Origin of the sequence: Burkholderia sp. AU31652 (genome assembly GCF_002223155.1) — a bacterium.
Taxonomy (GTDB): domain Bacteria; phylum Pseudomonadota; class Gammaproteobacteria; order Burkholderiales; family Burkholderiaceae; genus Burkholderia.
Genome location: NZ_NKFG01000004.1, coordinates 55874 through 113345 on the forward strand (window position 1 = coordinate 55874; position 57472 = coordinate 113345).

At 69.0% G+C, this 57472-nt stretch carries 50 protein-coding genes (2 of these 50 cut by a window edge); 24 read left to right on the forward strand and 26 right to left on the reverse strand.

Annotated features, from left to right (window positions below; all coding sequences use genetic code 11):
• Positions 1 to 1788, forward strand: partial view of an ArnT family glycosyltransferase gene (locus tag CFB40_RS12600; protein ID WP_089431498.1) — the 3' portion only. The gene continues 105 nt to the left of window position 1, outside the view; the window shows 1788 of its 1893 coding nt (coding positions 106-1893); the start codon falls outside the window, past its left edge; its stop codon occupies positions 1786 to 1788.
• 189 nt (positions 1789 to 1977) lie between these two features.
• Here CFB40_RS12600 and CFB40_RS12605 read toward each other — a convergent pair whose 3' ends face one another.
• From CFB40_RS12605 to CFB40_RS12670, 15 genes are all read right to left on the reverse strand, one after another.
• On the reverse strand, positions 1978 to 2595 hold the full coding sequence (locus CFB40_RS12605; protein ID WP_089431500.1) for a DUF924 family protein: 618 nt from the start codon (positions 2593 to 2595) through the stop codon (positions 1978 to 1980).
• Positions 2592 to 3323 carry an alanyl-tRNA editing protein gene (locus CFB40_RS12610; protein WP_089431501.1) on the reverse strand — a complete coding sequence of 244 codons (732 nt, stop codon included), beginning with the start codon at positions 3321 to 3323 and terminating at the stop codon, positions 2592 to 2594. The genes CFB40_RS12605 and CFB40_RS12610 overlap by 4 nt, the downstream gene beginning before the upstream one ends.
• Before the next feature lie 105 nt (positions 3324 to 3428).
• Complete coding sequence (locus CFB40_RS12615; RefSeq protein WP_069248490.1) at positions 3429 to 3839, reverse strand: group II truncated hemoglobin; 411 nt, start codon at positions 3837 to 3839, stop codon at positions 3429 to 3431.
• 43 nt (positions 3840 to 3882) lie between these two features.
• On the reverse strand, positions 3883 to 6498 hold the full coding sequence (locus CFB40_RS12620) for an ABC transporter permease (RefSeq protein ID WP_179255275.1): 2616 nt from the start codon (positions 6496 to 6498) through the stop codon (positions 3883 to 3885).
• Positions 6495 to 7112, reverse strand: a complete 618-nt coding sequence (locus CFB40_RS12625) for a DUF4126 domain-containing protein (RefSeq protein ID WP_011352729.1) — start codon at positions 7110 to 7112, stop codon at positions 6495 to 6497. Before CFB40_RS12625 ends, CFB40_RS12620 begins: the two co-directional genes overlap by 4 nt.
• A 210-nt stretch (positions 7113 to 7322) precedes the next feature.
• Complete coding sequence (gene sugE, locus CFB40_RS12630) at positions 7323 to 7643, reverse strand: quaternary ammonium compound efflux SMR transporter SugE (protein WP_089425993.1); 321 nt, start codon at positions 7641 to 7643, stop codon at positions 7323 to 7325.
• Positions 7644 to 7788: 145 nt separating this feature from the next.
• On the reverse strand, positions 7789 to 8073 hold the full coding sequence (locus CFB40_RS12635) for a putative hemolysin (RefSeq protein WP_089431503.1): 285 nt from the start codon (positions 8071 to 8073) through the stop codon (positions 7789 to 7791).
• A gap of 158 nt (positions 8074 to 8231) precedes the next feature.
• Positions 8232 to 8930, reverse strand: a complete 699-nt coding sequence (gene kdpE / locus CFB40_RS12640) for a two-component system response regulator KdpE (protein ID WP_039370506.1) — start codon at positions 8928 to 8930, stop codon at positions 8232 to 8234.
• Complete coding sequence (locus tag CFB40_RS12645) at positions 8923 to 11766, reverse strand: DUF4118 domain-containing protein (RefSeq protein WP_089431505.1); 2844 nt, start codon at positions 11764 to 11766, stop codon at positions 8923 to 8925. Before CFB40_RS12645 ends, kdpE begins: the two co-directional genes overlap by 8 nt.
• Positions 11767 to 11928: 162 nt before the next feature.
• Positions 11929 to 12510 (reverse strand): potassium-transporting ATPase subunit KdpC, encoded by a 582-nt coding sequence (gene kdpC / locus CFB40_RS12650; protein ID WP_089431507.1) that lies wholly within the window; start codon positions 12508 to 12510, stop codon positions 11929 to 11931.
• Positions 12511 to 12535: 25 nt separating this feature from the next.
• A complete protein-coding gene (kdpB, locus tag CFB40_RS12655; RefSeq protein WP_089431508.1) occupies positions 12536 to 14620 on the reverse strand; it encodes a potassium-transporting ATPase subunit KdpB in 2085 nt (694 codons plus the stop codon).
• Positions 14621 to 14674: 54 nt separating this feature from the next.
• A complete protein-coding gene (gene kdpA, locus CFB40_RS12660; protein WP_089425998.1) occupies positions 14675 to 16480 on the reverse strand; it encodes a potassium-transporting ATPase subunit KdpA in 1806 nt (601 codons plus the stop codon).
• Complete coding sequence (gene kdpF / locus CFB40_RS12665; protein ID WP_006752209.1) at positions 16477 to 16569, reverse strand: K(+)-transporting ATPase subunit F; 93 nt, start codon at positions 16567 to 16569, stop codon at positions 16477 to 16479. Before kdpF ends, kdpA begins: the two co-directional genes overlap by 4 nt.
• Positions 16566 to 16688: a hypothetical protein gene (locus tag CFB40_RS39060; protein WP_256976802.1), complete on the reverse strand. Its 123-nt coding sequence runs from the start codon at positions 16686 to 16688 to the stop codon at positions 16566 to 16568. Before CFB40_RS39060 ends, kdpF begins: the two co-directional genes overlap by 4 nt.
• Positions 16689 to 16882: 194 nt before the next feature.
• Positions 16883 to 17857, reverse strand: a complete 975-nt coding sequence (locus CFB40_RS12670; protein WP_089426627.1) for a quinone oxidoreductase family protein — start codon at positions 17855 to 17857, stop codon at positions 16883 to 16885.
• 519 nt (positions 17858 to 18376) lie between these two features.
• On the opposite strand from CFB40_RS12670, the gene CFB40_RS37940 reads away from it, so the two are divergent.
• Entirely contained in the window at positions 18377 to 18730 is a 354-nt protein-coding gene (locus CFB40_RS37940; RefSeq protein ID WP_143329842.1) for a Rap1a/Tai family immunity protein, read from the forward strand.
• Between the two features lie 16 nt (positions 18731 to 18746).
• Complete coding sequence (locus tag CFB40_RS12680; RefSeq protein ID WP_179255276.1) at positions 18747 to 19214, forward strand: T6SS effector amidase Tae4 family protein; 468 nt, start codon at positions 18747 to 18749, stop codon at positions 19212 to 19214.
• Positions 19215 to 19338: 124 nt separating this feature from the next.
• Here CFB40_RS12680 and CFB40_RS12685 read toward each other — a convergent pair whose 3' ends face one another.
• Complete coding sequence (locus tag CFB40_RS12685) at positions 19339 to 19731, reverse strand: methylglyoxal synthase (RefSeq protein ID WP_089431514.1); 393 nt, start codon at positions 19729 to 19731, stop codon at positions 19339 to 19341.
• 52 nt (positions 19732 to 19783) lie between these two features.
• Positions 19784 to 20563: an SDR family oxidoreductase gene (locus CFB40_RS12690; RefSeq protein WP_089426002.1), complete on the reverse strand. Its 780-nt coding sequence runs from the start codon at positions 20561 to 20563 to the stop codon at positions 19784 to 19786.
• Positions 20564 to 20793: 230 nt separating this feature from the next.
• Between CFB40_RS12690 and upp the strand changes: the two genes are divergently transcribed.
• From upp to CFB40_RS12760, 14 genes are all read left to right on the forward strand, one after another.
• Positions 20794 to 21444: a uracil phosphoribosyltransferase gene (gene upp / locus CFB40_RS12695; protein ID WP_011352740.1), complete on the forward strand. Its 651-nt coding sequence runs from the start codon at positions 20794 to 20796 to the stop codon at positions 21442 to 21444.
• 217 nt (positions 21445 to 21661) lie between these two features.
• Entirely contained in the window at positions 21662 to 22390 is a 729-nt protein-coding gene (locus CFB40_RS12700) for a YebC/PmpR family DNA-binding transcriptional regulator (RefSeq protein WP_011352741.1), read from the forward strand.
• Positions 22391 to 22494: 104 nt separating this feature from the next.
• On the forward strand, positions 22495 to 23772 hold the full coding sequence (gene purD, locus CFB40_RS12705; RefSeq protein WP_089426003.1) for a phosphoribosylamine--glycine ligase: 1278 nt from the start codon (positions 22495 to 22497) through the stop codon (positions 23770 to 23772).
• Between the two features lie 118 nt (positions 23773 to 23890).
• On the forward strand, positions 23891 to 24814 hold the full coding sequence (gene hemF / locus CFB40_RS12710; protein ID WP_089426004.1) for an oxygen-dependent coproporphyrinogen oxidase: 924 nt from the start codon (positions 23891 to 23893) through the stop codon (positions 24812 to 24814).
• Positions 24811 to 25542: a nicotinate-nucleotide adenylyltransferase gene (locus CFB40_RS12715; protein ID WP_089431516.1), complete on the forward strand. Its 732-nt coding sequence runs from the start codon at positions 24811 to 24813 to the stop codon at positions 25540 to 25542. The genes hemF and CFB40_RS12715 overlap by 4 nt, the downstream gene beginning before the upstream one ends.
• Before the next feature lie 4 nt (positions 25543 to 25546).
• On the forward strand, positions 25547 to 25993 hold the full coding sequence (rsfS, locus tag CFB40_RS12720) for a ribosome silencing factor (RefSeq protein ID WP_089431518.1): 447 nt from the start codon (positions 25547 to 25549) through the stop codon (positions 25991 to 25993).
• 25 nt (positions 25994 to 26018) lie between these two features.
• Positions 26019 to 26489 (forward strand): 23S rRNA (pseudouridine(1915)-N(3))-methyltransferase RlmH, encoded by a 471-nt coding sequence (gene rlmH, locus CFB40_RS12725; protein ID WP_011352746.1) that lies wholly within the window; start codon positions 26019 to 26021, stop codon positions 26487 to 26489.
• A gap of 51 nt (positions 26490 to 26540) precedes the next feature.
• Entirely contained in the window at positions 26541 to 27173 is a 633-nt protein-coding gene (locus CFB40_RS12730; RefSeq protein ID WP_089431520.1) for a Maf family protein, read from the forward strand.
• Positions 27174 to 27180: 7 nt separating this feature from the next.
• Positions 27181 to 28650, forward strand: a complete 1470-nt coding sequence (gene rng, locus CFB40_RS12735) for a ribonuclease G (RefSeq protein ID WP_069248507.1) — start codon at positions 27181 to 27183, stop codon at positions 28648 to 28650.
• Between the two features lie 127 nt (positions 28651 to 28777).
• The gene (locus tag CFB40_RS12740; RefSeq protein WP_041492911.1) at positions 28778 to 29113 is read left to right on the forward strand and encodes a YggL family protein; all 336 of its coding nucleotides are present in this window, start codon (positions 28778 to 28780) and stop codon (positions 29111 to 29113) included.
• Between the two features lie 560 nt (positions 29114 to 29673).
• The gene (locus tag CFB40_RS12745) at positions 29674 to 30888 is read left to right on the forward strand and encodes a collagen-like triple helix repeat-containing protein (protein ID WP_089426008.1); all 1215 of its coding nucleotides are present in this window, start codon (positions 29674 to 29676) and stop codon (positions 30886 to 30888) included.
• A gap of 266 nt (positions 30889 to 31154) precedes the next feature.
• The gene (locus CFB40_RS12750) at positions 31155 to 32123 is read left to right on the forward strand and encodes a PRC-barrel domain-containing protein (RefSeq protein ID WP_089431522.1); all 969 of its coding nucleotides are present in this window, start codon (positions 31155 to 31157) and stop codon (positions 32121 to 32123) included.
• A complete protein-coding gene (locus CFB40_RS12755) occupies positions 32120 to 33379 on the forward strand; it encodes an MFS transporter (protein WP_039370460.1) in 1260 nt (419 codons plus the stop codon). The genes CFB40_RS12750 and CFB40_RS12755 overlap by 4 nt, the downstream gene beginning before the upstream one ends.
• A gap of 41 nt (positions 33380 to 33420) precedes the next feature.
• The gene (locus CFB40_RS12760; protein WP_089426010.1) at positions 33421 to 33987 is read left to right on the forward strand and encodes an FUSC family protein; all 567 of its coding nucleotides are present in this window, start codon (positions 33421 to 33423) and stop codon (positions 33985 to 33987) included.
• A gap of 66 nt (positions 33988 to 34053) precedes the next feature.
• Here the strand turns inward: CFB40_RS12760 and CFB40_RS12765 are convergent, their stop codons facing one another.
• Complete coding sequence (locus tag CFB40_RS12765; protein WP_089426011.1) at positions 34054 to 34434, reverse strand: RcnB family protein; 381 nt, start codon at positions 34432 to 34434, stop codon at positions 34054 to 34056.
• 106 nt (positions 34435 to 34540) lie between these two features.
• Positions 34541 to 36292 (reverse strand): lipid A export permease/ATP-binding protein MsbA, encoded by a 1752-nt coding sequence (msbA, locus tag CFB40_RS12770; RefSeq protein ID WP_069248513.1) that lies wholly within the window; start codon positions 36290 to 36292, stop codon positions 34541 to 34543.
• 224 nt (positions 36293 to 36516) lie between these two features.
• On the opposite strand from msbA, the gene CFB40_RS12775 reads away from it, so the two are divergent.
• From CFB40_RS12775 to CFB40_RS12785, 3 genes are all read left to right on the forward strand, one after another.
• Positions 36517 to 37269, forward strand: coding sequence for a glycosyltransferase family 2 protein (locus CFB40_RS12775; RefSeq protein WP_089431524.1), 753 nt, complete (start codon positions 36517 to 36519; stop codon positions 37267 to 37269).
• A gap of 120 nt (positions 37270 to 37389) precedes the next feature.
• The gene (locus CFB40_RS12780) at positions 37390 to 38232 is read left to right on the forward strand and encodes a glycosyltransferase family 2 protein (RefSeq protein ID WP_089431526.1); all 843 of its coding nucleotides are present in this window, start codon (positions 37390 to 37392) and stop codon (positions 38230 to 38232) included.
• 135 nt (positions 38233 to 38367) lie between these two features.
• A complete protein-coding gene (locus CFB40_RS12785; protein WP_089431527.1) occupies positions 38368 to 39648 on the forward strand; it encodes an O-antigen ligase family protein in 1281 nt (426 codons plus the stop codon).
• 146 nt (positions 39649 to 39794) lie between these two features.
• On the opposite strand, the gene CFB40_RS12790 is transcribed toward CFB40_RS12785, so the two are convergent.
• The 3 genes from CFB40_RS12790 to dnaE form a co-directional block, all read right to left on the reverse strand.
• On the reverse strand, positions 39795 to 40973 hold the full coding sequence (locus CFB40_RS12790) for a glycosyltransferase family 9 protein (protein ID WP_089426016.1): 1179 nt from the start codon (positions 40971 to 40973) through the stop codon (positions 39795 to 39797).
• Between the two features lie 176 nt (positions 40974 to 41149).
• Entirely contained in the window at positions 41150 to 42241 is a 1092-nt protein-coding gene (locus tag CFB40_RS12795; protein ID WP_089426017.1) for a glycosyltransferase family 9 protein, read from the reverse strand.
• Between the two features lie 307 nt (positions 42242 to 42548).
• Positions 42549 to 46079, reverse strand: coding sequence for a DNA polymerase III subunit alpha (gene dnaE, locus CFB40_RS12800; RefSeq protein WP_089426018.1), 3531 nt, complete (start codon positions 46077 to 46079; stop codon positions 42549 to 42551).
• Positions 46080 to 46295: 216 nt separating this feature from the next.
• Between dnaE and CFB40_RS12805 the strand changes: the two genes are divergently transcribed.
• Together CFB40_RS12805 and gluQRS are read left to right on the forward strand one after the other, a co-directional pair.
• Positions 46296 to 47150 (forward strand): sulfurtransferase, encoded by an 855-nt coding sequence (locus tag CFB40_RS12805; RefSeq protein ID WP_089426019.1) that lies wholly within the window; start codon positions 46296 to 46298, stop codon positions 47148 to 47150.
• A 22-nt stretch (positions 47151 to 47172) separates the two neighbouring features.
• On the forward strand, positions 47173 to 48066 hold the full coding sequence (gene gluQRS / locus CFB40_RS12810; protein WP_089426020.1) for a tRNA glutamyl-Q(34) synthetase GluQRS: 894 nt from the start codon (positions 47173 to 47175) through the stop codon (positions 48064 to 48066).
• A 185-nt stretch (positions 48067 to 48251) separates the two neighbouring features.
• On the opposite strand, the gene CFB40_RS12815 is transcribed toward gluQRS, so the two are convergent.
• The 4 genes from CFB40_RS12815 to purT all read right to left on the reverse strand — a co-directional run bounded on the left by CFB40_RS12815 (position 48252) and on the right by purT (position 52082).
• A complete protein-coding gene (locus CFB40_RS12815) occupies positions 48252 to 49820 on the reverse strand; it encodes a DEAD/DEAH box helicase (protein WP_089431529.1) in 1569 nt (522 codons plus the stop codon).
• Between the two features lie 381 nt (positions 49821 to 50201).
• Positions 50202 to 50582: an MliC family protein gene (locus CFB40_RS12825; RefSeq protein ID WP_011352779.1), complete on the reverse strand. Its 381-nt coding sequence runs from the start codon at positions 50580 to 50582 to the stop codon at positions 50202 to 50204.
• Between the two features lie 81 nt (positions 50583 to 50663).
• Positions 50664 to 50849 carry a DUF6726 family protein gene (locus CFB40_RS12830; protein WP_089426022.1) on the reverse strand — a complete coding sequence of 62 codons (186 nt, stop codon included), beginning with the start codon at positions 50847 to 50849 and terminating at the stop codon, positions 50664 to 50666.
• Positions 50850 to 50867: 18 nt separating this feature from the next.
• The gene (gene purT / locus CFB40_RS12835; RefSeq protein ID WP_089426023.1) at positions 50868 to 52082 is read right to left on the reverse strand and encodes a formate-dependent phosphoribosylglycinamide formyltransferase; all 1215 of its coding nucleotides are present in this window, start codon (positions 52080 to 52082) and stop codon (positions 50868 to 50870) included.
• Positions 52083 to 52295: 213 nt separating this feature from the next.
• Between purT and CFB40_RS12840 the strand changes: the two genes are divergently transcribed.
• Entirely contained in the window at positions 52296 to 52838 is a 543-nt protein-coding gene (locus CFB40_RS12840) for an META domain-containing protein (protein WP_089431531.1), read from the forward strand.
• Between the two features lie 176 nt (positions 52839 to 53014).
• Positions 53015 to 57472, forward strand: the 5' portion of a protein-coding gene (locus tag CFB40_RS12845; RefSeq protein WP_089431533.1) for a DNA translocase FtsK. The gene runs 450 nt beyond the window's last position; 4458 of the gene's 4908 nt are visible here — the first part of the coding sequence; its start codon is at positions 53015 to 53017; its stop codon lies beyond the right edge, outside the window.

The following is a 57472-nucleotide window of genomic DNA, read 5'->3' on the forward strand; positions in this document are numbered from 1 at the left end:
GCCGGCACGCCCGTCGCCGCGTCGACCGCCGCCACCAGCACGACGCGCGAACGCTCGCGCCTGCTCGGCTGGCGCGCGTGGCTGCTCGTCGCCGCGCTGATCTGCGCGTATACGCTGCCGGGCGTGCTCGGCCACGATCCGTGGAAGCAGGACGAAACCTACACGTTCGGCATCATCCAGCACATGCTCGAGACCGGCGACTTCGTCGTGCCGACCAATGCCGGCCTGCCGTTCATGGAAAAGCCGCCGCTTTACGCGTGGGTCGCGACCAGCCTCGCCTGGCTGCTGCAGCGCGTCATGCCGCTGCACGACGCGGCCCGGCTCGCGAGCGCGCTGTTCGCCGCGCTGGCATTCGGCTTCATCGCGCGCGCGGCGCGCGTCGCCAGCCGCGCGGACGCCTGGCTCGACCTGCGCGTGATCGGTCCCGTCGTGCTGAGCGCCGGCACGCTCGTCGTCATCAAGCACGTGCACGACATGATGACCGACGTCGCGCTGTTCGCCGGCACGGCAATCGCGTTCTGCGGGCTGCTCGAACTCGTGATGCAGCACGTCACGCGCGCGCAGCAGATGCGGCACGGGCTGCCGGTCCGGCCGTCGGGCCGCTGGGCCGCGCCGATCTTCGGCGCGGGCGTCGGCATCGCGCTGATGACGAAGGGGCTGTTCGTGCCGCTCGTGTTTGCCGCCACGCTCGTCGGCGCGATGGTGCTCTATCCGGCCTGCCGCACCCGCGCGTTCGCGCGCTCGCTCGGCATCGCCGCACTCGTGTTCGCGCCGTTCGCGCTCGTCTGGCCGACCGCACTGTTCCTGCGCTCCGAGACGCTGTTCATGACGTGGTTCTGGGATAACAACGTCGGCCGCTTCTTCGGTTTCTCCGTCCCCCAACTGGGCGCGGAAAACGACAAGCCGTTCTTCATCCTGCGTGCGTTCCTGCTCGTCGGCTTCCCGGTCGCGCCGCTCGCGATCGTCGCGCTCGCGCGGGGCGCATGGCGCGACTGGCGCACGCCGCGCATCGCGCTGCCGGTGATGTTCACGGTCGTCGGGCTCGCCGTGCTGCAAGTGTCCGCGACGTCGCGCCAGCTCTACATCCTGCCGTTCTTCGCCCCGCTCGCACTGGTCGCCGCACAGGCCATCGACCGCCTGCCGCGCCAGCTGCATCTCGCGTGGGACTACCTGAGCCGCATCCTGTTCGGCACGGCCACCGCGCTCGCCTGGGCCATCTGGGCGGTGATGGCCGATCCGGCCGCGTCGCGCAAGGATCTGACGCTGCTCGGCCGCTGGCTGCCGCTCGACTGGACGATGCCGATCGAACCCGCGCTCGTGATCGGTGCGCTCGCGCTGACGGTCGGCTGGCTGACGCTGCTGCCGAAGCTGCGTACGACCGGCGTCTGGCGCGGCGCGCTGTCGTGGGGCGCCGGCGCACTCGTTGCGTGGGGGCTCATTTACACGCTGCTGCTGCCGTGGCTCGATGTCGCGAAGAGCTACCGCTCGGTGTTCGACGACCTGAACGCGCACCTCGCGCTCGAATGGAACGACGGCGACTGCATGGCGAGCCTGCACGGGCTCGGCGAATCGGAAGCGCCGATGCTGTACTACTTCTCCGGCATCCAGCACACGCCGATCGCCGACGCGAAGACGACGCGCTGCACCTGGATGATCGTGCAGGGCGTGCGGGCCGTCGATCCGGCGCCCGGCGACGAATGGAAACTGTTCTGGACGGGCGCCCGCCCGGGCGACAACGAGGAACTGCTGCGCGTGTACGTGCGCACGCCTGAACAGCACGTCGAGTAATGCGGGGAGGCACGGCAGACGCGCCGCCGTGCTTGCCGTCGTAGCGGGCGTGGCATGGTGAGCACCACCGCCCGAGCAGCGAACAGCCATCGGGAAATGCGCGCCGCCGACCGGCGTGCCCTGCCGCCACCGTGCCCGCGTGACCCCGTGGGCCTCCCCTCTTCCCGCGTCACACCGCCGCCCGAATCCTCAGAACGACGAACCAGGCTCGCGAAGAAACGCCGTCTCCTCGTCGCTCGATTCCCGACCGAGAATCGCGTTCCGGTGCGGAAAGCGGCCGAAGCGCTCGACGACGGCCGCATGCAGCAACGCGAAGCGATGATAGCTCTCGCACCCTGCTTCGTCGCGAATGCCCGCGCACAGGCGCACGGCTTCGCGCTGGCTCTCGACCGACTCGTCATGCTCGAACGGCAGATACGCAAACGCGCGGTGATGGCCGCTCGGCAACTGCGCGTCCCAGCCGGCCGCGACGACGCGGCGCGCGAGCGCGAGCGCCTTCGGATCGGCGGCAAACGCGCGCGGCGTGCCGCGATGGATGTTGCGCGAGAACTGGTCGAGCACGACGATCAACGCCAGTGCCCCCGACGGCGAGCCCGCCCAGTGATCGCAAGCGCCGTCGCACGCGGCGTCGAGCAACGCGCCGTAGCACGTGCGCAGCACGTCGTCGAATGCCGCTCCGCCGTTGAACCAGACCTTGCGGTTCTGCCCGAACTCGGCCGAGCCCGGCTCGCCGAACCAGAAATCGAGAATTTCCCGCGCTTGCGGATCGAGCGCCGCCGCGCCCGCGTGGGGGGTGTCAATCGTCATGCAAACTCCAGTACGAGGCGCCGGGTGCGCGCGCTCTTCTTTTCCAGTTTCGCGACCCGCAGCTCGCCGATTTCGGACGTATTGCGCACATGCGTGCCGCCGCACGGCTGCAGGTCGACCTGCTCGATGCGCAGCAGCCGCACACGGCCGAGGCCCATCGGCGGCTTCACGCTCATCGTGCGCACGAGGTCCGGCCGCGCGGCCATCTCGTCGTCGGTGATCCATTCGGTCGTGACCGGATGCGCGCCGCCCACCAGGCCGGCGAGGCGCCGCTCGACGTCATCGCGGTCGATCGCGTCGGACGTCGCGAAATCCAGCCGCACGTAGTCGGCCGTCACGCTGCAACCATCGACTGCGTACGGCAGCACCGCGCACATCAGGTGCGCCGCGGTATGCAGCCGCATGTGGCGATAGCGGCGCAGCCAGTCGATCTCCGCGATCACGCGCGTGCCGGGCTCGAGCGCCGCGACGCTTACCTCCTGCCCCGGTGCGGGCACGTGCACGGCGTCGTCGGGCGTCGCGCCGTCGAACTTGGCCTTGCGCGTATCGGCAATCGCGATCGTGCTGCCGTCGGGCAGCGTCAGCGTGCCGGTGTCGCCGGCCTGGCCACCGCCGAGCGGATAGAACACGGTGCGGTCGAGCCGGATGCCGTCGTCGCCGACGGCCAGCACGACCGCGTCGCATTGCGTGAGGTACGCGTCTTCGCGAAACAGCGCTTGTGTCGTCATCGGGCGAGCCTCGTATCGATTGGGGGAAGCGGCAAGTGTCGCGCCGCGCGGCGCGCGCGCCCAGACGCAGATCGTCCCGCGCGCGGGCGGCGGCGTACCGGTCGATCAACCGGGCCGGTTGCGCATCCAGTCGGCCGTGTCGTAGAACGAATGCATGAGCCGCTCGCGCAGCGGCTCGGGCAGCCCGATGTCCTCCATCGCCCACGCCATGCAGCGCAGCCACTGGTCGCGCTCGACCGACGCGATCGGGAACGGCAGGTGCCGCGCGCGCAGCCGCGGATGGCCGAACCGGCTGATGTAGTGGTCGGGGCCGCCGAGCCACCCGCACAGGAACCAGAAAAACTTGTCGCGCGAACCGTCGAGCGAATCCGGGTGCAGCGCGCGAATCTGCGCGAACTCGGGCTCGAGATCCATCAGGTCGTAAAAGCGGTCCACCATTTCGCGCACGCGGGCTTCACCGCCCACGAGCTCGAACGCCGTCGGCTGCGACGGCGCATCGTCATTCACATCGGTCATACGGATAGTCGGAAAACAGGATCTTCGGGGCCGCCGGCGACGCTCATGCGTCGCGCAGCGACTGCAGCGCGGGGCGCCGCAGCACATTATGCAGGCTCAGCCAGCCGGCCGCACCGGCGCACGCGACGCCGGCCGCGATGCCGGCCGGCACGAGCCACGGATCGACGGCGAGCTGGAAATCGAACACGCGCGACGCGAGCACCCAGCCGACCGCGATCGCGCCCGCCGACGCCAGTGCACCGGCCAGCGCGCCGACCACGACGAACTCCGCGCGCTGCACCGCGTTGACCTGGGCGCGCGACGCGCCGAGCGCGCGCAGCAGCGCGGCCTCGCGCACCCGCTCGTCGCGCGTGCCGGCGAGCGCCGTGTACAGCACGAGCACGCCGGCCGCGAGCGTGAACATGAACAGGAACTGCACCGCGCCGACCACCTGCAGCATCATCCGCTGCAACTGCGCGAGGATCGGCGCGACGTCGATTGCGGTCAGGTTCGGATAGCGCGCGATCAGCGGATCGAGCAGCGCGGCATTCGATGCCGGCAAATGGAAGCTCGTCAGGTACACGGCCGGGAAATCCTTCAGCACCGGCGGCGGCATCAGCACGAAGAAATTGACGCGGAACGAACCCCAGTCGAGCTTGCGCACGCTCGTGATCGGCGCGTCGACCGTCAGCCCCGTCACGTCGAAGCGCAGCACGTCGCCCGGCTTCACGTTCAGCGTCTTCGCGAGGCCCGCCTCGATCGAGATCTGCGGCGTCGCCGCGGTGCCGAACCAGTCGCCTTCGACGATCCGGTTGTCGGACGGCAACCGGGTCGTATAGGACAGGTTGAACTCGCGGTCGACGAGCCGGCGCGCCTCCTCGGACGGGTAGGCGTCCGGATTCACCGGCTTGCCGTTGATCGCGACGAGGCGGCCGCGCACCATCGGCTCGGGCACCGCGTCGCGCACGCCGTGCGCGGCCAGATAGGCCGCGACGTCGGCGCGCTGGTCGGGCTGGATGTCGATCAGGAACTGGTTCGGCGCATCGGGCGGCGTCGACTGCTGCCAGCCCGCGACGAGGTCGTTGCGCGTGATCGCGATCAGCAGCAGGCACATCAGGCCGAGCGCGAGCGCGGTGATCTGCAGCGCGCTCGCCGTGCCGCGCCGGTGCAGCGACGCCAGCGCGTAACGCCAGCCGACGCCCGCGGCCACGCGCGCGTTGCGCACCGCACGCGCGGCGGCGAACAGCACGAGCCGCGCGATCAGCGCGAAACCGACCAGCGCGCCGGCGAAACCGCCCGCGACGATCAGCCCGAGTTTCAGGTTGCCGGCGGCCGCGATCAGCAGCCCCGCGAACAGCACGACGCCGACCGCATACGCGACCCACGCCGTGCGCGACGCGTCGCCCCACTCGCGCCGCAGCACGCGTACCGGCGGCACGCGCGTGAGCGGCACGAGCGGCGGCAGCGCGAAACCGAGCAGCAACACGAGCGCGGCGCCCATGCCGATCAGCGCCGGCCACAGCGTGGGGGGCGGCAGCACCACGTCGATCAGGCTGCCGAGCGCGGCCAGCAATGCCCAGTGGCCGCCATAGCCGAGCACCGCGCCTGCAGCGCCGGACACGATCCCGATGCCAGCGAATTCGAGTGCGAACAGCGCGCCGAGCGTGCGGCGGCTCACGCCGAGGCAGCGCATCGTCGCGCAGCCGTCGAGATGGCGCCGCATGTAGCGCTGCGCGGCCATCGCGATCGCGACCGCCGCGAGCAGCGCGGTGAGCAGCGCGACAAGCGTCAGGAAGTGGCGTGCGCGATCCAGCGTCTGCCGCACCTGCGGCTGGCCTTCCTGCAACGACTCGAGACCGACGCCGCGCAGCTTCCCGCCGTCGACACGTGCGTGCGCATACGCCTCGAAGCGTGCGACGGCCTGCTGGTCACCGGCAACCAGCAGCCGGTACGTGACACGGCTGCCATAGCCCGTGAGCCCCGTCGCGGCCAGCTCGTCCGCGCGCATCATCAGCCGCGGCGAGAAATTGACGAAGGAAAACCCGCGATCGAGCTCGCGGGAGATCGACGCGGCGACCTTGAACGTGCGCAGCCCGACGCGCACCGTATCGCCGGCCTTCAGGTGCAGCGCATCGAGCAGCGCCGGATCGGCCCAAACGGTGCCGGGCGCGGGAATCGCGGCCGCCTTCTGCGCGGTGGCCGCGCCGGCCGGCAGGATCTCGACCGCGCCGCGTAACGGATAGCCGGGCGACACGGCCTTCACGGCCGCGAGGCGCGACGGCGCCGCGTCGGTCGCCTGCCCGCCCGTGGCGGACGCGATCATGCTCGGGAAGATGGCGGTCGTCGCAGTACGCAGGCCGAGCGCGCGGGCCTGCTGATCGAACGACGGATCGACGGGACGATCGGCCCGCACGACGAAATCGGCGCCGAGCATCTGGCGCGCGTCGCGCTCGAGCCCCTGGCGCAGGCGGTCGGCGAGGAAGCCGACGCTCGTCAGCGCCGCGACCGCGAGCACCAGTGCAAGGACGAGCAGCGTCAACTCGCCCGCGCGCCAGTCGCGCGCGGTCATGCGGGCGGCCTGGCGGATCAGGTCGCGCAGGCCGAAGCGGCCGGCATGCGCGTTCACCTCATGGCCGGGGTGCCCGGCCGGCGGCTGCGCCGCGGGTTGCCGCCCCTTCAATCGCGCTTCCCCCCGATCGAGTTGAGCCGCGACACCATGTGGTTCGCCATGCCGCGAAAGCCGCCCGAGACACCGCGCCACAGGCGCGGGAGCGCCCACGCGGACGCCGCGATGAAGGCGGCAAGCAGCACGAGGAACGCGAGCGGAACGAAGAACGCGAGCACGAGCCCGCCGACCACGAGGCCGTCCTCGGTCGACGACGCGATCCAGTTCGAAATCGGTTCGGGCGACAGGTTGATCATCGCGCGCGTGCCGGCCTTCGCCACGTGCGCGGCACCGGCGAGCGAGCCGCCGGCGAGCCCTGCGACCGCGAGCACGGTCGGATCGGCATGGCCGAGCGCGCCGGCTGCGAGCACGGCGCCGGCCGGAATGCGGATGAAGGTGTGCACGGCATCCCACAGCGAGTCGAACGCGGGGATCTTGTCGGCAAGGAATTCGGTGACGGTGAGCACGGCCGCGGCGCCGATGACCCACGGCGACATCAGGACGGCCAGCGTGTCGGGCAGGTGGAGCCAGCCGAACCGCGCCAGCACGCCGGCGATCAGCACGGTCAGGTACAGGCGCAGGCCGCTCGCCCACGCGAGCCCCGCGCCGAGCGAAATGGCTTCGATCATGGCCCTCTCCTTGCACTTTCCGTGCGATTTGCCGATTGATCGGATCGGGTCGGACAGACCGGCCGCGCGGCGCGTGGCGACCGGCACCGCGTGCCGCGAGAAGCACGACGGTATTCAGGCCCGAATGCGTTCCATTATAGACAGGCTAGATGGGCGGCCGGCGCAAATCCGCAGTGCGGCACCGGGCGCGCACGCGCCCGGGTGCCGTCGTCACGCAGCCGACGACAGCTTCAGGCCGATCAGCCCCGCGACGATCAGCACGGCGCTCGCGACGCGCGCGACGGTCAGCGCCTCGCCCATCATCACGATGCCGAACACGAACGCACCGACCGCGCCGATGCCCGTCCACACCGCGTACGCGGTGCCGAGCGGCAGCTGGCGCATCGCGACCGCGAGCAGCCCGAAGCTGGCCAGCGCCGTCACGATCGTAAACACCGACGGACCGAGCTTCGTGAAGCCGTCCGACGATTTCATGCCGGCCGCCCAGGCCACTTCCAGCAAACCGGCAATGAACAACAATACCCACGCCATCTCGACGTACTCCGTATCGGATGGGGCCGTCCCCGTTGAAACGAATGACCCGGGGTCGTCCCCAGGCGGCGCCGAGTATAACAAGATGCTTACGGACGCGGCGCGCGGCCGGCGGCCGATCGGGGGCACGATCGGCCAGGCCCGGTCAGTTCGACACGCGCTTCGGCGTGACGCCGGCGACGCAGCGGTCGTCGCGGTACAGCGCCCACTCCTCGCACACGCGGCCATCCTTGAACACGCACATGCCGACCTGCCCGCTCGACAGGTTGCGGGTCGTGTGGCGGCCGCCGAGCTTGGCGCAATTGACCGACGCGGGATTGGCCATCGCCTGCTGCTGCGACGACGGTTGCTGCCCGGGCGGCAGCGGTTGGGCGAACGCGCCAGACGCGGCAAGCGCCAGCGCACAGATGACGACCAGACGGACGGACATTGCACGCTCCTCGTTTTCGCTCGCGGAACGGTCAGGATAACGGGGAATGAGCGCCGGGTGTGCAACGCGCGCGCCGGCCGCGAGACTGTCGCGCCGGCGCAACCCTGCCGGCATGCGACGTCACGCGCACGGGTGCAGCTGCGACCCGGCGACGCCCGTCATGCGGCGCCGACCAGCCGGTAACCGACGCCCGTCTCGGTCACGATGTACTCGGGCTGCGCCGGGTCGCGCTCGAGCTTCTGGCGCAGGTGCGCCATGTAGATGCGCAGATAGTGGTGGCTTTCGACGTGCGACGGCCCCCACACGTCGCGCAGCAGCTGGCGGTGCGTGAGCACGCGCCCCGCGTGCCGCACGAGCGTCGCGAGCAGCCGGTATTCGAGCGGCGTCAGGTGCACGATTTCGTTGTCGCGCCACACCTGGCGCAGCGCGAGATCGACGGTCACGGTGCCGAAGGTCACCTTTGGCGACTCGTTCGCGCCGCCCTGGTTACGCCGGCGCAGTTGCGCGCGGATCCGCGCGCGCAGTTCGGACACGCCGAACGGCTTGGTCAGGTAGTCGTCGGCGCCCGCATCGAGCGCCGCGACCTTCTCTTCTTCCTGCGTGCGCGCGGACAGCACGATCACCGGCACCTCGGACCAGCCGCGCAATTCCCGGATCACGTCGAGGCCGTCGGTATCGGGCAGGCCGAGGTCGACGATCACGAGATCGGGCTTGCGCGTCGCCGCGTCGATCAGCCCCTGCTTGCCCGTCTCGGCCTCGAACACCGCGATGTCCTCCTCCTCGAGCGCGGCGCGCACGAAACGGCGGATCTGCTTTTCGTCCTCGATCAGGACGACGGTCAGGCTGGGTTCACTCATGATCTGGCAATGATTCGGATGGGGACGACGCACCCGGCACTTCGGGTTCGTCGTCGGGTACGGCAGGCGCGGCCGGCGGCGTCTCGACCGGCAGCGTGAACCAGAAACGCGCGCCCGTCACGTGGCCGTCGGGTGCCGTCCGGTTGAACGCGCCGATTTTACCGCCGTGCGCTTCGACGATCGCGCGGCAGATCGCGAGGCCGAGGCCAATGCCCGGCGTCGCCGATTCCTTCTCGCCGCGCGTGAACTTGTCGAAGATCCGCGTTTCCATCCCGGCCGGCAGGCCGGGACCGTAATCGTCGACGAGCACGCGCACGAACGGCAGCCCGTCGTCGGTCACGCGCTCGGCGCCGATGTCGAGCGGCGTATCGGCCGGCGTGTACTTCGCCGCGTTCTCGAACAGGTTGGTGAACAGGCGCTCCATCAGCACCGCGTCCATCTGCAGGAGCGGCAGATCGGCCGGCAACACGACGCGCGCGGGATGGTGCGCAAGCACGCGCTTGCAGGCGGCGAGCGCGGCGCCGACGGTTTCCTCGAGCAGCGACCACTGGCGCTTCAACTGCAGGCTGCCGGCCTGCAGCCGCGCCATGTCGAGCAGGTTCGTGACGATGCCCGTCATCCGCAGCGCCTCGTCGTGGATCGCATCGACGAGTTCGCCCTCGCGCTGCGCGAAGCGTTCGGCCGCCGCGGCGTCGCCGCCCTGCGCGGCCGCGCGCCCGTTCGCGAGCATCGACGAGAAGCCGACGATCGTCGTGAGCGGCGTGCGCAGGTCGTGCGAGATCGCCGATAGCAGCGAGTTGCGCAGCCGCTCGGACTCCATGTTGACGAGCGCGTCGCGCGCGATCTCCACGTAGTGCACGCGCTCGAGCGCGAGCGCGATCTGCGCGGCGAACGCGTCGAGCATCCGCTGCTGCTCCGGCACCTCGAGTTCGCGCGGCTCGCGCGATGCGACCGCGAGCACGCCGCGCGTGCGCATCGGCGCCTTCAGCGGCAGGTACAGCGCGGCCGTCGCGGGCAACGTATCGGTGCCGCGGCCGGCCGGCTTCTGCTGGTCGTACACCCACTGGCCGACGTCGCTGTCGAGGTCGGTGCCCGTCAGCGTGACGGCCGCATCGGGCTCCTCGATCTTCTGGCGCACCTTGTCCGCACTGTCGGGCAGCAGGAACGCGACGCGCGCGCGGAACACCTCGCCCACGTGACGGCTGCCGATCTCGACGATCTGCTCGGTCGTCAGCGCCGCGCCCAGCTCGCGCGCCATCGCGTAGATCGCGCCGGTGCGGCGCTCGCGGCGCTGCGCGACGCTCGCCTGGCGCGTCAGCGTCGACGTCAGGTGGCTGATCACGAGCGACGTCAGCAGCATCCCGAAGAAGGTCAGCAGGTATTGCGTGTCGCTGACCGAGAACGACATGCGCGGCGGCACGAAGAAGTAATCGAACGCGGCCACCGACAGGAACGACTGCAGCACGCCCGGGCCGCGCCCGAGCCGCACGGCCGAGAACACGACGCCGAGCAGGTACAGCATCACGAGGTTCGTGAGGTCGAGCCGCTCGGACACGAGGCTCGCGACCACCGTGATCGCCGCGCAGATCGCGGCCGCATATACGTAATGCCGCGGCGGCGAACGGTGCGTGCCGAACTGCGCGAATGCATCGCGCCAGTCGCGCGCACGTGCGTCGAGGGGGGCTGCGCGCGCCTCGTCGCTCGCGGACGCCCGGATCAGCATCAGGTCGACGTCGCCCGCGCGTTCGGCCAGCTTCTCGCCGAACGGCCGCACGAAGCGGCGCACGAGCCCGACCTTCGGCGAGCCGCCCGCGACGATCTTCGACACGTTGCGCACCTTCGCATAGCCGATCAGCGCGGCAACCGCGTCGGCGCCGGCGAGCGTGGCCGTCTCCGCGCCGAGCTCGGCCGCGAGCTTCAGCGCATCGAGCGTGCGCTGCCGTCGCGCATCGGGCAGCCGCTGCAGGCGCGGCGTCTCCACATAGACGGCGATCCAGTCGGCCTTCAGGCTCGCGGCGAGCCGCGCGGCCGCGCGCACGAGCGTCGGCGCTTCAGGGCCGGGCCCGACGCACACGAGCAGCCGCTCGCGTGCCTGCCAGATGCGCTGGATCGAGCGGTCGGCGCGATACTCGCGCATCTGCGCGTCGACGCGATCGGCCGTGCGCCGCAGCGCCAGTTCGCGCAGCGCGATCAGGTTGCCCTTGCGGAAGAAGTTGCGCACCGCGCGCTCGGCCTGCTGCGCGAGATAGACCTTGCCGTCGCGCATCCGCTCGAGCAGCTCCTCGGCCGGCAGGTCGACGAGCGTGACTTCGTCGGCCGCATCGAACACACGGTCGGGCACCGTCTCCCACACGCGGATGCCGGTGATCGCGCCGACCACGTCGTTCAGGCTTTCGAGGTGCTGGACGTTGACGGTCGTGTAGACGTCGATGCCCGCGTCGAGCAGTTCGTACACATCCTGCCAGCGCTTCAGGTGCCGCGCGCCCTGCACGTTCGAATGCGCGAGTTCGTCGACGAGGATCAGTTGCGGCTCACGCGCGAGCGCGCCGTCGAGATCGAATTCGGCGAGCGTGCGGCCGCGATAGTCGATGCGCGCAAGCGGCAGCACGTCGAGGCCGTCGAGCAGCGCGGCGGTTTCGCTGCGCCCGTGGGTCTCGACGATGCCGACGACGACGTCGACGCCTTCCTGCAGGCGCTGGCGCGCGGCCTGCAGCATCGCGTAGGTCTTGCCGACACCGGCCGATGCGCCGAAGAAGATCTTGAGCTGGCCGCGCCGCTGCTTTTCTTCGTCACGCTGCAGCTTGTCGAGGAGTTGGTCTGGATCGGGACGATTCATGCGTCAGAAAGGCGGAGCGCCCGGATGCGCGCGAGTACGAGCATTGTTGTTCCAAATCGCCGCAAAAGGCAAAGACGGCGCATGCGCCGTCGGGAAAAGGCGCGCCCGGCGCGGATCGTGCCGCGCCGGACGCCGGTTGCCGTCGGAAGCCCGGACGCGCGCTCAGTGCGCGGCCTGCGCCGCATCGAGCGCGAGGTTCAGCTTCAGCACGTTCACGCGCGGTTCGCCGAGCACGCCGAACTGGCGGCCCGTCGTATTCGCGGCGACGAGCTGCGCGACCGCGTCGGGCGCCAGGTTGCGCGCCTTCGCGACGCGCTCGACCTGGTACGCGGCGGCGGCCGGCGTGATCTCCGGATCGAGGCCGCTGGCCGACGCCGTCACGAGGTCGACCGGCACGGGTTTCGACATGTCGGTGCCCGCGTCGCGCAGCGCTGCGATGCGCCCCTTCACCTGGTCGGCGAGCGACGGGTTCAACGGGCCCAGGTTCGAGCCGCCGGAGCCGGTCGCGTTGTACGGCATCGGCGAGGTCGCCGACAACCGGCCCCAGAAGTACTTCGGCGCATCGAACGGCTGGCCGATCAGGGCGGAGCCCACCGCCTTGCCGTCCTTGTCGATCAGGCTGCCGTTCGCCTGCGACGGGAACACGGCCTGGCCGAACACGGTCATCACGGCCGGATAGGCGAGCCCCGTCACGGCAGTCAGGACGACAAAGAGCACGACGAGCGGACGAATCAACGTTTTCATGATGTTTCCTTCAAATACGGCCGGCTCAGGCCCAGCCGAGTGCAGCGAGCGTCATGTCGATCAGCTTGATGAACGGGAACGGCAGCAGCACGCCGCCGAGGCCGTACACCAGCAGGTTGCGGCGCAGGAGCGACGCGGCGCCGAGCGGCCGGTACGTGACGCCCTTCAGCGCCAGCGGAATCAGCGCGACGATGATCAGCGCGTTGAAGATCACCGCCGACAGGATCGCCGACGCCGGCGACGTCAGGTGCATGATGTCGAGCACGCGCAGCTGCGGATACGTCGTCACGAATGCGGCCGGGATGATCGCGAAATACTTCGCGATGTCGTTCGCGATCGAGAACGTCGTCAGCGATCCGCGCGTCATCAGCATCTGCTTGCCGATCTCGACGATCTCGATCAGCTTCGTCGGGTTCGAGTCGAGGTCGACCATGTTGCCGGCTTCCTTCGCCGCCTGCGTGCCGGTGTTCATCGCCACGGCGACGTCGGCCTGCGCGAGCGCCGGTGCGTCGTTGGTGCCGTCACCGGTCATCGCGACGAGGCGCCCTGCGGCCTGGTGTTCGCGGATCGTCGCGAGCTTGGTTTCCGGCGTCGCTTCGGCAAGGAAATCGTCGACACCCGCTTCCGCCGCGATCGCCGCGGCCGTCAGCCGGTTGTCGCCCGTCACCATCACGGTCTTGATGCCCATCTTGCGCAGTTCCGCGAAGCGCTCCTTGATGCCGCCCTTCACGATGTCCTTCAGCTCGATCACGCCGAGTACGCGCGCCGCGCCTTCATGCAGGTCGGCCACGACGAGCGGCGTGCTGCCGCGGCGCGCGACTTCGTCGACCGCGCGGCGCACTTCTTCCGGGAAGCGGCTGCCGTGCGTCTCGACGTAGTGGCGGATCGCGTCGGCCGCGCCCTTGCGGATTTCACGGCCCGGCAGGTCGACGCCGCTCATCCGCGTCTGCGCGGAGAAGCCGATGAACGTCGCGTGCAGCTGCCCCATGTCGCGCTGGCGAATGTTGAAGCGCTCCTTCGCGAGCACGACGATGCTGCGGCCTTCCGGCGTTTCGTCGGCGAGCGACGACAGTTGCGCGGCATCGGCCAGCGCTTCCTCGGTCACGCCCGGCGCCGGCACGAACGTCGATGCCTGGCGGTTGCCGAGCGTGATCGTGCCGGTCTTGTCGAGGAGCAGCACGTCCACGTCGCCGGCGGCTTCCACCGCACGGCCCGACGTCGCGATCACGTTGGCCTGCATCATCCGGCTCATCCCGGCCACGCCGATCGCGGACAACAGGCCGCCGATCGTCGTCGGGATCAGGCACACGAGCAGCGCGACGAGCGCGGTGATCGTCACCACGTGGCCGGCCTTCATCGCTTCGACCGAGAACATCGAGAACGGCAGCAGCGTGGCGGTGGCGAGCAGCATCACGATCGTCAGCGCGACGAGCAGGATCGTCAGCGCGATCTCGTTCGGCGTCTTCTTGCGCTTCGCGCCTTCGACCATCGCGATCATCCGGTCGAGGAACGCCTCGCCCGGGTTCGCGGTGACCTTGACGACGATCCAGTCCGACAGCACGCGGGTGCCGCCCGTCACCGACGAGAAGTCGCCGCCCGATTCGCGGATCACCGGCGCGGATTCGCCGGTGATCGCCGATTCGTCGACCGACGCAACGCCATCGATCACCTCGCCGTCGGCCGGGATCACGTCGCCGGCCTCGACCAGCACGACGTCGCCACGGCGCAGCTCGGTCGCGGTCGTGATGCGGATCGGCGACTTCGGATGCGGCTCGTTGAGCTTCTTCGCCATCACGTCTTTCTTCGCGCTGCGCAGCGACGCGGCCTGCGCCTTTGAGCGCCCTTCGGCGAGCGCTTCGGCGAAGTTCGCGAACAGCACGGTGAACCACAGCCACAGCGCGATCGCGAGGATGAAGCCCGCGGGCGCCTCGGCCTGGCCGGCGAGCGCCGCGATCCACAGGATCGTGGTCAGGATGCTGCCGACGTACACGCAGAACATCACCGGATTGCGGAACTGCGTGCGCGGCGTGAGTTTCTTGAACGAGTCCACGATCGCCGGGCGCAGCAGCGCCGGATCGAACATGGACCGTGTTGCGGAATGTTGAGTCATTGCGATCTCTTCAATCTCTTCAGTCTTTTCAAGGTGTCGCCATGCGGGCGCGCATCACGCGCCCAGCCACATCATCAGGTGCTCGACGCCCGGGCCGAGCGCGAGCGCCGGCACGTAGGTCAGCGCGCCCACCAGCAGCACGGTGCCGAGCAGCAGCACGACGAACAGCGGACCGTGCGTCGGCAGCGTGCCGCTCGTCACCGCGATGCGCTTCTTCGCGGCGAGCGAGCCGGCGATTGCCAGCACCGGCACGATCGTGCCGAAGCGGCCGAACCACATCGCGATCGCGGTCATCCAGTTGTAGAACGGCGTGCCGACCGTCAGGCCCGCGAACGCGCTGCCGTTGTTGTTGGCGGCCGAGCTGAACGCGTACAGGATTTCCGAGAAGCCGTGCGGCCCCGGGTTCGCGATGCCGGCCTTGCCCGCATCGGCGAGCACGGCGATCGACGTGCCCACCAGCACCAGCAGCGGCGTGAGCAGCACGACGATCGACACCATCTTCATCTCGTACGCTTCGATCTTCTTGCCGACGTATTCCGGCGTGCGGCCGATCATCAGGCCGGCGACGAACACCGCGAGCAGCGCGAACACGAGCATCCCGTAGAGACCCGAGCCGACCCCGCCGTAGATCACTTCGCCCAGCTGCATCAGCAGCATCGGCACGAGGCCGCCGAGCGGCGTCAGCGAATCGTGCATCGTGTCGACGGCGCCGCACGACGCGGCCGTGGTCGCGACCGTGAAGATGCCGGTCTGCGCGATGCCGAAGCGCGTTTCCTTGCCTTCCATGTTGCCGCCCGGCTGCAGCGCGCTCGCCGACTGGTCGACGTGCAGCGCGGCGAGCGTCGGGTTGCCGGCCTGCTCGGCGCTCACCTCGAAGCCGATCGCGATCACGAACGCGACCGTCATCGCCGCGAGCACGGCGATGCCCTGCCGGCGGTCGCCGATCATGCGGCCGAACACGAGACACAGCGCGGCCGGGATGATCAGGATCGCGAAGATCTGCAGGACGTTCGCGAACGGCGTCGGGTTCTCGTACGGGTGCGCGGAGTTCGCGTTGAAGAAGCCGCCACCGTTGGTGCCGAGCATCTTGATCGCTTCCTGCGATGCAACCGGGCCCATCGCGAGCGTCTGCTTCGTGAGCGGGGTCGGCACCGTGACCGCGTTGCCCTTGTCGTCCTTCACCGGATTGCCCTGCGCGTCGAGCTTCGGCGCGGCGTAGGTGCTCGCCTGCAGCACCGGCACGTCCTGGTACGACTTCATGTTCTGGATCACGCCCTGGCTCATCAGCAGCGCGGCGATGACCATCGACATCGGCACGAGCACGTACATCGTCACGCGCGTGAGGTCGACCCAGAAGTTGCCGATCGTCTGCGCGGTATGACGCGCGAAGCCGCGGATCAGCGCGATCACGACGACGATCCCGGTTGCCGCCGACAGGAAGTTCTGCACGGTCAGGCCGAGCATCTGCGTCAGGTAGCTGACGGTCTGCTCGGGCGTGTAGTCCTGCCAGTTCGTGTTGGTGACGAAGCTGACGGCCGTGTTGAACGCGCCGTCGACCGTCATCGCACCGAACTGCTGCGGGTTGCCGGGCAGGAAGCCCTGCAGGCGCAGCAGGCCGTAGAGGAACAGCGCGCCGAGCGCGTTGAACGCGATCGTCGCGATCGCGTACTGCTTCCAGTTCATCTCGCTGCCGGCGTCGACGCCGGCGACGCGGTACAGCGCGCGCTCGAGCGGCCCGAACACGCGCACGACGCGCGAGCTGCCGTCCATCACCGCGGACAGATAGCGCGCGACCGGCACGGCCGCCGCCAGCAGCACGACGATGAAGAGCAGCGTCTGAAAGAGATTGTTCGCGTTCATTCAATGTCCTCCGCGCGCAGCAGCGCAAAGACGAGATACGCGAACAGCAGGGCCGTCGACGCGCCCGCCAGCCAAAGCATCCAGGTCATGCTCGCCCCCCGCGACCGTATTGCACGAGCTTGTCGCAACCGGCGACCAAACCGAGGATCAGCGCGGTGAAGAGCACCAGTGCGCCGATGAAAACCCCATCCATTTTTCTGTTCTCCATCGTCGAAATCAGACGACTAGAACCTTATGGGAACGCACGTAAAGGACGGGTCAAAGGTATCGGGGCGCGTATAAAAAACACGTAAACGTGGCATTCGGGGAGGACGACGGCGGGGACCGGGAGGCGGGACGGACGGCGCCGTGGCGCCGCCCGGACAAGCGCGTGCCGACGTGGCGCCGGCACGGGGAGGCAGGTCAGGGAACGAGGATCGTCGAGCCGGTGGTCTTGCGCGCTTCGAGATCTTCATGCGCGCGGCCGACTTCCGCGAGCGGATAGCGCTGGTTGATGCTGGTCTTCACCTTGCCCGACAGCAGCACGTCGAACAGCTCGGCGGCCGCGGCTTCGAGATCGGCGCGCTTCGCGATGTACGAGAACAGCGTGGGGCGCGTAAAGAACAGCGAGCCGCGCGACGAGAATTCCTTCGAGTCGATCGGCGGCAGCGGGCCCGACGCGTTGCCGAAGCTGACAAACAGCCCGAGCGGCGCGAGGCTGTCGAGCGAGCCGATGTAGGTGTCCTTGCCGATCGAGTCGTAGACGACCGGCACGCCGGCGCCGTTCGTGATCTCCTTCACGCGCTGCGTGAAGTTCTCACGCGTGTAGACGATCGGATGGTCGCAACCGTGCGACTTCGCGAGCGCGGCCTTCTCGTCGGAGCCGACCGTCCCGATCACGGTCGCGCCGAGCGCCTTCGCCCACTGGCACACGAGCAGGCCGACACCGCCGGCCGCCGCGTGGATCAGGATCGTGTCGCCGGCCTTCACCGGATACGTGCGGCGCAGCAGGTAGTGCGCGGTCAGGCCCTGCAGCATCACCGACGCCGCGTCGTCGTAGCTGATGCCGTCCGGCAGCTTCACGAGCCGGTCGACCGGCATCACGCGCTCCTGCGCGTATGCGCCCGGCGGTTGCCCGACGTACGCGACGCGGTCCCCCGCCTTGAGCGTGGTCACGCCTTCGCCGACGGCCGTCACCTCGCCCGCCGCCTCCATCCCGAGACCGCCGGGCAGCGCTTGCGGGTACAGACCGGTGCGGAAATAGACGTCGATGTAGTTGAGGCCGACCGCGTGCTGCCGGATGCGGACTTCACCCGCCTTCGGTTCGCCGACCTCGACATCGACCCACTTCATCACGTCCGGGCCGCCCGGCTGGTCGTATCGGATTGCTTTCGGCATCGTTTCGCTCCTCGTTTGTCTGGGAATCGTGTTCGGCGAATGCGTCGACATCGCCCCTACGGTGATGCGTGCGAACACCGGTCACAAAGTTCAATTCTCGCGCGTCCTGTGCCGTCATGCACCGCGCCATCGCAATCCCTTCACGTTTTTAGGGTTTTCGCGGGAAACGAATTGCAAGGGCCATGCATGCCGGAGGACGGCACGGCTTTGAACGAGTCGCAGCAGTGTGCTCGTCGCGCTTTCGAATCGATGACGGTCGTCACACTTCGACACCTTCAAATCATCGCTTTTGGGTCGAATGAATCTCCATTCCGTCCGCGATGGCCATGCCCGACCGCCCCTGCGCATCTTCGGCTTGCCGTTGGTACGCGACGAATCTGCCGCGCCTCGTCGTCGTACTCACCCCGGAATCGGCGACCTTGATACAGGTCGGCCTGGTTGCCCAACTTCTTGCCACGCACATTTACGAGATGACGGTCGTGCTATTTTGCCGTTTGCCAAATTCGCCAAGCCTACGCCATGAAACTCTTGCTTATCCGGAATGTGGTCATTCTCGCGTCGTTGTCGGCAAGTATCGGCACCGCCACGGCGGCCGCAGTATCGCGCGTCGACGGCGTCCGGCTGCTCGACGACATGAACCGCTCCGACAACAGTCCGTACGCCGACGCCCAGCGCCACGCGATGGCCGGGTATCTGGCTGGCGTCGCCGATGCCACCGAGGGCAAGGAATGGTGCGACCACGGTCGCGTCAAACCGGGAGAAATCGATTCGGAAGTGATTGGCGATCTCCGGAAGCTACCAAGAGACGCGCTGAAGGCAAGCGCAGCAAGATTGGTTACCCATGTCTTGCAACAAAAATATCCTTGCCGTTAATCGAGGGAAAACCTGTTTGAAACCGCCGTTCTCTTTACTGAGCAGCCACTATCCAGGCAACAAGGCTGTTTCGAGGGAAGCGCTTTACCAAGAACTGGGCTGGCAAGATCTGATTCAGAATCCGTCGTATGCAAATACCTGCGCCATTCGGATCAGTGTGGCTCTTGTCAAATGCGGAATAACGTTGCGTGGTGGACTGGTCATTCAGAAAGGGCCGCATCGTGGACGCCGTGTCGAGGCAGGCCAAGCCAGGCTAGCCAGGATGCTGGCGGAGCCGGCGTATTTCGGCAAAGCCGAAGCGTTTCGACGAGACGACGCGGTGCTCGGCATTGCCGCCAGAAAGGGCGTGGTCGCTTTCTGGAACATACCGGGTTACATGAACGGTCGTGGCGGACATATCGACCGGATCGACGGTGCCCGAGCCCTCTGTGGCTCCGATTGCTACTGGGCGGCATCGGAAGTGTGGTTTTGGCCATTGCGATAATCGGCAGTACCCCGGCCCGGCGCAACCCATGCCGATATCGCCATCCTCGACGCACAGCGCCGCCATGCGGCAGAGAGACAGACATGGCGACGCCGGACAAGGATATTCGTGCCGCAGCCTGCGCCTAGCAGCGGTCCTGCATGTTGCGCGCCAGATCGTCGAGCAGCATCCGCGCGGTCGCGACATTGGTCGCGACCGGCACGTCGTGCACGTCGCACGCGCGCACCAGCGCGGTGATGTCCGGATCGTGCGGCTGCGCGGTCATCGGGTCGCGCAGGAACACGACGATGTCGACACGGCCGTCGACCAGTTCCGCGCCGATCTGCAGGTCGCCGCCGCACGGCCCCGACAGCTTGCGCTCGACGTCGAGCCCGTGCACGGCGGCGATACGGCCGCCCGTCGTGCCGGTCGCGACCAGCCGACATTGCGCGAGCGTCTCGCGGTACTGGCCCGCGAGCGCGACGATATCGTCCTTCTTCGCGTCGTGCGCAATCAGTGCGATGCGGGGTTTGCTCATCTCCGTTTCCTTCGTGGTTCGATTAGTGTCGTCGTGAAAGGCGGTGCGTGCGTCAGAACGTGCCCGGATACGCGCCGCCGTCGAGCAGCCAGTTCTGCCCGGTGATGTAGCCGGCATGCACGCTGCACAGGAATGCGCACGCCGCGCCGAACTCTTCGCGCGTGCCGAGGCGGCCGGCCGGGATGTCCTTCGTGCGCCGCGCGCGCAGCTCGTCGACCGTCACGCCCTGCGCCTTCGCCGACGCGGCGAGCGTGGTCGCGATCCGGTCGGTGTCGAACAGGCCCGGCAACAGGTTGTTGATCGTCACGCCCTGCCCCGCGACCTTGCGCGACAGCCCCGCGACGAAGCCGGTCAGCCCCGAGCGCGCGCCGTTCGACAGCGCGAGCACGTCGATCGGCGCCTTCACGGCCGAGCTCGTGATGTTGACGATCCGGCCGAAGCCGCGCGCGATCATCCCGTCGACGGTCGCGCGGATCAGCTCGATCGGCGTCAGCATGTTCGATTCGAGCGCGCGAATCCAGTCGTCGTGCGAGAAGTCGCGGAAGTCGCCGGGCGGCGGGCCGCCGGCATTCGTCACGAGAATGTCCGGCTGCGGGCACGCGGCGAGCGCGGCCGCGCGCCCGTCCGGCGTCGTGATGTCGCAGGCGACCGCGGTCACCGACACGTTCGCGCCGGCGCGGATCTCCTCCGCGGTTTCCTCCAGCGTGTCGCGCGTGCGCGCGACGATCACGAGGTTCACGCCCTCGGCGGCCAGCGCTTCCGCGCAGCCGCGACCGAGCCCCTTGCTGGCCGCGCACACCAGCGCGGTCTTTCCTTCGATGCCGAGATCCATCGTCGATTCCTTGGTGGCGACACGCGCCGGCTCGGCCCGATCACGCCGGCGCACGAACCCCGGACGGGTCAGGCGGGCAATCGGGCGGGCGCGGGCGCGCGGATTGTCGTGAGACGTCGATATTATCCGGATCATGCGGCGCGCCTTGGTAAAATTGCGGGCATAAGCGCGCGGCCGGCTTGCGCCCGCCACCGCCCCCGATCCTCTTTTGCCGCCAAGGCGCCCCCGTCATGAAACAGGACAGCCGTTTCCCGAATCTCTTCATCACCGATCACCCGCTGATCCAGCACAAGCTCACGCACATGCGCGACAAGGACACGTCCACGCGCACGTTCCGCGAGCTGCTGCGCGAAATCACGCTGCTGATGGGCTATGAGATCACCCGCAACCTGCCGATCACGACCAAGCGGGTCGAAACCCCGCTCGTCGAGGTCGACGCGCCGGTGATCGCGGGCAAGAAGCTGGCGATCGTGCCGGTGCTGCGCGCGGGCATCGGGATGTCGGACGGCCTGCTCGACCTGGTTCCGTCCGCCCGCGTCGGCCACATCGGCGTGTACCGCGCCGACGACCACCGCCCGGTCGAATACCTGGTGCGCCTGCCGGATCTGGAAGACCGCATCTTCATCCTGTGCGACCCGATGGTCGCGACCGGCTACTCGGCCGTGCACGCGGTCGACGTGCTGAAGCGCCGCAACGTGCCGGCCGCGAACATCATGTTCGTCGCGCTGGTCGCGGCGCCCGAAGGCGTGCAGGTGTTCCAGGACGCGCACCCGGACGTGAAGCTGTTCGTCGCGTCGCTCGATTCGCACCTGAACGAGCACGCGTACATCGTGCCGGGCCTCGGCGACGCGGGCGACCGCCTGTTCGGCACCAAGAACTGAGCCCCGGTACGGCCGCGCGGCGCGCGGCCCGGCTCGCGGCGGCCCGCCTGGCCGTCCGGCCATGCGCGGCGGCCCCGATCCGGCGGTCGCCGCGTGATAAAATCTCGATCCACTCGACACGCGCGGCCCCGCGGCTTCATGCCCGCCGAAACGGCCGCCGATTCAACGACACATTGAAACAATCGCCCGCGCTGTGCGCCCGGGCACGGAGAAAGGTATGGCTGGTCATTCGAAATGGGCCAACATCAAGCATAAGAAGGCAGCGGCCGACGCGAAGCGCGGCAAGATCTGGACCCGCCTGATCAAGGAAATCCAGGTCGCGGCGCGCCTCGGCGGCGGTGACGTCAACTCGAACCCGCGCCTGCGTCTGGCGGTCGACAAGGCGGCCGACGCGAACATGCCGAAGGACAACGTCAAGCGCGCGATCGATCGCGGCGTCGGCGGCGCGGATGGCGCGAACTACGAGGAAATCCGCTACGAAGGCTACGGCATCAGCGGCGCGGCGATCATCGTCGACACGCTGACCGACAACCGCACCCGCACGGTCGCGGAAGTCCGCCATGCGTTCTCGAAGTTCGGCGGCAACATGGGCACCGACGGCTCGGTCGCGTTCATGTTCGATCACGTCGGCCAGTTCCTGTTCGCACCGGGCACGTCGGAAGACGCGCTGATGGAAGCCGCGCTCGAAGCCGGCGCGAACGACGTGAACACGAACGACGACGGCTCGATCGAAGTGCTGTGCGACTGGCAGGCATTCTCGGCGGTGAAGGACGCGCTCGAAGCCGGCGGCTTCAAGGCCGAGCTCGCCGAAGTGACGATGAAGCCGCAGAACGAAGTCGAATTCACCGGCGACGACGCGGCGAAGATGCAGAAGCTCCTCGACGCGCTCGAGAACCTCGACGACGTGCAGGACGTGTATACGAACGCCGTCATCGTCGAGGAATGAGGTGCCGGCCGCCGTGTTCCTGTCGCGGCGGCGGCCCGACCGAATCCGCGGCCGGCGCGCCTGAGCGTGCCGGCCGCCCTGTTTTCTAGTCTGCGGGGAATCCCATGAAACTACTCGTCGTCGGTTCCGGCGGCCGCGAACATGCGCTGGCGTGGAAGCTCGCGCAGTCGCCGCGCGTCCAGATGGTCTACGTCGCGCCCGGCAATGGCGGCACGGCGCAGGACGAGCGTCTGAAGAACGTCGACATCACGGCGCTCGACGAACTCGCCGATTTCGCGGAACGCGAAGGCGTCGCGTTCACGCTCGTCGGGCCGGAAGCGCCGCTCGCGGCCGGCATCGTCAACCTGTTCCGCGCACGCGGCCTGAAGGTCTTCGGCCCGACCCGCGAAGCCGCGCAGCTCGAGAGCTCGAAGGATTTCGCGAAGGCGTTCATGAAGCGCCACGGCATCCCGACCGCCGAGTACGAAACGTTCTCCGACGTGGCCGCCGCGCACGCGTACATCGACGCGAAGGGTGCGCCGATCGTCGTGAAGGCCGACGGCCTCGCGGCCGGCAAGGGCGTCGTCGTCGCGATGACGCTCGAAGAAGCGCACGAAGCCGTCGACATGATGCTGTCGGGCAACAAGCTCGGCGACGCCGGCGCGCGTGTCGTGATCGAGGAATTCCTCGATGGCGAGGAAGCGAGCTTCATCGTGATGGTCGACGGCAAGCACGCGCTGGCGCTGGCGTCCAGCCAGGACCACAAGCGCCTGCTCGACGAGGATCGCGGCCCGAACACCGGCGGCATGGGGGCGTATTCGCCCGCGCCGATCGTCACGCCGCAGATGCACGCACGCGTGATGCGCGAGATCATCATGCCGACCGTGCGCGGGATGGAGAAGGACGGCATCCGCTTCACGGGCTTCCTGTATGCGGGCCTGATGATCGACAAGGAAGGCAATCCGCGCACGCTCGAGTTCAACTGCCGGATGGGCGACCCGGAAACGCAGCCGATCATGGCGCGCCTGAAGAGCGATTTCTCGAAGGTCGTCGAGCAGGCGATCGCAGGCACGCTCGACACGGTCGAGCTCGACTGGGACCGCCGCACCGCGCTGGGCGTCGTGCTGGCCGCGCACGGTTATCCGGACGCGCCGCGCAAGGGCGACCGCATCAACGGGATCCCGGCCGAGACCGAACAGGCCGTCACGTTCCACGCAGGCACGTCGCTCGACGGCGACAAGCTGACGACGTCCGGCGGCCGCGTGCTGTGCGTGGTCGGCCTCGCCGATTCGGTGCGCGAAGCGCAGCAGCATGCGTACGACACGATCAACCAGATCAATTTCGAAGGCATGCAGTACCGCCGCGACATCGGCTTTCGCGCGCTCAACCGCAAGAGCGCCTGACGCTGCAATTGCCGCCCCGCCCGCGCGCGGCGGCGGCTCGTCTGCCGGGGTTCGATAGAATGCCCGGCAGAAGCCTTTTTTACGGCCTCCGCTTCGGGCGGGGGCACCCAGTCCAGACATGACCGATTCGACCTACGACGTGGCGCGCGTGCGCACGTACCTCCAGGGCCTGCAGACACGCATCGCCGACGCGCTCGGCGCGCTCGACGGTACGCCGCTCGCGACCGACGCATGGCAACGCGGGCCGGCCGAACGCCTGCGCGGCGGCGGCTGCACGCGGATTCTCGAAGGCGGCCGCGTGTTCGAACGCGCGGGGATCGGCTTTTCCGACGTCGCGGGCGATGCGCTGCCGCCGTCGGCGAGCGCGGCGCGCCCGCAACTCGCGGGCCGCGGCTTCGAGGCGCTCGGCGTGTCGCTGGTGCTGCACCCGCGCAATCCTTACTGCCCGACCGTCCACATGAACGTGCGGATGCTGATCGCGACGAAACCGGGCGAGGAGCCCGTGTTCTGGTTCGGCGGCGGCATGGATCTGACACCGGTGTACGGTTTCGAGGACGACGCCCGGCATTTCCACCAGACCTGCAAGGATGCGCTCGACCCGTTCGGCGTCGAGCTCTACCCGCGCTTCAAGAAGTGGTGCGACGAGTATTTCTTCCTGAAGCACCGCAACGAGATGCGCGGCATCGGCGGGATCTTCTTCGACGATTTCTCGGAGCCCGGTTTCGAACGCTCGTTTGACCTGATGCAAAGCGTCGGCGACGCGTTCCTGCAGGCCTACCTGCCGATCGTCGAGCGGCGCGCCGAGCTGCCGTACGGCGAGCGCGAGCGCGACTTCCAGGCGTACCGCCGCGGCCGCTACGTCGAATTCAACCTCGTGTTCGACCGCGGCACGCTGTTCGGCCTGCAAAGCGGCGGCCGGACCGAGTCGATCCTGATGTCGATGCCGCCGGTCGCGAACTGGCGCTACAACTGGCAGCCCGAGCCGGGTTCGCCGGAAGCGCGCCTGTACAGCGACTTCATCGTGCCGCGCGACTGGGTCTGACCCTGCCTCAAGCAAAGGACGCGTTTCTGGACACCACCGCCCGCCCCGCCCCGCTGCCGCGTCGTATCGGCTTGCTGGGCGGCACTTTCGACCCGATCCACGACGGCCATCTCGCGCTCGCACGCCGGTTCGCCGAACTGCTCGGCCTGACCGAACTCGTGCTGCTGCCCGCCGGGCAGCCGTACCAGAAGCGCGACGTGTCGGCCGCCGAGCATCGGCTCGCGATGACGCGCGCGGCCGCCGGCTCGCTGTCCGTGCCGGGCGTGACCGTGACCGTCGCCACCGACGAGATCGAGCACGCCGGCCCGACCTATACGGTCGAGACGCTCGCGCGCTGGCGCGAGCGGATCGGCCCGGACGCGTCGCTGTCGCTGCTGATCGGCGCCGACCAGCTCGTGCGCCTCGACACGTGGCGCGACTGGCGCAAGCTGTTCGACTACGCGCACATCTGCGTGTCGACGCGCCCGGGGTTCGACCTCGGCGCGGCGCCACCGGACGTCGCGCAGCAAATCACCGCGCGGCAAGCCGGCGCCGGCGTGCTCAAGGCCACGCCGGCAGGCCACCTGCTGATCGATACGACCCTTTCGTTCGACATAGCCGCGACCGACATCCGCGCCCACCTGCGCGAATGCATCGCGCGCCATGCGCAAATGCCCGACGCATCGGCCGAGCATGTGCCGGCCGCCGTATGGGCCTATATTCTTCAACATCGCCTCTACCATTCCTGAATCCATGGATATTCGCAAACTGCAGCGCGTGATCGTCGACGCCCTCGAAGACGTCAAGGCGCAAGACATCAAGGTGTTCAACACCAGCCACCTGACCGAACTGTTCGACCGCGTGGTCGTCGCTTCGGGCACCTCCAACCGCCAGACCAAGGCGCTCGCGTCGAGCGTGCGTGACAAGGTCAAGGAAGCCGGCGGCGACATCGTCAGCTCCGAAGGCGAAGACACCGGCGAATGGGTGCTCGTCGACTGCGGCGACGCAATCGTGCACATCCTGCAACCGGCCCTGCGCCAGTACTACAACCTCGAGGAAATCTGGGGCGACAAGCCCGTGCGGATGAAGCTCGGCGGCGGCAAGGGCAACGGCTTCGCCCAGGCCAGCGAAGGCGACGACGACGAAGAGGAAGCCGCGCCCGCCCGCCCGGCGCGCAAGACGGCCGCTCGCCGCCGTTGAGCCCCGATTCGTCAAGCGTCTTCCGATGAAGCTTTTCATCCTTGCGGTCGGCCACAAGATGCCGGGCTGGATCGCATCCGGCTTCGACGAATACACGAAGCGGATGCCGCCCGAGCTGCGCATCGAGTTGCGCGAGATCAAGCCCGAACTGCGTTCGGGCGGCCGCAGCGCCGAAAGCGTGATGGCGGCCGAGCGGCAGAAGATCGAGGCCGCGCTGCCGAAGGGCGCGCGCCTCGTCGCGCTCGACGAGCGCGGCCGCGACTGGACCACGATGCAGCTCGCCCAGGCGCTGCCCGGCTGGCAGCAGGACGGCCGCGACGTCGCGTTCGTGATCGGCGGCGCCGACGGGCTCGATCCCGAACTGAAAGCGCGTGCCGACACGCTGCTGCGCATCTCGAGCATGACGCTGCCGCACGGGATGGTGCGCGTGCTGCTCGCCGAACAGCTTTACCGGGCGTGGAGCATCACGCAGAATCACCCCTACCACCGCGCATGACGTGTCGTCCTCGAGACGCGCGCCACGCGCGCACACCGAGATAACGACACCATGCCGTCCAGCACGCCCCCCGCGCTTTTCCCGACCCTTTACCTCGCTTCGCAAAGCCCGCGCCGCCAGGAGCTCCTGCAACAGATCGGCGTACGCTTCGAGCTGCTGCTGCCGCGCCCCGACGAGGACGCCGAGGCGCTCGAGGCCGAACTGCCCGGCGAAGCCGCCGATGCCTACGTGCGGCGCGTGACCATCGCCAAGGCCGAGGCTGCGCGTGCACGCCTCGTCGCGAGCGGCAAGCCGGCGTCGCCGGTGCTGGTCGCCGATACGACCGTCACGATCGACGGCGCAATCCTCGGCAAGCCGGCCGACGCCGACGACGCGCTCGCGATGCTGACGCGCCTCGCCGGCCGCGAACACGCGGTGCTGACCGCCGTCGCCGTGATCGATGCCGACGGCGAACTGCTGCCGCCCGCGCTGTCGCGCTCGACGGTGCGCTTCGCGGCCGCGTCGCGCGACGCGTACGCGCGCTACGTCGAATCGGGCGAGCCGTTCGGCAAGGCCGGCGCGTACGCGATCCAGGGGCGCGCCGCCGAGTTCATCGAGCGAATCGACGGTTCCCATTCAGGTATCATGGGTCTGCCCCTTTTTGAGACTGCCGCGCTGCTGCGTGTCGCGCGCGTCGCCTTCTGAACCCACCATGAACGAAGAAATCCTGATCAACCTCACGCCGCAGGAAACGCGGGTCGCACTCGTCCAGCAAGGCGCGGTGCAGGAGCTTCACGTCGAGCGCACGCTGTCGCGCGGGCGGGTCGGCAACATCTATCTCGGCAAGGTCGTGCGCGTGCTGCCCGGCATGCAGTCGGCGTTCATCGACATCGGCCTCGAACGCGCGGCGTTCCTGCACGTCGCCGACATCTGGCATCCGCGCCTCGCGGGCGAGCCGCAGTCGGGCACGCCGCACCAGCCGATCGAGAAGATCGTGTTCGAAGGCCAGACGCTGATGGTCCAGGTGATCAAGGATCCGATCGGCACGAAGGGCGCGCGGCTGTCGACGCAGGTCAGCATCGCGGGCCGCACGCTCGTCTACCTGCCGCAGGAGCCGCATATCGGCATCTCGCAGAAGATCGAGAGCGAGGCCGAACGCGAGGCCGTGCGCGCGCGCCTGACGGCCGTGATCCCGCCGGACGAGAAAGGCGGCTACATCGTGCGCACGATCGCCGAGGATGCCACCTCCGACGAGCTCGCCGGCGACGTCACGTACCTGCGCAAGACGTGGGCGACGATCGTCGCCCAGGCACAGCGGCTGCCGGCGACGAGCCTGCTGTACCAGGATCTCGATCTCGCGCAGCGCGTGCTGCGCGATTTCGCGAACGACGACACGACGCGTATCCAGGTCGATTCGCGCGAGACGTACCAGCGCCTGTCGGAATTCGCGGGCGAATTCACGCCGGCCGTGAGCCCGAAGCTGCACCACTACACGGGCGAGCGTCCGCTGTTCGACCTGTACAACATCGAGACGGAGATCCAGCGCGCGCTATCGCGCCGCGTCGACCTGAAGTCGGGCGGTTACCTGATGATCGACCAGACCGAGGCGATGACGACGATCGACGTGAACACGGGCGGCTACGTCGGCGCACGCAACTTCGACGACACGATCTTCAAGACCAACCTCGAGGCCGCGCATACGATCGCGCGGCAGCTGCGGCTGCGCAACCTCGGCGGGATCATCATCATCGACTTCATCGACATGGAAAACGCCGAGCATCGCGACGCGGTGCTGTCCGAGTTGAAGAAGGCGCTGTCGCGCGACCGCACGCGCGTGACGGTCAACGGCTTCTCGCAGCTCGGGCTCGTCGAGATGACGCGCAAGCGCACGCGCGAATCGCTCGCGCACGTGCTGTGCGAGCCGTGCCCGACCTGCCAGGGCAAGGGCCAGGTGAAGACGTCGCGCACCGTGTGCTACGACATCCTGCGCGAGATCCTGCGCGAGTCGCGGCAGTTCAACCCGCGCGAATTCCGCGTGATCGCCGCGCAGCAGGTGATCGACCTGTTCCTCGACGAGGAGTCGCAGCATCTCGCGATGCTGATCGACTTCATCGGCAAGCCGGTGTCGCTGCAGGTCGAATCGAACCTGAGCCAGGAGCAGTACGATATCGTGCTGATGTAACGTTCCGTCCATCCGCCGCCGGCATCGCCGCGCGGCGCTTCGATGCGGCGCCCGGGCCGCCCGCGCATGTCGCGCCGGCACCCGCCGCCGCCCTTTCACCCTACCCTTTTCGCATTCACCACACACCATGAGCCAAGGCCACAACCGCCGCCAGCGCAAGAAACTCCACATCGGCGAATTCCAGGAACTCGCGTTCAACGCCACCGCGCATTACCGCAACGAAATGACCGACCTCGAGCGCGGCGAACTGATCGACGCGTTCATCGACTTCGTCGAAGCGAACGGGCTGCTGACCGTCGCGTCGGCGGACGAAGGCATCGGCGCTTACGTGATTTCCGGCGCACCGCGCGGCACGACGACCGACGCCGACCGCGAGCTCGTGCGCGGCTGGCTGGCCGCACGGCCGGAACTGACCGACGTCAAGGTCAGCGAATTCACCGACGCGTGGTACCCGGAAGCCTGAGTTTCCGGCTTCACGCCCGTCGCGCAGCGCCCGCGCCTGCCCGCCGCCACGGCGGGTGAGGCCGGCGCCGCCCCGCTCCCTCCGCCTCGCCTCCGCATCCCCTCCGCATCCCCTCCGCATCCCCTTCCGCATCCCCTTCCGCATCCCCTTCCGCATCCCCTTCCGCATCCCCTTCCGCATCCCCTTCCGCCATCGCGCGATACCCACGCCACCGGCACCGACTCACACGATTTCCGCCGCGTCGACGGTGATTACCCCGATTTCGGCAGTGAATCGGACGCTTACTTCAATTTAACGTTGCTTAAAAGACGGCTCGCGCCGGCAGACCTACTCTGATCGCCAGGAATCCGATGTTTTCCGGTGCGATCGGCAAGCAAGACGAAAGAATGCAAACCGCTCGCCCGACCGATGTTCCGGATTCCGGTACGGGCGAAAACGCGACACGGCGACAGGCCAATCAGGGAGACAACCAACAATGCGCCAGCCGCTTCCCATCGCAGCGACACATTGACGCACGCGAAGGCCGCCTGACACCACTCTCCAACGAATACGAGGACGACATGGATACGCCTACCACCCATCAAGCAGGACTCCGAATGATCATGATCGCGGCTGGCGTCGCAGCGCTGGTGTCGCTGTCCGCGTGCGGCGGCTCCGGCTCGCTGAGCCAGGGCACCGGTGGCGCAGGATCGGGTTCGGGCGATACGACGGCCACGACCGGCGGCACGAGCAACGGCTCGGGCAGCGGTTCCGGCAGCGGCTCGACCGTCGGCAGCACGGGCAGCGGCAGCGGCTCGGCGGGCAGCGGCGCATCCGCCAATGCCCTCGGCCAGACGATCGACTCGTCGAGCAACATCGTGACGGCCGCGGGCGGCGCGGTATCGAGCGTCGGCACGACGATCGCCGGCCAGTCGCTGCCCGGCACCCATGCGTCGACCACGCAAGGTCTCGGCACGGTCGTCCAGGATGCCGGCGCGGCCGTCACGACGCTCGGCACCGGCCTCGGCTCGGGGCTCGGCCAGCTCGGCGCATCGTCGAACCCGGTCGGCACGACGGTCGCGAGCACCGGCGGCGTGGTCACGAACCTCGGCGACGCGGTCGCCGCGACCGGCGGCGTCGTGTCGAGTCTCGGCGCCAGCGGTTCGGCGCTGGCGCCGCTCGCGCCCGTCACATCGCCGGTCGGCGGCGCGGTCACGATGCTCGGCAATACGATCGCAGGCGGCGGCGCGACGCTCGGCACGCAGTTGTCGACCGGTCCCGTCGCGCAGGTCACGGGCGCCGCCAGCTCGGCGATCACGCCGATCACGGCGCAGGTCGGGTCGGTCACGCAGACCGTCGCGTCGAGCACGCCGCTCGGCGCACCGCTCACGAACCTCGTGACGACGGTCGGCAACGGCGTCGCGAACGCCGGCACGACGATCGCGAAAACCGGCGGAAATCCGGTGACGACCGGCGTCGGCAACGTCGTCACCGCGACCGGCAACACGGTGGCCACCGCCGGCACGGCGCTGCTGGGCGGTGGCGGCGCCGCGACGAGCCCGCTCGCACCGGTCACGGGGCTCTTGTCGACCGGCGCACTCGGCGGCGCGACGGGCGGCAGCAACCCGGCCGGTGCGCTCACGTCGGCGGTCGGCACCGTGACGGGAGCGGTGTCGGGCGCAGCCGGCGGCTCGCCCGTCGCGGGGCTGACGGGCGGCAGCGGCACCGGTGCGCTCTCGAAAACGGGCGGCGTGCTCGCCCCCGTGACGACGACGCTCGGCGCGCTGGTCAAGTAAGCGGCAGGCCGGCACGGCGCCCGCATCGTCGCAGACGATCGGGCGCCTTCGACTTGGCCTGAGCCTTAGCCTTCGCCTTCATTCACCCTCTTCCCCACCCCGCGATCCCTTCCTTTTCCCGACAGTCCGCCTCCAGCCAGCCATCGAAATCGGACCTGAAAGCAAGACACGTTAAAATCTCACCTCGCGTGGTGCGCCGCCCGCACCCGCCATCCATCGCCAGCCGCGTGCCTCCGGGCCGCCCCCGACCCATGGAGTGAGTGTCAATGAGCGGCGGACCTCCGTTTCCCGCATCCCGCAGCAAGTCGTTGCCGTCCTCGACGGTTTTCCTGATCCTCGCCGCCGCCGCGCTGCTGTCCGGCTGCGGGCTGCTGCCGGTGCAGAATCCGCCCGCGCCGATCAGCGAGGCGCTCGTCGAGCCCGTCGAGGAAACCGCCGGCGAACCGCTGACGATGCCGCCCGTGCCGGCGCCGACGCACCCGGAGGAACCGGAAGCGCCGAAGAAGCCGCACCGCGAAGCCACGCGGCCGAAGCCCGTGCAGCGCCCCGAATCGCCGACACCGCCGCCGCCTCCGCCGCCGCCGATCGTCGCGACGCGCCCGCTCGACCGCACCCAGATCCATGCGCTGCTCGACAGCGAAGTCGCGCGCCGCAACGGCAAGGTGATCGGCCGCGCGGTCGACATGGTGACCGACGCGAGCGGCAAGCCGCGCGAGATGATCGTGAACCTGCAGGGCTTCATGGGCGTGGGCGACCGCAAGGTCATCTTCCCGTGGAACGTGTTTCGCTTCACGCCCGGTGGCAAACAGGAGCCGATCGTGCTCGACGTGCCGTCGGGCGACCTCCCGCCGGCCGCGCGGCCCAAGGCCGTGCCGCTGTCCGGTTCGGCCGCCGCCTCGCCTGCGACGCGGCTGCCGATGCTCGACAGCGACGTCGAGCGCCCGAACGGCACGAAGATCGGCCGTATCGTCGACGTGCTGATCGACCGCGCATCGCAGCCGCAGGCGGTCGTGCTCGACCTCGGCGGCCTGGTCAATACCGACCGCCGTTCGATCGCCGCGAGCTGGGGCGCGCTGCGCTTCGTCACGCGCGACAAGGCGCTGCATCCGCAGCTCGACTTGAACGACGCACAGATCAAGGCGTCGCCGCCCTACGCGGCCGACAAGCCGATCGTCGCGGTTTTCCCCCCGCCCGTTGCCCCGGCACCGGCTTCGTCTGCGAGCGCGACCCGATGACGATCAAGCATTCCGTCAGCGCACGCAGTCTCCGGTCCCTCGACTGGCTCAACTTCTTCGTTGCAAACGTTCAAACAGGGTTCGGTCCGTTCATCGCGTCCTACCTCGCGTCGCACAAGTGGACGCAGGGCGAGATCGGCATGGTGCTGTCGATCGGCACGATCAGCGCGATGGTCAGCCAGGTGCCCGGCGGCGCGGCCGTCGATGCGCTGAAGAACAAGAAAGGCGCGGCCGCGTGGGCGATCGCGGCCATCATCCTGTCCGCGGTGCTGCTCGCGTCGAGCCCGACGATCGTGCCGGTGATCGCCGCCGAGGTGTTCCACGGCTTCGCGAGCTGCATGCTCGTGCCGGCCATGGCCGCGATCTCGTTCTCGCTCGTCGGCCGCGCCGACCTCGGCGACCGGCTCGGCCGCAACGCGCGCTGGGCGTCGATCGGCAGCGCGGTCGCGGCGGGCCTGATGGGGCTCACCGGCGAATATTTCTCCGCCCGCGCGGTGTTCTGGCTGACCGCCGTGCTCGCGCTGCCCGCGCTGTTCGCGCTCGCGATGATCCAGCCGACCCACGAGGTGATCCCGCAGTCGTCGAAGCCCGACGATCGCGACGAAGCCGGCGAACGCGAAACGCTGCTCGAGCTGCTGCGCGACCGCCGGATGCTGATCTTCGCGGCGTGCGTCGTGCTGTTCCACCTGTCGAACGCGGCGATGCTGAACCTCGCGGCCGGTGAAGTCACGGCCGGGATGGGCGAGAACGTGCAGCTCGTGATCGCCGCGTGCATCATCGTGCCGCAGGCCATTGTCGCGATGCTGTCGCCGTGGGTCGGCCGCTCCGCGCAACGCTGGGGGCGCCGGCCGATCCTGCTGCTCGGCTTCTCGGCGCTGCCGGTGCGCGCGCTGCTGTTCGCCGGCGTGAGCAGCCCGTACCTGCTGGTACCGGTGCAGATGCTCGACGGCATCAGCGCGGCCGTGTTCGGCGTGATGCTGCCGCTGATCGCGGCCGACGTCGCGGGCGGCAAGGGCCGCTACAACCTGTGCATCGGGCTCTTCGGCCTCGCGGCCGGAATCGGCGCGACGCTCAGCACGGCCGCGGCCGGCTACGTCGCCGATCACTTCGGCAACGCCGTGAGCTTCTTCGGGCTCGCGGGCGCCGGTGCGCTCGCGGTGCTGCTGGTCTGGCTCGTGATGCCCGAAACGCGCGTCGCGAACGGTGACGCGGCCGCCGACGAACCGGCCGCCGCATCGCCCGAACAGGCGCGCTGACCCCGGCGCGCCGCCGTTACCCGCTTCTTGGCCAACGCATGATGGATACGATCAGGACACTCAACGAAGCCCGCCAGCAGATCCAGCAGTCGATCTTCGACCTGTTCAAGGGGCTGTCATTCAGCGAGCGGCTCGCCCAGGGCGGGCTGATGGCGCTCCAGGCCGTGTGCGGCGCCTGCCTCGCGTACGTGATCGGCCGCGCGCTGCACACCGAGCAGGCCGTGTGGGCGGCGATCACCGCGATCGCCGTGACGCAGCACAACTACTCGGACACGATGTCGCTGTCGCGCGACCAGTTCGTCGGCGCGATGGTCGGCGGCGTGCTCGGCTTCGCCGGCGCGGCGCTCGGCGGCGACCGCCTCGTCGCGTATGCGATGACCGTCGCGGTCGTGATCGTCTGCTGCTGGTGCCTGAACGTCGGCAGCGCGGCACGGCTCGGCGGCGTGACCGCGACGATCGTGCTGCTGTTTCCGGGCAACGGCCCGCTGTGGGACATTCCGCTGATGCGGCTCGGCGAGGTGACGCTCGGCACCGTGTGTGCGCTGGGCGTGTGCTGGGTGATGTCGAAAATCGAGCGCCGCTGGTTCCGCCACGCGGCGGCAAAGTGACGCGTTGATCCGGTTGCCCGGCGCGCATCGCGGCATCGCGCGATCCGTGCCGGGCCGTCGGCCAGGTCAGTTGCCGATCCGCAGCACGATGCCGGAACCGATCTGCACCAGCAGGTGGTCCCCGCCGACGCCGACCCATTGATAGCCGCGCGGCGGCGGGCTCAGGCGATAGCCGCGCCAGTCGTCGATCACGTACTGGCGATCGCGGAACTCGGGCGGAAGCCGGTCGCCCTTGTGCCATTCGCGGCGCGGCTGGTCGGCCCAGCGCGGCGGCACGTCGTCCTCATGGCGCATCTGGCCGGGCGGCATGTGTTTCGGGCCGTGGCCGCGCTGCATGCCGTGGCCACCCTGGTCGTCGTGGTGGTCGTGATCCTGCGCCATCGCGGCCGGCGCGGCGAAACCCGCCGCGATCAGCGCAGCCAGCATCATTCGGTGCATCTTCTTCATCGTGCCTTCCCTCCGTGTTGTCACGTCGAACGAAACCACTCGGACTGCCCGATGAAGACTAGCACACGGTATCGCGGGGCCACATGACCGCGCATATGACCGCGCGTTACGCCGCCTGCTGCTGGTACTGGATCCGGTGCAGGTGCGCGTAGAGGCCGCCGTGGCGCAGCAGTTCGTCGTGGCTGCCCTCCTCGACGATCTTGCCGGCCTCGAGCACGAGGATGCGATCCGCGCGCTCGATCGTCGACAGCCGGTGCGCGATCACCAGCGTCGTGCGGCCTTCCATCAGCCGCTCGAGCGCGGCCTGCACGTGGCGCTCCGATTCCGAGTCGAGCGCCGACGTCGCTTCGTCGAGGATCAGGATCGGCGCGTCCTTGTAGATCGCGCGCGCGATCGCGAGCCGCTGGCGCTGGCCGCCGGACAGCCGCATCCCGTTGCCGCCGACGAGCGTGTCGAGCCCGTCGGGCATCGCGGCGACCGCATCGGCGAGGTTCGCGGCCTCGAGCGCGGCCTGCACGCGCGCGCGGTCGGGCGTCTGCCCGTACGCGACGTTCGCGGCGATCGTGTCGTTGAACAGCACGACGTCCTGGCTGACCATCGCCATCTGGCCGCGCAACGCGTGGAGGTCGTAATCGGCCACCGGCACGCCGTCGACCAGGATCGCCCCGTCGGTCGGGTCGAAGAAGCGCGGCAGCAGGTTCACGAGCGTCGTCTTGCCGCTGCCCGACGGGCCCGCAAGCGCGATCATTTCACCGGGCGCGACCTTGAACGAGATGCGGTCGAGCGTCGGCCGCTCGGCCGCGCCGTAGTCGAACGTGACGTTGCGGAACTCGATGTCGCCGCGCGCCTGGGCGAGCGGCCGGCCGCCGCCCTGCGGCTCGGCCGGTTCGTCGATCAGCCCGAAGATCAGTTCGGCGGCCGTCATCCCGCGCTGCAGCGGCTGGTTGACGTCGATCAGGTGCTTGAGCGGCGAGATCACCAGCAGCATCGACGTGACGAACGCGACGAAGCCGCCGACCGTCGTCTGGTCGTTCGACGACTGCACGACCGCGATCGTGATCACGACCGCGAGCGCGATCGACGCGAGGAATTGCGTGAGCGGCTGCGCGAGGCCGCCGGAGATCGTCATGCGCATCGCGTAGCCGCGCAGGCGCTTGCTCATCTGCGTGAAGCGGTCCATCTCGTACGCTTCGCCGTTGTGCACCTTGACGACCTTGTAGCCGCCGACCGTCTCCTCGACGATGTACGACAGCTCGTTGGTCAGCGTCTGGTGCTCGCGGTTCAGGCGGCGCAGGCGGCGGTTGATCTTGCTGACGAGCCAGCCGATGCCCGGCAGGATCACCGCGACGATCAGCGTGAGCCGCCAGTTCAGGTAGAACAGGTAGCCGAGCAGGAAGATCACCGTCAGCGAATCGCGCACGAGCGTGACCATCACGCCGGTCAGCACCGACAGGATCTGGTTGACCTCGAACACGATCGCGTTGATCACCGTGCTCGCCGTCTCGCGCTGGAAGAACGACGCGCCCGTATGCAGCATCCGCTGGAACATCTCGAGCCGCAGTTGCAGCAGAATGCGGTTCGACACGTAGTTGAGCAGGTAATTCGACGCGTACTGCGACACGCCGCGCACGAGCGCGAGCCCGATCACGGCCATCGGCACGTACCATTTCGCGCGGTCGCTGCCGTGCGAGCCGAAGCCGTGGTCGAGCAGCGGCTTGAGCAGCGCCGGAATCCCGGCCTCGGTGGCCGCGACGACGCCCATCGTCATCACGGCGAGCACCACGATGCCGATCAGCGGCCGGATGTACGGCCACAGGCGCTTGAGGACCGTCACGGGCGAGGTGCCCGTGCCGTCCATCGGTTTGCGAAGAGTGTTCTGGGTTTCCAAGGCAATCCTTCTTGAGCCGCGATGCGGCGCCCGGACGTGGCCGCCCGGGAATTCGCCCTGTCGGGCGGGTGCCGAAAAGGGCTCAACATTATAGCCGCACCGCCCCCGCCGGCACGGTCCTGGCCGATGCGGGCGGCGCCCGGGCCGCGGGTATACTGCCGCTCACCGTTTTCTCCGCCTTTTCCGACGATTTCATGGCTGAACCCTCCCTCGGCGTCGCCCTCATCGCCCTCAACGCGTCCGCGCGGCTCGCGCAGTGCCTGGCCGCGCTGTCGTTCGCCGACGACGTCGTCGTCATCGACGGCGGCAGCACCGACGATACCGTCGCGATCGCGCAGGCGCACGGCGCGCGCGTGATCGTCGAGCGCGACTGGCCGGGCTTCGGCCCGCAGAAGAACCGCGCGCTCGACGCGCTCGACACCGACTGGATCCTGTCCCTCGATACCGACGAAGTCGTCACCCCGGAACTCGCGCAATCGATCCGCGACACGCTCCGCGCGCCGGCCGCGCAGGTCTATGCGGTCGACCGCCTGTCGAGCTTCTGCGGCCAGTGGATCCATCACAGCGGCTGGTATCCGGACTGGATCCCGCGCCTGTTCCGGCGCGGCGCCGCGCGCTTCTCGGACGATCTCGTGCACGAGCGCCTCGTGTTCGACGGCGCCGCGCAGCGGCTGTCCGGCAAGCTGATGCACTACTCGTACGAGGATTTCGAAACCGTCGTGCGCAAGCTCGACGCCTATTCGACGGCCGGCGCGCGCCAGCGCCGCGCGGCCGGCCAGCGCGGCGGCTTCGGCAAGGCGCTCGCGCGCGGCGCCTGGGCGTTCGTGCGCACCTACGTGCTGCGCCGCGGCTTCCTCGATGGCCGCGCCGGCTTCATGATCGCCGTGTTCAACGCGGAAACCGTGTACTACCGTTTCCTGAAGCTCGGCCACGAACGGGCCCGCTGAGCACCCGCCCGGCAGGGAGCCGGCCCGGCGTTACAATGCCGGGCTGCCCGCGCCGCGCGTGCCCGCCCGACCGGCGGCGCCACGCGCCGCCCGCCACGACGACTACCGAATCCGACCGCCATGTTCTCCATCATCATTCCGACCTGGAACAACCTGCCGTACCTCAAGCTCGTCGTCGACAGCCTGCGCCGCCACTCCGCGTACGACCACCAGATCATCGTGCACGTGAACGACGGCTCGGACGGCACGCTCGACTGGGTGCGCAGCGAAGGGATCGAGCACACCGCGTCGCCGACCAACATCGGCATCTGCCATGCGGTGAACTGGGCCGCCGCGCGCGCCACGCGCGACTACGTCGTCTACATGAACGACGACATGTTCTGCTGCCCCGGCTGGGACACGGCGCTCGTGCGCCGCATCGAACAGATGCCGACCGACCTCTTCATGCTGTCGGGCACGATGGTCGAGCCGGTCGACACGCGCAACCCGTGCGTCGTGGTCAGCAATTTCGGCCGCGACGCCGAACATTTCGACGCGGCGGGCCTCGTCGCGGCGGCTCCGAAGCTCGTGCGCGCCGACTGGCTGGGCTCGACCTGGCCGCCGACGCTCGTGCACCGCGACTGGTGGAACCGGATCGGCGGCTACAGCAGCGAGCTGTCGCCCGGCATGAGCAGCGACAACGACTTCTCGATGAAATTCTGGGATGCCGGCTGCCGGATCTTCATCGGCGTCGGCGACAGCCTCGTCTACCACTTCCAGCAGAAGAGCACGGGCAAGATCGTCAAGAACGATGGTCGCCGCCAGTTTCTGAACAAATGGGGCATGACCCAGGCGACGTTCGACCGCCACTACCTGCATCGCGGCGAGCCGGCGGGCACGCGCATCGCGCTCGACACGCCGGCCGTGGAAGGCAGCCTGAAGCGCGCGCTGCTGCGCTCGCGGATCAAGCGCGCGTTCAGCTGATCGCGCCCCGAAAACGACACGGAAACGCGCGCTGCTTCGCGTATACTCTGCGCCGTTCGTCCCGGATCTCCCGCCGGGGCGCGCGGCGCGCAGCACGACGTACGCAAGCCGCATTCGTCCATTCGACAGGTTCCGATGCTTTCGTTTTCCGCTCCCGCCTCGCGGCGCCTGACCGCCGCCCGCGCATTCGCCGTCGCCGCGCTCTGCATGGTGCCCGTCTCGACCGCGCTGACCAACGTGTTCTGCGGGCTGTTCGCCGCCGCGCTCGTGATTTCCCCCGAATTCTGGCGTGACCTGCGCTCGTTCGTCACCGACCCGGCCTCGCTCGCGGCGCTGCTGATCCTGGCCGCGCTGGCCGCCAGCGTCACCTATACGGTCGCGCCGCACAACAAGGCGTGGAGCTGGGTCGCCAAGTACGACAAGCTGCTGCTGCTGCCGTTCGCCGTGCTCGCCTTCCGCCATTCGAACTGGGCGCCGATCGTGCGGCGTTGCTGGTTCGGCACGCTGTGCGTGATCCTGCTGCTGTCGACCACCAACTATCTCGGCCTGACCGCGATCGGGCCCGCGCACGCGACCGAGCTGCCGCTGTCACGCGCCTGGGTGTTCAAGAACCACATCGCCGCCGGCATGTTCGGCGCGCTGCTGTTCTACCAGGCGGCCGATCTCGCGCTGGCGGCCCGCACGGCGCTGTCGCGCGCTGCATATGCGGGCGTTGCCGCGTGGTCGCTCGTCAACGTGTTCGTGATGCTGCAGGGTCGCACCGGGCAGGTCATCGCGCTGCTGCTGATCCTCGTCGTCGCCGTGCGTTTCGTGCTGTTGCTGCGCCGGCAATCGGCGCTGCGCGCGGGGCTCGCCGCCGGCGCGTTCGTGCTGGCCGGCATCGCGCTCGTGGTCGCCGCGTGCACGGTTCACAACGGCCGGCTGACGAAGGTCGTGACTGAAGTGCAGCAATACCGGCAGAGCGACGCGGTCACGTCGACCGGGCTGCGCCTCGAGTGGTACAAGAAGGGGCTCGAGTTGTATCGCCAGCGCCCGGTGATCGGCTATGGCGCGGGCGGCCTCGAATCCGAATTCGAGCGGCTCACGGCCGGCAAGACAGCAGCCGCAGGCCAGCTCACGTCGAATCCGCACAACGAATACCTGCTGATGGCCGTGCAGCTCGGCACGCTCGGGCTGGTGCTGTTCATCAACCTGATCGTGCAGATCGCGCGCGGCAGCCGTACGCTCGATCCGCGCTCGCGGCATCTGCTGCTCGGCTGGCTCGCGATCTTCGCGATCGGCAGTCTCGCGAATTCGCTGCTGCTCGATTTCGCCGAAGGGCACCTGATCGTGCTGCTGGCCGGCATCCTGCTCGGCTGCGGCGAGCGCGCCGAGGCGCTGCCGCGCGAAACGTCGGCGATCCGGCGCAGCGCGTAACGCGCAGCGGCCTGCGCTCCGCTGGGGGCCGACTCCGGCCACAGCGGCGTTCTTCACGATCGAGCTTCGACGGAAACGGGCCGGGCCGCTGGCGCGTCGCAAAACAAGCCGCCTGAAACCGGCGGAAAACGCGCGTCGCCCGCGCGTCAGTCGGAGCCGGCGCGGTGCAGTCGCGACGTATCGACGACGGCTTCGGCTGGGCCAGGCGGATTCAGCCCGAGCATCTCGGCCGCCGCCGCTTTCACGCGCTGCGCACCCAGATTGACGAGGCAGTCGCTGCGGCTGTCGACCTTGCGCTCGCAGCCCTCGTGCCGGCACGGCACGCAATCCCCCTCCCCCTGCAGCAGCCACACGTTGCCGTGCCGCCCCGAGCCGCGCAGCGGCCACGGATTCTCGGTCGCCGGCCAGTGCTGCGGCCACGGCCCCCAGCGCACGGGGTCGGACGGGCCGAACAGCGCGATCGTGTCGGTGCCGGTCGCGGCCGCGACGTGCGTCGCGCCGGTGTCGGGCCCGATGAAAAGCCGTGCGCGCCGCACGAGTTCGGCGCTTTCGCCGAACGTCAGGCGACCGACCAGGTTCAGTACATCGCCGCCCGCTTCGGCCGCGACCTGCTCCGCATACTCGCGCTCGCTGTCCGCCGGGCCGCCCGACAACGCGACCGCGAAGCCGTGTTCGCGCAGCCAGCCGATCATCTCGACCCAGCCGTCGAGCCGCCATTGCTTGTAACGGAACATCGGATACGGATGCAGGACGACCAGCGGCTTGCCGGCGCGGATCGCCGGCGATTCGGCCAGCCACGCGTCGAAGCGCGCGCGCCGCGCCGGATCGTCGCCGATGCCGGGCGCGACGACCTCGGACACCGGCTCGATGCCGATCACGGGGGCGAGCGCCAGCGTGCTGACGACCGTATGCGCGGATTCGTGGTGATTGATCGCGATCCCGTTCAGCATCATCCGCGTGAGCCACGTCACGCGGTTCGGATCGACGAGGCCGACTCGCTTGCGGCCCGCGAACCAGCTGTAGAAGCGCGGCCGGTCGGAGCTCAGCGCCGCGCACGCGAGATCGTAGCGGCGCCACATCGACAGCGCGTCGCGCAGCCGCTCGCGGAACCCCGCGCGTTGCGCGACGACGATCACGCGCCGCACGTCCGGATTGTGCTCGAGCACGCCTTCGGTGCCGCGAAACACCAGCATGTCGATCTGCGCTTCAGGCCAGCGGGCCTTCAGCGAACGGACGAGCGGCGTCGTCAGCAGCACGTCGCCGATACGGCGCGGCGCGGCAACGAGGATGGTTCTGGGCGGGCGGGCGGAAGAAAACAGGGCCACGGCGGGTGTGTCTGGCTGGCTGAACAAGGCTGGCAATGTACAGGATTTTGCAGCAGCCGGCGCGACATGGCGAATCGGCCGTCCGGTCAGCCTGATGCGGCCCCGCTCACGAGTTGCTGCGCGGCAGGCGCACCCGTGCGCCGGTGGCGTACGCGGGGCCTGCGATACCCGTGGCGCTACGAAGCGATGGTCATGATCACCGGCGTCGCAGCGGCAGCCGCGGGCTGAGTGTGTGCTGCGTCGGCCAACCGTTCGTCGCGATGGGTGGCCTGCGGCAGCAGGTGATTCACCGCACGCTCGACCGCGTCGACGCCGATCGCATCGACGGTCGCGCCGGCGCGCACGATCACGTGCGGCACACCGAGCGGATGCCAGCGCAGGTATTTCTCGGGACGGTCCTCGAACAGCGCGGCGACGGGCACGCCGAGCGCCGACGCGAGGTGCACGGGGGCGCTGTCGGCGGAGACGATCACATCGAGCAGGCTCGCTGCGGCCACCAGCTCGGCGACCGACGACGGCGCAACATGGCGCGCGCACACGTCGCGCCACGAGTCGCCCTCGGGGGCATGGCCGATGGCCGGGTCGCGGAACACGATCACGTCGGCATGCGGCGCGAGACGCCCGGCGAGGTCGCGCCAACGATCGGCCGGCCAGCGGCGCTCGACCGCCTTGTTCGTGACGAACAACCCGACGCGCGGCTTCGTGCGTGCGCCGAGCAGCCGGTACCACGCGTCCTGCAGCGCGCGGTCGGGATGAACCGACAACGCGAGGCGGTCGACGTCGGCGCGGCCGAGTTCAGGTACGAGCCGGAAACCCGACAACGCCTCGTGGCACATCGGCCGCTCGGCGACATGCTCGGGCTTGCGATCGTCGAATTCCGTCTCGGCATCGTGCCAGCGACAATCCTTCGCGCCGATCTGGCGCGCGAACTGCACGCTGCTGCGATGCATGCCGCCGTTCGGCACGACCACGAGGTCGAACCGCAAGCGACGCAGGCGACGCACCAGCCGCAGCCGGTCGAAGAACGCGCGCATCCGCCCGGGACGGTCGTTGCGCTCGCATTGACGGCTATAGACGTAGGTGTGGATCGTGTCGACGTCCGGGTTTCCGTCCAGCGCGGCCGCGTTGTAGCGGTTCGCGACCACATGGAGTTCCGCGCCGGGCCAGCGCTCCTTCAGCGCGCGGAGAAACGCCGTCGTGCACAGCATGTCGCCCAGAAAATCGATCCGGATCACGAGGATCCGCTGCGTCGGGTTCACATTGGCCATGGTCATGTGGGGACTGTCAGTTTTTGTCGTCGCGACGAGCCATTTCATAGCATCCGGTTCCGGGACGGCCGGGTCGCCTATCGCGGCTCGCCGCACGGATCCGCCCCCGCTTATGTGCGCGATCCCGGCGCAATCTGCCGGACAAGCGGCGGTCAGCGCCGCGTTCGTGCAGCTAGCGCCGGATTGTATAGCGTCCGGATGGCCAGCCCAAGACCCGCTTGCGTGAACCTGCAAAAACGGCCCGCCGCACCGCACGATGGCGATGCGACGGGCCGCATGGCGCGACGGCCGTTCGGCGTAGGCGCGATCAGTACGTGATTTCGACGACGCTGCCGTCGAACGTCGCACGCAGCTCCGCGAGCAGCACGTCGCTCGGCTTCACGCGCCATGCGTCGCCGAGGCGCATTTCACCCTGCGCCCGCGCGTTGCTGTAGTGGACCTGCACCGCAAGCCCGTTCGGCAGCGGCGCCTGCGGGCGACGACCACCATCGCGCCCGCCGCCGCGCGGCGCCGGTGCGTCGACCACGTTCGCCGCCGGATCGTCCTTCGACACGTGCGGCTCGAGCACGCGGCGCAATGCGGCTGCGTCGGCGTTGCCGTTCATCGTCAGCCGGACGGCCTGCGCATAGCGGCTGCGCGCGCGCTCGAGATCCATCACGGTATCGGCCGTGAAGCGGATGCCGCCCGTGAACGCGTCGTTGCGCGCCTGCCCCTGCACGATCAGCAGCTCGTCTTCCTTGAACAGCGCCTTGTTCGCCTCGAACTGCTCGTTGAAGATCGTGATCTCGCACTGGCCCGAGCCATCGTCGAGCAGCGCGATCAGCATCTTGCCGCGCTGGGTCATCTGCGTGCGCAGCGACGCGATGATGCCGGCCACGAGCTTGTCGCGCCCTTCCTTCAGGTCGCCGACCTTCTGTCGCACGAAGCGGCGCACCTCGTCGCGATACGCGTCGAACAGATGGCCGGACAGGTAGAAGCCGAGCGCGCCCTTCTCTTCCTGCAGGCGGCGCTTGTCGTCCCACGCGGGCTCGTCGACGAGCGCATGCGCGTGCGGCGACTCGGCACCCATGTCGAACAGGCCGGCCTGCATCGCGTTCGCCTCGGCCTGGTCGGCCGCTTCCATCGCCAGCGGCACCGACGCGATCAACTGCGCACGGTTCGTGTTCAGCGAATCGAACGCGCCGGCACGGATCAGCGCCTCGACCGTGCGGCGGTTGACGACGCGCCGGTCGATCCGCTCGCAGAAGTCGAACAGGTCGGTGAACGCCTTTTCCTCGCGGGCGCGCAGGATTTCCTCGATCGCGTTCTGGCCGCTGCCCTTCACCGCGCCGAGGCCGTAGCGGATCGTGCGCGAGCGCTTGCCGTCGGCTTCGGCGACCGGCTCGAAGCGGTAATGCGAAGCGTTGATGTCTGGCGGCAGCACGACAAGGTTGTTCACGACGCAGTCGTCGAACAGGATCTTCACCTTGTCGGTGTCGTCCATCGCGAGCGTCATGTTGGCCGCCATGAATTCGGCCGGATGGTGCGCCTTCAGCCACGCGGTGTAGTACGCGAGCAGCGCATAGGCGGCCGCGTGCGACTTGTTGAAGCCGTAGCCCGCGAACTTCTCCATCAAGTCGAAGATCTCGTCGGACTTCTCGCGCGTGAGGCCGTTCTTCGCCGCACCCTCGGCGAAGATCTCGCGGTGCTTGGCCATCTCCTCGGGCTTCTTCTTGCCCATCGCGCGACGCAGCAAGTCCGCGCCGCCGAGCGAGTAGCCGCCGATGATCTGCGCCATCTGCATCACCTGCTCCTGATAGACCATGATGCCGTAGGTCTCTTTCAGGACGGGTTCGACGCGCGGATCCGGATACTCGACCTTCTCGCGGCCGTGCTTCCGTGCGCAGAAGCTCGGGATCAGGTCCATCGGGCCCGGACGGTACAACGACACGAGCGCGATGATGTCCTCGAAGCGGTCGGGCTGCGCATCCTTCAGCATGCCCTGCATCCCGCGGCTTTCCAGCTGGAACACCGCGACCGTGTTGGCCTTCTTCAGGATCTGGAACGAGGCGGGATCGTCGAGCGGCACCTGCGCGAGCGACCAGTCGGCCTTCGACGGATCGAGGCGGCGGATGTAGCGCTCGGCCCAGTCGAGGATCGTCAGCGTCGTGAGGCCCAGAAAGTCGAACTTCACGAGGCCGACGGCTTCGACGTCGTCCTTGTCGTACTGGCTGACCACGCCGCCGTCGTCGCCCTGCGTGTACAGCGGGCAGAAATCGGTCAGCTTGCCGGGCGCGATCAGCACGCCGCCCGCGTGCATCCCGACGTTACGCGTGAGGCCCTCGACGCGCTGCGCGAGATCGAGCAGCTGGTGCACCTCGTCCTCGTGGTCGTAGCGCTCCTGCAGCTGCGGCTCTTCCTTCATCGCGTCGGCGATCGTCACGTGCTTGCCCGGCTTGAACGGGATCAGCTTCGCGATGCCGTCGGTGAACATGTAGCCGAGGTCGAGCACGCGGCCGATGTCGCGCACGGCCGCCTTCGCGGCCATCGTGCCGAACGTGGCGATCTGCGACACGGCGTCCGCGCCGTACTTCTCCTTCACGTACTGGATCACGCGGTCGCGGCCGTGCTGGCAGAAGTCGATGTCGAAGTCGGGCATCGACACGCGTTCCGGGTTCAGGAAGCGCTCGAACAGCAGGTTGTAGCGCAGCGGGTCGAGGTCGGTAATGCCGAGTGCGTACGCGACCAGCGAACCGGCGCCCGAGCCGCGGCCCGGGCCGACCGGCACGCCGTTGTTCTTCGCCCAGTTGATGAAGTCCGCGACGATCAGGAAGTAGCCCGGGAAGCCCATCTTCGTGATGGTCCCGCACTCGAATTCGAGACGCTTGTAATACGTGTCGCGCTGCGCGTCGCGCTCGGCCTCGACCGGATACAGCTGCGCGAGACGGGTCTCGAGCCCTTCCTTCGACAGCTGGACCAGGTAGTCGTCGAGCGACATGCCGTCCGGCGTCGGGAACAGCGGCAGTTTCGGCTTGCCGAGCTCGAGCTTCAGGTTGCAGCGCTTCGCGATTTCGACCGTGTTCGCGATCGCCGACGGCAGGTCGGCGAACAGCGCGACCATGTCGTCCTGCGTGCGGAAATACTGGTCGGTCGTGAAACGCTTCTGGCGCCGCGGGTTCGCAAGGATGTCGCCTTCCGAGATACACACGCGCGCCTCGTGCGCGGTGAAATCGTCGTCGGTCATGAACTGCGTCGGGTGCGTCGCGACGACCGGCAGCTTCAGCGCCGCGGCGAGCGTTGCGGCCTGCTGGATGTACGCCTCGGCGCCCGGCTGGCCGTAACGCTGCAGCTCGATGTAGAAGCCGCCCGGGAACACCTTCGCCCAGCGCTCGGCGTGACGGCGCGCGGCTTCTTCGTTGCCCGCGGCAAGCGCGAGCCCGATATCGCCCTGTTGCGCGCCCGACAGCGCGAGCAGCCCTTTCGAGCGCTCGCCGTCGAGCCAGCTCGCGTCCAGCTCCGCACGGCCGCGGTACTGGTTCGTGAGCCACGCCTTCGACAGCAGCTCGCACAGATTCAGGTAGCCGACCTTGTCCTTGACGAGCAGCAGCAGCCGCGACGGCTTGTCGCGGTCGTCCGGATTGGCGATCCAGACGTCGCAGCCGGCGATCGGCTTGATGCCCTTGCCGCGGGCTTCCTGGTAGAAACGAACGAGGCCGAATGCGTTGCCGAGATCGGTGAGCGCGAGCGCGCCCTGACCGTCCGCGGCCGCCGCCTTGACGATGTCGTCAATGCGCACGATGCCGTCGGCAATCGAGAATTCGGAGTGAACGCGAAGATGGACGAAGCGGGGATCTGACATGGGCGCTATTGTAGCCGCCCCGCCGCGCAGGCTGCCCAAAAAATCCCCGCGCTGGCCGTTCGGCCGATGCGCGCGACCGCACGTCGCGCGGCTGGCCAAACGGCAGGGTGCCGGCCCGGACGCGGTTTGCGGGATAATACGGTTTTTCGAATCCACGCCCCGGCTTCGCACCCTTTTTTGCGGGCCGCCGTGCGGCCGTTTTCCCGTCGGACCATCATGACCATCGTCAACCTCGCCGCCTACCACTTCGTGTCGCTCGACGCGAACGAGCAATGGCGCCCGCTCGTCACCGCCCGCTGCAACGAACTCGGCCTGCGCGGCACGATCCTGCTCGCGCCGGAAGGCATCAACCTGTTCATCGCCGGCACGCGCGAAGCCGCCGACGCGTTCATCGCGTACATCCGCCACGATCCGCTGTTCGAGGGCAAGTTCGCGTCGCTGCAGTTCAAGGAGAGCCTGTCCGACTCGCAGCCGTTCCGCCGCATGCTCGTGCGCCTGAAGCGCGAAATCATCACGATGAAGAAGCCGGCGATCAAGCCGGAACTCGGCCGCGCGCCGTTCGTCGACGCGCGCACGCTGAAGACGTGGCTCGATCGCGGCCACGACGACACGGGCCGCCCGGTCGTGATGCTCGACACGCGCAACGCGTTCGAAGTCGACGTCGGCACGTTCGACGACGCGCTCGACTACCGGATCGACAAGTTCAGCGAATTCCCCGAAGTGATCGACGCGAACCGTGCCGACCTCGAAGGCAAGACGGTCGTGTCGTTCTGCACGGGCGGCATCCGCTGCGAGAAGGCCGCGATCCACATGAAGGAAATCGGCATCGAGAACGTGTACCAGCTCGAAGGCGGGATCCTGAAGTACTTCGAGGAAGTCGGCGGCGCGCACTATCACGGCGACTGCTTCGTGTTCGACTACCGCACCGCGCTGAATCCGCAGCTCCAGCCCACCGAGAACGTCACGTGCTTCGCGTGCCGCGCGGTCGTCACGCCGGAAGCGCAACAGTCGCCGAGCTACGTGCCCGGCAAGTCGTGCCCGGCCTGCGCACCGGCGGCCAGCGCCGCGTAAGCGCGCACTGCCCCGCGTCCCGATGACCGGCTATCGCGGCCGCTTCGCGCCGTCGCCCACCGGCCCGCTGCATTTCGGCTCGCTGGTCGGTGCACTCGCGAGCTGGCTCGACGCACGCGCGCACGGCGGCGCATGGCTCGTGCGCATCGAGGATCTCGACGGCCCGCGCACGGTGCCGGGCGCCGCCGACGACATCCTCGCGACGCTCGCGCATTTCGGCATGACGCCCGACGAGCCGCCCGTCTGGCAAAGCACGCGCGATGCCGCGTATACGGCCGCGCTCGAACGGCTCGTCGCGGCCGGGCTCGTCTATCCGTGCGGCTGCACGCGCAAGGAAATCGCCGATTCGCTGCGCGCCGCGCACGAGCGCCATACGACGCTCGCGTACCCGGGCACCTGCCGCACCGGCCTGCACGGCAAGCCCGCGCGCGCGTGGCGGCTGCGCGTGCCGGACGGCGACGACGCGATCGTCACGTTCGACGATCGCTGGCAGCACACGCAATCGCAGAACCTCGCGACCGAAGTCGGCGATTTCGTGCTGAAGCGCGCGGACGGCCAATGGGCCTACCAGCTCGCGGTCGTCGTCGACGATGCCGATGCGCACATCACGCACGTCGTGCGCGGCGCCGACCTGCTCGACTCGACCGCACGCCAGATCCACCTGCAGCACTGCCTCGGCGTGCCGACACCGCGATACCTGCACGTGCCCGTCGTCGTCGATGCGAACGGCGAGAAGCTCAGCAAGCAGACGGGCGCGACCGCGCTCGAACGCGACGATCCGCTGCCGGCGCTGCGGGCCGCGGCCGCGCACCTGGGCCTCGCGCCCGACGGCACGCTCGCTGGCACGACGCTCGATACGTTCTACGCCGCCGCCACGGCCGCATGGGCGAGGCGCTTCGGGCCGCAGGCCGGCTGACGCACACGGCACACCGGTTTCGCGGCGACCGGGCCTCAGCCGGATGCCGACCGCCCCCCCTCGCCGACGCCACACGCCCGCCTCCCCCATCAAACCGCAGCCCCAATGAAAAACGGGCACACGCTCATCGCATGCACCCGCTTCTGCAGCAGCGCTCGCGCGCCGCGCCGTCACGTCCGCCCGGCTTACGCCGACGGCTTGCGCGGAATCCCGAACCCGCCGAGCAGTGCGGCGACCTGACGCTTCGGCCCCTTCTTCTCGGGCTGCTGCGCAGGCTGCGCGTCGTCCTGCTGCTTCGCCGGCGCCGACGGCTCATACGGCTTCAGGAAGAAATCGTCGACCGGCGCTTCGTGGCGACGGTGATGACCGCGCTCGGAACCGCCCGGACGGCGCCCCGATGCACCGCGATGCTCGTCGCGATCGCGACGGCCGCCTCGTTCACCGCCCCGCTCGCCACCGCGCTCGCTGTTGCGATCGCCGCCGCGGTCGTTGCCGCGCTCGTCGTGACGATGGCGCGCCGGCTTGTCGAGCGCGAGCGTCTGCACTTCGAGCGGACGCTTGATCAGCTTCTCGATATCGGCGAGCTGCTTGCGTTCGTTCGGGCTGCACAGCGACAGCGCGTCGCCCGTCGCACCCGCACGGCCGGTACGGCCGATCCGGTGCACGTAGTCTTCCGCGCTGAACGGCAGGTCGAAGTTGATCACGGCCGGCAGTTCGGCGATGTCGAGGCCGCGCGCGGCCACGTCGGTCGCAACCAACGCCTCGATCTCGCCGCGCTTGAACGCGTCGAGCGCCTGCATCCGCTCGATCTGCGTCTTGTCGCCGTGGATCGCCGATGCGACCACGCCGTCGCGCTCGAGATTGCGCGCAAGCCGGCTTGCTCCGATCTTGCTGTTGCAGAACACGATCACCTGCTTGAGGCCGCGATCGCGCAGCAGCTGCACGACGGCCGCCTGCTTGTCGCCTTCGGCGACGTCGTAGACGATCTGCGTGACGTTCGCGTTCGTCGAGTTGCTGCGCGCGACTTCGATCGTCTGCGGGTTGCGCAGGTAGGTCGACGCGAGCTTCTTGATTTCGCCCGAGAACGTGGCCGAGAACAGCAGCGTCTGGCGTTCCTTCGGCAGCAGGTTCAGGATGCGCTGCAGATCCGGCAGGAAGCCCATGTCGAGCATCCGGTCGGCTTCGTCGAGCACGAGGATCTGCACCTGGCCGAGATTCGCCGTCTTCTGCTGCACGTGGTCGAGCAGGCGGCCCGGCGTCGCGATCAGGATCTCGACACCGCGGCGCAACTCTGCCGACTGCGGGTTCATGTCGACCCCGCCGAACACGACCGCGCTGCGCAGCGGCGTGTGCTTCGCATACGCGTGCACGTTCGCGGCGACCTGGTCGGCGAGTTCGCGGGTCGGCGTGAGGATCAGCGCACGCACCGGGTGGCGCGCCGGAGACGCGCTCGTGTTGGCCTGCGGCAGCAGGCGCTGGATGATCGGCAGCGAGAAACTCGCGGTCTTGCCGGTGCCCGTTTGCGCGGCGCCCATGACGTCGCGGCCGGCGAGCACGACCGGAATGGCCTGCGCCTGGATCGGCGTCGGCGTCGTATAGCCCTGCTCCGCAATGGCTTTCAGGATATCGGCGGCAAGGCCGAATTGATCGAAGGTTGCGTCGACGGGCTTGGCGACAGAATCGGACATGGTGGCGTTTCGCTCAAAAGGCGCGGCGGGGACATCGTGCGTCAGGCCAGCCGGGCCTGCGCTCATCACAATTCGGAAATAGACGGAGCCGCGGCGCGCCGCGCGGCGCCGCTCTGGCGCTTGGGACCGGTTCAATGTGAACGCTGGACGCCAGGCCGTGCGGACTCCGTTCGGCGCGAATGCCGGCGGAAAGGGGCGTATTGTAGCACTGCGCGGCCATCTGTCCGTGACAAGGCGGCGAACGGCCACAACGGCGGTTCGCGCGGCAGGCCCGGGCAGGCCCGCGCGGTAGACGAATGACCCGATCGGACTAGCCCGATGGGCCGGCGGATGATTTCAGGGGTCCGATCCCCGATCGCCTGCGGCCACGCCGCGTATCCGGCCGTCAGGCCCGGGAGCCGGCCGCCGGCCGGCACCGGTTGCGCGATCCACGTTCCCGCCCGGCGCTCAGCCCTTCTTCTTTTTCTTCTCGACCTGCACGCAGTCGCCCAGCAGCGGCGGCGAGCTCTGGTCGGCGATCTCGTCACGCAGCGTCGCTTCCTTGCCCTTCGTCCACCACGTATAGCGGCCGGCCTGGTAGCGCGCGCCCGACGCCGACACGGTGTCGACGAACAGCATCTGCTTCCCGTTGACCGGCACGAGCGCGAAGCTCTGGCCGTTGCCCGCGAGCCAGTACGACACGCGCACCGGCTGCTTCTGGTTCGCGCACTGGTAGACGGTGAACTGACGCGAATCGGCGTCGATCTCTTCGACGGTCAGTTGCGCGGCATGCGCGACGGAAACGGCCGTGCCGGCGAGCGCGAGCGCGGCGAGGGTTTGGCGGATCATGCAGGTCCTCTCACGAGACGGGTGGAAACGCGCCCTCGCGGGGCGCGTGATTATTGTTGGCGATCGGGTCGGGTAGCGTGATCAGGGATCGATGACGTCGGCACACGCGTCGGTCGGTGCGGCCGCGACATGACCGACGAGCGGCACGATCTTGAGCCCGGCCGAGGCCACCCGGCACGGTGCGGCCGCGAGCCCGCAACCCGCGAGGTTCACTGCAAGCGCCAGCGCGACGGCCAGCTTTCCGATACGCAGCCACTTCGGCGTCATCGTCCTCTCCTGATTACGTCAGCGGGCCGACACGGGCCGGACGGCCGCGGCGGCACGCTTCGCGCGTTCGCGGGCTTCGTCGACGGTCGCGCCGGTCGCCAGCGCGACGCCCATGCGCCGCTTCGCGAAACTTTCCGGCTTGCCGAACAGGCGCAAGTCGGCGCCCGGCACGGCAAGCGCGTCGCGCACGCCCTCGAACGCGATCCCGCGCTCGTCGAGCCCGCCGTAGATCACGGCCGACGCGGCCGGCGTACCGAGCGCCGGATCGACCGGCAGCCCCAGAATCGCACGCGCGTGCAGCTCGAATTCCGACTGACGCTGCGACGCGAGCGTGACGAGGCCCGTATCGTGCGGCCGCGGGCTCACCTCGGAGAACCACACGTCGTCGCCGCGCACGAACAGCTCGACGCCGAACATCCCGCGCCCGCCGAGCGCCTCGGTGACCTTGTGCGCGATCTCGCGCGACTTCTCGAGCGCCACCGCGCTCATCGGCTGCGGCTGCCACGATTCGACGTAGTCGCCCGCGACCTGCACGTGACCGACCGGCTCGCAGAAATAGGTGCGGGTGGCGTTCGTCGCCGGATCGATCGCGCGCACGGTGAGCTGCGTGATCTCGTAGTCGAAATCGACGAAGCCCTCGACGATCACGCGGCCGTGGTTCACACGCCCGCCCGCCATCGCGTAGTCCCACGCCGGCTTCACGTCGGCCTCGGTCTTCACGACCGACTGCCCCTTGCCCGACGACGACATCACGGGCTTGACGACGCACGGCATGCCGATCTTCGCGATCGCCGCGCTGAACGCCTCGAACGAATCCGCGAACGCATACGGCGAGGTCGGCAGGCCGAGCTCCTCGGCCGCGAGCCGGCGGATCCCTTCGCGATTCATCGTGAGCTGCGTCGCCCGCGCGGTCGGGATCACTTCGGCGAGGCCGGCCGCCTCGATCGCCGCGAGCGCGTCGGTCGCGATCGCCTCGATCTCCGGCACGATCAGGTGCGGGCGTTCGGCTTCGACGAGCGCGCGCAGCGCGGCGGCGTCCGTCATGTCGATCACGTGCGCGCGATGCGCGACCTGGTGGCCCGGTGCGTCCGGATAGCGGTCGACCGCGACGACTTCGACGCCGAGCCGCTGCAACGCGATGATGACTTCCTTGCCGAGTTCGCCGGCGCCGAGCAGCATGACGCGCGTGGCCGAGGGTGAGAGCGGCGTACCGAGCCGCTGACCGATCTGCATGTGATTACCCGCTTCTGGTGGAGGACGAAAACGGCTCCGATGTTAACACGCGCCACGGCGCCGGTTTTGCGCGTTTCGCCGTGCCGGCAACCGGCCGCGGGCCGCTCGCGAGCAGGCTGCGAACGTTTTCACGCGTGAAGTGTCGGCTCGCCTGCCGCGGGGCGGGTGCGTTACTCTTACGCCTTGATCAGAATCCGATGAGGAACGAGGCTCATGTCCCACCTGTCCGCCGCACGCGCACGCACCGGCCTGCTTCGTCCGTTGCGCGCGCCGCTCTGCGCGTTGACGCTTGCCACGCTTCTCGCCGCCTGCGCGATGCCGACCCACCCCGATTCCGCCGCCCCCGCACCCGACCCGTACAACCCGGCCGCCGTCCAGTTGCTCGACGACACGAGCTGGGAACTCACCAGCTGGCTGAATGCCGACGGCACGCAGCGCGCGATCCCGCACGGCGACAACGGCGAGCCGATCAAGCTCGCGCTGTCGACCGACTCGGGCATCCGGCGCGCCAGCGGGTTTTCGGGCTGCAACCGCTACATGGGCACCTACGCGATCAAGAACGGCCTGTTGAGCTTCGGGCCGCTCGCCGGCACGCGAATGGCCTGCCCGAATACGCTCGGCGGCCAGCTCGAAACCGCGTACCTCGACGCACTCGCCCACGTCGACAAGACCGGTGTGCAGATGCGCGAGCCGCAGCAATTGCAGATCGTGACCACGTCCGGCGCAACGTTGACCTTCACGCACCGGAGCCCCTGATGCACGGCGCGCGCGAAGGCCGACCGACCGCCTTCGCATGGCTGGCACACGCGTGTGCCAGCCACACGCGTCGAGCGGCGTGAATCGGATGCACGCCGCGTTAGAGTCTTGTTCGCCGGCCGGTTAAACTCGGCGGGTCGCGCCACGCGCGCCCCTCCCCACTCCTGTTTCAAAGCATGCACACGGTTGTCTTCGGCTGGTTCGGCATCTCCGCCGTCTGGTTCCTCCTTCTCTTCTGGCGTCTCGTGCAGGCGATGCTGCCTGGCGGTGTCGGGCTTGCCGGCCGCGGCTCGATCCGTCTGTGGCTCGGCTTCGCCGCGGTGTTCGTGGCGAGCTGCACGCTGACGAGCCCGCTGTCGGGCCCCGACACGAACGCGCTCGGCCATGCGTTCTCGGCAGGCTTCGCCCACGTGTTCGGCCCGATCGGCACGCCGGTCGCGATGGTCGTGCTGTTCTTCGCCGGGCTGCCCTGGCTGACCGGCATCGGCTGGCGGCAGTTCGCCGCGTGGGTCGATACGTCGTTCGGCGTCAAGCTGGCGCGCGACGGCGGTGACGACGAAGCGCGCGGCATCGCCGACCTGCCGCGCAGCGCATTGCATCGCGACGACGACATCGTCCAGCCGACCACCGCGCATACCGTCAATTCGATGGCGCCCCGCCAGAACGGCCGGTATTCGCGCCCGACGCTGTGGAAACCCGACCCGCAGGCGCGGCCGAAGCCGCGCAGCAGCACGCCTGCGCGCCCGCACGTGGAACCTGTTGCGCCGTCGGGCTGGTTGAAGCCGGCCGCGCCCCAGCGCAGCATGCCGACACCGCCCGCCCCGATCACGCCGGCCAGCGCGATGCCCCCGCCGACGACCGGCAGCACCGCCAGCCTCGCGCGCGCAGCAGCGAACTCGCAAGTCCCGCGCCCCGATCCAGCCCCGCTTCCTGCCGGATTCCAACCTGTCCGCCCGCGGCCGACTGGCGCGCGACCCGCCACCGCCGCGTTGAAGCCGACACCGCCGCGTACCACGGTCACGCCGCGGCCGGCCACCGCGCAGCCGCAGCGCCCGCCGGTACGCCCTGCCGCCGCAGCAGCAGCCGGTTCGGCCGGCCTGCCGCCGGATGCGGCACGACGTCGCCCGGCGCAGCCAACGCCGGCGCGAGCGCCCCTCTATGCCTGGACGGAAAAGCCCGCCGCGCCGATCACGCCGGCGCCGAGCGTGCACGACACGCTGCGCTCGATCGAAGCCAGCACCGCGCAGTGGGCGACGCTGGGCGGTGCGCAGGACGATGCCGGGCACACCGCGGCGGCAGCGGCAACCGTGGCCGGTGTGGCCGCGACGGCGGCCGGCGTGGCAGCGCCAGCAGCAGCGGCCGTGCCGACCGGGATCACCTCCGCGGCCCACGGCCTCGCGGCGCATGACGCCAGTGCGCCGCTCGCCTACGATCCGGCGCCGACATACGACGACAACGCACCGATCGTGCTCGACGCGTTCAATCCGGCAGCGCCCGCTGTCCATGCACCGGTTGCCGATGCGGGCGCCGTGGCAGTCGACGCCACCGCACCGCACGCGTTGTCGAATTCCGGCATCGCTGATGCCGCGTTCCCGCATCACGCCAATGACGAGATCCGGCACGCAGACGATGTCGCTGCCGCTATCGCACCGGCATCGGGAATCTCGCCCGCGCCGACGTTCGACGCGCCCATCGACCTCGCGCCGTGGGAGGACCTCGCCAGCCAACCGGTTTCCGCGTTCGACGCATCCGCCTGGAACCCGGTCGCCGAGTCATCGACCGATGTGACGGGATCGGAACCGGCCCATGCCGGTTCCGCGCAGCTCGGAAACGAGGCGGTTCACGACCTCGCCGCGAGCAACCCGGCATCCATCGATACCGACGACAAGTACACGGCGCATCCGGCGCCTGCAATCGATCGCACCACATCGGCCAGCGTGCCGCCGGGCATCGCCAATGCACACGCCGACGTGCAACCCGCCGGGAACAGCACGCCGTTCACGGCCCTCCCCTCTTCGCCGATCGCCGAAACGACGCCACGCGCAAGTGTAGAAACCAGGCCGTTTGCGGCGGCGGCACCGGTCGCATCGATTGCCGCACTGGAAGCTGCCAAGTCGGATACGGTGGAACCTGCAGCGCCGCTGGCGGCAACCGCTGAAGGCACCGCACCGGCGACAGCATGGACGTGGACGCCTGCGACGGCGCAACCGGCCCCGACGAATACGCCTGTCACCGCGGAATTGCCGAAATCGCCGGTTGCCGCTCAACCGTTTGCCGCCACGCAAAAGGCTTCGGCAAGCACTGCGTCGCCGCTCGTCGGCACCGCGTACGGTTCGACCGCGCAAGCGCCTGCATCCGCCTCAGGCATTGCGCCTGTCGCCGTTACTGCCTCGTCGGATGGTGTGACCGACACGGCATCCGGTTCGCTGGCTCAACCGGCTGCGTCGACCGTTGCAGCCGTTCCGTCGGCATCTGCGATCGGCGTAACCGGCACTGCGTCGGCTCCGCTTTCGCAGCCCGCCGCTTCGACATCGAACACTGCCCCCGTCGCGCCGGCATCCCCGATCGGCGTGACCGGCGCCACGCCGGCTTCGCTTTCGCAACCAGCTGCGTCGGCAGCGAACACTGCACCCGTCGCGCCGGCATCCCCGATCAGCGTGACCGGAGCCACGTCGGCTTCGCTTTCGCAGCCGACCGCTTCGGCATCGAACACTGCACCCGTCGCGTCGCCATCTCCGATCGACGTGACCGGCACTGCGTCGACCTCGCTTTCGCAACCAGCCGCGTCGGCATCGACCGTTGCGGACACGACTTACGGTTCGTTCCCCCGCGCATCAACACCCGCGTCGCCCGCATCGCCCGTTGCGCCCGCCGCGGCGCCGTCGACGGCCAGCTCGACGGCCTCGGCATCCGGTTCGAGCGCGCCGGCGATCGCTACCACGACGCCCGTGAATGTCGTGTCCGGCTCGGTCGCGGCTCCATCCGCCGCGCCTGCCCCGACACATCCGGCCACCCCATCAGCCTCGTCGACCGGTACGACATTCGGCACCTTTGCCCCCTCAGGCGCAATCGCATCGCAGTCGGTCGCAGGCCTGCCCATGCCGCCGGCCCCTGCCGCCACGACGGCAACGTCCTCCGGCGCAGTCGCACCGATTACCACCGCCGCGGCGCCCCCCGCGCAACCGATCGCCAGCTCGCCCGTCGCGCCAGCCGGCTCGCTGACGTCCTTCGGCGCAACCACTGCGGCGCTGGCTCCGTCGATCGCTTCCGCGCCTGCAGCCGTCGAAGCCACGACGTTCGCCCCCCCGGCCGCCGCGACCTCGTCGCCGGCAAGCTGGTCCGTGTCGAATGTCTCCGCGGCACCGTTAGCTACATCGCCCGTGGCACCGCCGCAACCCGCAGCAACGATCCCCGACGCGAGCCTGTCCGCACTGGCGGCAGTCACGACCGTACCGGCGCCCCCCACTGCCCCGCCGGCCGCAGCAACCACCCAGGTAACCGAACCGACCGCACCTACCGCAGCCGGCTCGCCCGCCCCCGACACCCCCGCGCGCCAGCCGCGCCCGAACGCATTCGAATTCCACGCACCCGCGTCGTTCAGCGTCGAACTGCCGACGCTCGACCTGCTCGAGCCTGCGTCCGCGTCCGGCGACATCGAAACGATCACCGAAGAACACCTCGCGCAAACCGCGCAGGTGATCGAACAGCGGCTGCAGGAATTCAAGGTGCCGGTGACGGTGGTCGGCGCGTCCGCCGGCCCCGTGATCACGCGCTTCGAGATCGAACCCGCGCTCGGCGTGCGCGGCAGCCAGATCGTCGGGCTGATGAAGGATCTGTCGCGCGGCCTCGGCCTCACGTCGATCCGCGTCGTCGAGACGATTCCCGGCAAGACCTGCATGGGCCTCGAACTGCCGAACGCGAAGCGGCAGATGATCCGCCTGTCGGAAATTCTCGAGTCGCGCCCGTACCAGCACTCGGCGTCGCAGCTGACGATCGCGATGGGCAAGGACATCACCGGCCACCCGGTCGTCACCGATCTCGCGAAAGCGCCGCACATGCTCGTCGCGGGCACGACCGGCTCGGGCAAGTCGGTCGCGATCAACGCGATGATCCTGTCGCTGCTGTACAAGGCGACACCCGAGGACGTGCGACTGATCATGATCGACCCGAAGATGCTGGAGCTGTCGGTCTACGAAGGGATCCCGCACCTGCTCGCGCCGGTCGTCACCGACATGAAGCTCGCGGCGAACGCACTGAACTGGTGCGTCGGCGAGATGGAAAAGCGCTACCGGCTGATGTCGGCCGTCGGCGTGCGCAACCTCGCGGGCTTCAACCAGAAGATCCGCGACGCGGAAGCGAAGGAAAAGAAGATCGGCAACCCGTTCTCGCTGACGCCCGAGGATCCGGAGCCGCTGTCGACGCTGCCGCTGATCGTCGTCGTGATCGACGAGCTGGCCGACCTGATGATGGTCGCCGGCAAGAAGATCGAGGAACTGATCGCCCGCCTCGCGCAGAAGGCGCGTGCGGCCGGCATCCACCTGATCCTCGCGACGCAGCGTCCGTCCGTTGACGTGATCACGGGGCTGATCAAGGCGAACATCCCGACGCGCGTCGCGTTCCAGGTGTCGTCGAAG

Bases quoted from the DNA above. Each gene is read 5' to 3' on its own strand.
- CFB40_RS12605 (WP_089431500.1), bottom strand. From the start codon at position 2,595: ATGACGATTGACACCCCCCACGCGGGCGCGGCGGCGCTCGATCCGCAA.
- CFB40_RS12610 (WP_089431501.1), bottom strand. From the start codon at position 3,323: ATGACGACACAAGCGCTGTTTCGCGAAGACGCGTACCTCACGCAATGC.
- CFB40_RS12615 (WP_069248490.1), bottom strand. From the start codon at position 3,839: ATGACCGATGTGAATGACGATGCGCCGTCGCAGCCGACGGCGTTCGAG.
- CFB40_RS12625 (WP_011352729.1), bottom strand. From the start codon at position 7,112: ATGATCGAAGCCATTTCGCTCGGCGCGGGGCTCGCGTGGGCGAGCGGC.
- sugE (WP_089425993.1), bottom strand. From the start codon at position 7,643: ATGGCGTGGGTATTGTTGTTCATTGCCGGTTTGCTGGAAGTGGCCTGG.
- CFB40_RS12635 (WP_089431503.1), bottom strand. From the start codon at position 8,073: ATGTCCGTCCGTCTGGTCGTCATCTGTGCGCTGGCGCTTGCCGCGTCT.
- kdpE (WP_039370506.1), bottom strand. From the start codon at position 8,930: ATGAGTGAACCCAGCCTGACCGTCGTCCTGATCGAGGACGAAAAGCAG.
- CFB40_RS12645 (WP_089431505.1), bottom strand. From the start codon at position 11,766: ATGAATCGTCCCGATCCAGACCAACTCCTCGACAAGCTGCAGCGTGAC.
- kdpC (WP_089431507.1), bottom strand. From the start codon at position 12,510: ATGAAAACGTTGATTCGTCCGCTCGTCGTGCTCTTTGTCGTCCTGACT.
- kdpB (WP_089431508.1), bottom strand. From the start codon at position 14,620: ATGACTCAACATTCCGCAACACGGTCCATGTTCGATCCGGCGCTGCTG.
- kdpA (WP_089425998.1), bottom strand. From the start codon at position 16,480: ATGAACGCGAACAATCTCTTTCAGACGCTGCTCTTCATCGTCGTGCTG.
- kdpF (WP_006752209.1), bottom strand. From the start codon at position 16,569: ATGACCTGGATGCTTTGGCTGGCGGGCGCGTCGACGGCCCTGCTGTTC.
- CFB40_RS39060 (WP_256976802.1), bottom strand. From the start codon at position 16,688: ATGGAGAACAGAAAAATGGATGGGGTTTTCATCGGCGCACTGGTGCTC.
- CFB40_RS12670 (WP_089426627.1), bottom strand. From the start codon at position 17,857: ATGCCGAAAGCAATCCGATACGACCAGCCGGGCGGCCCGGACGTGATG.
- CFB40_RS37940 (WP_143329842.1), top strand. From the start codon at position 18,377: ATGAAACTCTTGCTTATCCGGAATGTGGTCATTCTCGCGTCGTTGTCG.
- CFB40_RS12685 (WP_089431514.1), bottom strand. From the start codon at position 19,731: ATGAGCAAACCCCGCATCGCACTGATTGCGCACGACGCGAAGAAGGAC.
- CFB40_RS12690 (WP_089426002.1), bottom strand. From the start codon at position 20,563: ATGGATCTCGGCATCGAAGGAAAGACCGCGCTGGTGTGCGCGGCCAGC.
- upp (WP_011352740.1), top strand. From the start codon at position 20,794: ATGAAACAGGACAGCCGTTTCCCGAATCTCTTCATCACCGATCACCCG.
- CFB40_RS12700 (WP_011352741.1), top strand. From the start codon at position 21,662: ATGGCTGGTCATTCGAAATGGGCCAACATCAAGCATAAGAAGGCAGCG.
- purD (WP_089426003.1), top strand. From the start codon at position 22,495: ATGAAACTACTCGTCGTCGGTTCCGGCGGCCGCGAACATGCGCTGGCG.
- hemF (WP_089426004.1), top strand. From the start codon at position 23,891: ATGACCGATTCGACCTACGACGTGGCGCGCGTGCGCACGTACCTCCAG.
- rsfS (WP_089431518.1), top strand. From the start codon at position 25,547: ATGGATATTCGCAAACTGCAGCGCGTGATCGTCGACGCCCTCGAAGAC.
- rlmH (WP_011352746.1), top strand. From the start codon at position 26,019: ATGAAGCTTTTCATCCTTGCGGTCGGCCACAAGATGCCGGGCTGGATC.
- CFB40_RS12730 (WP_089431520.1), top strand. From the start codon at position 26,541: ATGCCGTCCAGCACGCCCCCCGCGCTTTTCCCGACCCTTTACCTCGCT.
- rng (WP_069248507.1), top strand. From the start codon at position 27,181: ATGAACGAAGAAATCCTGATCAACCTCACGCCGCAGGAAACGCGGGTC.
- CFB40_RS12740 (WP_041492911.1), top strand. From the start codon at position 28,778: ATGAGCCAAGGCCACAACCGCCGCCAGCGCAAGAAACTCCACATCGGC.
- CFB40_RS12745 (WP_089426008.1), top strand. From the start codon at position 29,674: ATGGATACGCCTACCACCCATCAAGCAGGACTCCGAATGATCATGATC.
- CFB40_RS12750 (WP_089431522.1), top strand. From the start codon at position 31,155: ATGAGCGGCGGACCTCCGTTTCCCGCATCCCGCAGCAAGTCGTTGCCG.
- CFB40_RS12755 (WP_039370460.1), top strand. From the start codon at position 32,120: ATGACGATCAAGCATTCCGTCAGCGCACGCAGTCTCCGGTCCCTCGAC.
- CFB40_RS12760 (WP_089426010.1), top strand. From the start codon at position 33,421: ATGGATACGATCAGGACACTCAACGAAGCCCGCCAGCAGATCCAGCAG.
- CFB40_RS12765 (WP_089426011.1), bottom strand. From the start codon at position 34,434: ATGAAGAAGATGCACCGAATGATGCTGGCTGCGCTGATCGCGGCGGGT.
- msbA (WP_069248513.1), bottom strand. From the start codon at position 36,292: ATGGACGGCACGGGCACCTCGCCCGTGACGGTCCTCAAGCGCCTGTGG.
- CFB40_RS12775 (WP_089431524.1), top strand. From the start codon at position 36,517: ATGGCTGAACCCTCCCTCGGCGTCGCCCTCATCGCCCTCAACGCGTCC.
- CFB40_RS12780 (WP_089431526.1), top strand. From the start codon at position 37,390: ATGTTCTCCATCATCATTCCGACCTGGAACAACCTGCCGTACCTCAAG.
- CFB40_RS12785 (WP_089431527.1), top strand. From the start codon at position 38,368: ATGCTTTCGTTTTCCGCTCCCGCCTCGCGGCGCCTGACCGCCGCCCGC.
- CFB40_RS12795 (WP_089426017.1), bottom strand. From the start codon at position 42,241: ATGGCCAATGTGAACCCGACGCAGCGGATCCTCGTGATCCGGATCGAT.
- dnaE (WP_089426018.1), bottom strand. From the start codon at position 46,079: ATGTCAGATCCCCGCTTCGTCCATCTTCGCGTTCACTCCGAATTCTCG.
- CFB40_RS12805 (WP_089426019.1), top strand. From the start codon at position 46,296: ATGACCATCGTCAACCTCGCCGCCTACCACTTCGTGTCGCTCGACGCG.
- gluQRS (WP_089426020.1), top strand. From the start codon at position 47,173: ATGACCGGCTATCGCGGCCGCTTCGCGCCGTCGCCCACCGGCCCGCTG.
- CFB40_RS12815 (WP_089431529.1), bottom strand. From the start codon at position 49,820: ATGAGCGCAGGCCCGGCTGGCCTGACGCACGATGTCCCCGCCGCGCCT.
- CFB40_RS12825 (WP_011352779.1), bottom strand. From the start codon at position 50,582: ATGATCCGCCAAACCCTCGCCGCGCTCGCGCTCGCCGGCACGGCCGTT.
- CFB40_RS12830 (WP_089426022.1), bottom strand. From the start codon at position 50,849: ATGACGCCGAAGTGGCTGCGTATCGGAAAGCTGGCCGTCGCGCTGGCG.
- purT (WP_089426023.1), bottom strand. From the start codon at position 52,082: ATGCAGATCGGTCAGCGGCTCGGTACGCCGCTCTCACCCTCGGCCACG.
- CFB40_RS12840 (WP_089431531.1), top strand. From the start codon at position 52,296: ATGTCCCACCTGTCCGCCGCACGCGCACGCACCGGCCTGCTTCGTCCG.